Source organism: Sphingobium sp. LB126, assembly GCF_002795205.1.
In the GTDB taxonomy this organism is placed as follows: Bacteria; Pseudomonadota; Alphaproteobacteria; order Sphingomonadales; family Sphingomonadaceae; genus Sphingobium; species Sphingobium chungbukense.
Window position 1 is genome coordinate 1,081,158 of record NZ_NETV01000002.1, and the last position, 57,552, is coordinate 1,138,709.

The following is a 57,552-nucleotide window of genomic DNA, read 5'->3' on the forward strand; positions in this document are numbered from 1 at the left end:
AGGCGGCGACCGTCATGCCCTGCGCGTTCGCCCTATCCGCGGCGGCCTTTCCCACGCGGTCCAGCCAGGGCCAGCGATCCTCGTCCGTCAGGGCGCGACCGCCGCGCATCTTGGCCACGGCTTCGGGCGAATGAAAGCTGTCGCCTTCCAGAAAGGGGCAGTCCAGCGCCTGCGCCAGGAGCGCGCCAAGGGTCGATTTGCCGCAGCCACTCACTCCCATGACGATGATGGCAAGGGGCGACGCTGGAACAGGATCGACAGAAGGTAACAAGGCGGCTTTCTCGCGGACGAGCGACGCGCTCGGCATCGCGTTGATTTCGCATCGCTATAGGAGGACCGCCACGCCCATGAAACTACGACCTTCGTCGCAAGTGCCAGCGCCTGTTCCACACTTTAGCCATGCAGGTGATGAAGGATAAGCGGAAGGTGCGGCTATGATCGGACGCGGCATGATGGCCGTCTTGTTGGCGGCGACGGCTCTTGCCGGGGCAGGCGACGCCCGGGCAGCGGGTCAGTCCGTCTTTCCGGTGGCTCCCGATGAGCCCCATGCCGTGACCGTGAAGGCGAAGGGAGACGGGCGAAGCGACGATGGCGATGCCATCCAGCAGGCGATCGACAAGGCGCGAGACCGAACCGGGCATGGCATCGTCTTCCTGCCGTCTGGCCGCTATCGCATCACCCGCAGCCTGATCGTCCCGCCGGGCGTGCGTATCTATGGCGTGGGGCCGACGCGCCCGGTGATCCTGCTCGCCGCCAACACGCCGGGCTTCCAGCAGGGCGTGTCGACGATGATCGTCTTTGCCGGAGGCGACCAATATAATGTCGGCCAGGTGCCGGTTCCCGTCCCGACCGTCGTGCCGCGCGAGAAGATCGTCCGCGACGCCAATTCGGGCACTTTCTATTCGGCGATGAGCAATGTCGACATAGAGATCGGCGCGGGCAATCCGGCGGCGGCAGGCGTGCGTTTCCGCATGGCGCAGCATGCCTTCCTCAGCCATATGGACTTCCGCCTGGGGTCCGCCTTCGCCGGGGTCTACCAAGCCGGAAACGTCATGGAGAATGTCCATTTCCAGGGCGGCCGATACGGCATCGTTTCCGAAAAGACCTCCCCCGCCTGGCAGTTCACCCTGCTCGATTCCAGCTTCGACGGCCAGCGCGACGCGGCGATCCGCGAGCATGAGGTCGACCTCACGCTGGTCAACGTCGCCATCCGCAACACGCCGGTGGGGATAGAGATCGACCGGGGTTACAGCGACAGCCTCTGGGGCAAGGATGTGCGCTTCGAAAATGTGTCGAAGGCGGGCGTCGTCATCTCCAAAGAGAAGAACGTCTTCACCCAGATCGGCTTCGACAATGCGCTGGCGGTGAACAGCCCGGTCTTCGCCCGGTTCCGCGACAGCGGGCAAGGGGTCAACGGCAAGGGCAAGGCCTATAGGGTCGCATCCTTCTCCTACGGTCTTGCCGTGCCCGCGCTCGGCCGGATGGGCGAATACCGGACCGAGGCGGACATCCAGCCGCTGCCCGCCATGCCCGCGCCGCGAACGCCCGCCATTCGCGCCCTTCCCGACATGGCGCAATGGGTCAATGTCCGCACCCTGGGGGCAGTGGGCGACGGCAAGGCGGACGACACCGCGGCGCTCCAGAAGGCCATAGACAGCCACCGCATCCTCTATTTCCCGACCGGCTTCTACAAGGTCACCGACCGGCTGAAACTGCGACCGGACAGCGTGCTGATCGGCCTGCACCCGGCGATCACCCAGCTCTATATTCCCGACAACAACCCGGCCCATGCGGGCCTTGGCCCCGTGCTGCCCATCCTGGAAAGCCCCAAGAGCGGCGACAATATCCTTTCGGGCCTCGGCCTCTTCACCGGCCGGGTGAACCCGCGCGCGTCCGCCCTGCTCTGGCGGTCCGGCGAAAACAGTCTGGTGGACGACGTCAAGATCATGGGTGGCGGCGGCACGCCCACCGCCGATGGCACCATGCTCGGCAGCCTGCGGGTCCATACCGGCGACCCGGTCACCGACGACCGGCTGGACGCGCAATATCCCAGCATCTGGGTCACGGACGGGGGCGGCGGCACCTTCGTCGACGTGTGGAGTCCGAACAGCTTCGCGCAGGCCGGTTTCTACGTCACCGACACCAGTACGCCCGGCCATGTCTATGAAATGTCGGTCGAGCATCATGCCCGCAACGAATTCGTCCTCGACAATGTGCATAATTGGGAGTTTCTGGCGCCCCAGACCGAGCAGGAAGTGGGCGACGGCCCCGACGCCATCTCGCTCGACATCCGCAATTCCAGCAATCTGCTGTTCGCCAACTATCATGGCTATCGCGTGACGCGCACTTACGCGCCGGAAAAGAGCGCGGTCAAGCTGACCAATTCGGGCGACATCCGCTTCCGCAACGTCCACATCAACGCCGAAAGCGGCTTTGCGACCTGCGATGAGGAAGGCTGCGGCACCTTCCTGCGGGCGAGCAAATATCCGTTCGACAATGCGATAGAGGATGTGACGCGCAAGCTTTTCGTGCGCGAGCGCGAATTCGCCAATCTGGACATCGGACCGGCAGGCAGTTCCATTCCCGCGCCCACCCCCGGCAGCACGAAGGTCGAGAAGCTGGAGGACGGTTTCTGGTCGATTTCCGGCGCAGCGGTCGATGCCAGGGGGGCGCTGTATTTCATCGACCGGCGGTTCCAGCGCATCCATCGCTGGAGCGAGGGCAAGGGGTTGGAGGTGGTGCGCGACCATGCGCTCGATCCGGTCAATCTGGCGATCGACGCGGCCGGCCATGTGCTGGTGCTCTCTTCGCTCGGCGCCAAGGCGGGTGTCTATTCCTTCGATCCCGACGGGCCCAAGGACCGGTTCACGCTGATCGAACCAACGCCGGTTCGTGCATCTTCGGGCGCCAAGACGCTGCTGCCGGTCAATTGGTGGAACAATGGCGAATTCCGCGACCAGCTCGATCATAAAAGCCATGAGTTCACGACGCTGGCGGACATGTTCGCGCGTGACGCGGGCACGGCCAAGAGCCGCGAATATGTTTCCCCCGACGGCAGCCTGTCGCTGCCTGCGTTCCGCGTATGGCAGCAAGGGCCGACGGATCATACCGGCTGGCGCTGGTCCGACAGCCTCAACGCGAACGGACTGGTCGGCGGCAAACAGGGGGAGCGGCTGTTCGTCACCAACGGATCGGAGAATATCACCTATAGCGGCAGGATCGGCGCGGGCGGCGCGCTGACCGACCTCAAACCCTTCACCAATCGCGGCGGCGAAAGCGTGGCAGTCGACGGGGAGGGCCGCGTCTATGTCGCCAACGGGCAAGTCTTCGTCTACGATATGGACGGCAAGGAAACAGGGCGGATCGACGTGCCAGAGCGTCCCTTGCAGATCCTGTTCGGCGGCGCGGACCGGCGCACGCTCTTCATCCTGACACACCATGCACTTTACGCCGCGAGGCCCTGAAAAGCGTGTCTCCGCCGCACCTACGACCTATGTCGTAAGTGCGGCGGCCGGAGCGTCACGATATTCTTGAGGGGATCGCCCGCCATGGGCGCGGACCGCGCCGGGAGGGCGGCCGAAGGACAAAAAAGGGGATGGATCGATGAAAGCCGCAATTCAGCTTGCCAGCGTCAGCCTTGCCGTGATGGCATTCGCCAGCGTGGCGGGGGCCCAGACGCCCGCGCCGTCCGCAGTGGGCGCGCCACAGACGGAAACGAGCGGCCAGGCACCCGCGGGCAATGCCGACATCGTCGTCACCGGATCGCGCATCACCACCAGCGGCTTCAACGCGCCCACGCCGACCACGGTGATCGGCGAGGAGCAGATCGCCAAGAACGCGCAGCCCAATATCTTCACCACCATCGCGCAACTGCCCTCGCTCCAGGGATCGACCGGCGCCGCGACCGGCACGTTCAGCACGTCGAGCGGGTTGCAGGGTCTCAGTTCCTTCTCCCTGCGCGGTCTCCAGCCGATCCGCACGCTGACGCTGCTCGACGGCCAGCGCGTCGTCGGTGCGAACGTGACCGGCGTTCCCGACATCAGCATGTTCCCGCAATTGCTGGTGAAGCGCGTCGACGTGGTGACGGGCGGTGCGTCTGCCTCCTACGGCTCGGACGCGGTCGGCGGCGTCGTCAACTTCATCACCGATACGCGGTTCGAAGGGTTCAAGGGCAATATATTGGGCAGCATCACCAAATATGGCGATGATGAAACCGGCCTGGTGCAGGCGGCCTGGGGCAAATCCTTCCTCGACAACCGCCTGCATGTCGTGCTGAGCGGCGAATATGACCATGAGGAAGGCGTCGGTCCGGGCGATTTCGGCACCGACCTGGCGGGCAGCCGCGACTGGTATCGCGCCACGACCCTGATGAACACGGGCCAGACCAATAACGGCCTGCCGCAATTCAACTATCGCGACTATGCCCAGCCCTATCAATATGCGCGCTATGGCCTGATCAACAACGGGCCGTTGCAGGGCATCGCCTTCGACCAGAACGGCACGCCCTATAATTTCAACTATGGCTCGGGCGGCCAGCCCCTCGGCAACGGCCAGGTTTCCAACTGCTTCCGCGGCAACAGCTTCTGTGTCGGCGGCGACCTGTCGGGGGCGCCGGGTTCGGGCGCTTCGCTGAAATCGGCACTGGAACGGATCAACGGCTATACCCGGATCGGCTACGACTTTGCCGACGACAATGAAGCCTATGTCTCGGTCAACGTCGCGCAGGTGAAGACCAGCAACCAGCCCAGCCCCGGCTATAACCGGCCCAGCCTGACCGTCCAGTGCGCCAATCCCTTCCTGCCGCAACTCATCCGCGACCGCTGCGCCACGGCGGGCATCACCCAGTTCAGCTTCGGCACCAGCAACGGCGCCTTCCCCGACCCCAGGGTGCATACCGACCGCAGGCAATATCGCTTCGTCGGCGGCCTCAAGGGCAAGTTCGCCATGGCCGGGACGGATTGGAATTACGATGCCTATTATGAGCATGGCATCACCATTTCCGATATCCGGGTGCAGGACATCGTCCTCCAGAACCGCTATGTCGCCGCGACCAATGCGATCACGCTCAACGGCGCGATCGTCTGCGCCGATCCGGCCGCGCGGGCGGCGGGGTGCCAGCCCATCAACGTCTTCGGCGGCTTCGCCCCATCGTCGGCGGCGCTCGCTTATGTCGCGCCCCACGAAAACGGACCGTTCCAGCACACGAAGCTGACGCAGGACGTCGCCAGCCTCAATTTCTCGGGCAATCCGTTCGACCTGTGGGCGGGGCCGGTGTCGGTCGCGTTCGGTGGCGAATATCGCCGCGAATATTATCGCGTGAACGCCGATCCCTATGGCGCGGGCGTCTCGGCGATCAGCCCGAACAGCGAGGACTATCCGGCCGATCCGCTGCTCAATTCCGCGCAGGGCAGCAATTGGGCGGCGGGCAATTACAAGAATGGCCACGGCAAATATGATGTGTGGGAAGGCTATCTGGAAGTCGACCTGCCGCTGATCAACAGCGACTCCATGGGCCGCGCGAACCTGAACGGCGCGGCGCGCGTCACCCATTACAGCACGTCGGGCACGGTCTGGACGTGGAAGGTCGGCGGCACCTGGGACACGCCGCTCGACGGCATCCGCCTGCGCGCGGTGACGTCGCGCGACGTGCGCGCGCCCAACCTGTCGGAACTGTTCGCGGCGCCGACGGTGACGACGCTCCCCAACTTCAACGATCCCTTCCGCAACCAGGCGGTGCAGGTGTTCCAGAATACGATCGGCAACACCAACCTCAAGCCTGAAGTCGCACGCAACACCGAACTGGGCATCGTCCTGTCGCGGCCGTCCTGGCTACCGGGGCTCAGCCTGTCGTTCGACTATTACAATATCAAGCTGAACGGCGTCGTCTCCACCCTCTCGGCCGACCAGATCGTCCGCTTCTGCTTCGAGGGCAATCAGGCCTTCTGCGGCGGCTTCCAGCTCGACGGGGCGCAGGGCACCAATTTCGTCAACGTCCAGCCCTTCAACCTCGCCTCCTGGAAGACGAGCGGCTTCGATATCGAGGCAAGCTATCAGTGGCAGCAGCCGCTGGGCCTGCCGGGCAGCTTCACGGTGCGCGCGCTGGGCACGCATATCCGCAAGTTCATCGTCAATGCGGGCATTGCCGGCGTCGATCCGGTCGATCAGGCGGGCGCGAACAACGGCAATACGCCGGACTGGAAATGGCTGGCGGTGCAGACCTATGACAGCGGCCGGTTCAGCTTGACCGTGCAGGAACGCTGGATCAGCGACGGCACCTTCGGCAACCAATATGTCGTCTGCCAGTCGTCCTGCCCGACCTCGACGACGAACCATCCGACGATCGACTATAACAAGATGAAGGGCGCCTTCTATGTCGACATCGGTGCGACCTTCAAGATCGGCGACAGCCTGACCATCTATGGCAAGGTCGACAATCTGTTCGACAAGGACCCGGTGCCCGCGCCGCAGACCAATACCGGCCTCGACATCAACCCGGCGCTTTATGATACGCTGGGCCGCATCTACCGCGCGGGGATACGCTTCAACTTCTGATCCTGCCTTTCTTTTCCCCTCCTCGTCCCGGCCTTCACCGGCCGGGACGTCTTGTTATCGGAGTATGTCGATGGTTCGTGGATTAAGCGGAGCCTGTGCGTCGGTACTGCTGCTCCTGGCGGCTTTCGATCCCGCTCACGCTTCGCCGTCGGTCTATGCGACCGCACCCGACGAACCGGGCGCCGTCACGGTCAGCGGCGTCGGCGACGGCCGGGCGGACGACAGCGCCGCGATCCAGGAGGCGATCGACAAGGCGGCCGAAAAGGGGGGCGGCGGCATCGTCTTCCTGCCCGCCGGCACATACCGCATCAGCCGCACCATCTTCCTCTGGCCGGGGGTCCGCATCTTCGGCATCGGCGAACAGCGCCCCGTCATCCTGCTGGGCGCCAACACCCCCGGTTTCCAGCGCGGCGTCGCCCATATGCTGATCTTCGCGGGCGGCCGCCGCGAGCGTGATCCCAAGGATAGCCGCCCGGTCGCCTTCCCGCCACCGGGCAGCGTCCCCTTCAACAAGGATGTGCCGGACGCCAATCCCGGCACTTTCTATTCCGCTCTCGGCAATATCGATTTCCGCATATTGGGCGGCAATCCCGCCGCCACCGCGATCCGCTTCCATTCCGCGCAGCACAGTTTCGTCAGCCATGCCGATTTCGACATCGGATCGGGGCTTGCCGGCCTCTATCATGTCGCCAATGAGGCGGAAGACCTGCATTTCCGGGGCGGCCGATACGGAATCCTTGCCGAAAAGACCTCCCCGGCCTGGCCCTTCGCGCTGGTGGACGCGACTTTCGAGGGACAGCGGGACGCCGCCATTCGCGAACATGAGGCGGGGTTGACGCTGGTCAATGTCGCGATCCGCGACACGCCGGTCGGGATCGAGATCGACCGCGGCTATGGCGACTGGCTCTGGGGTCAGGATGTGCGGTTCGAGAATGTCTCGAAGGCGGGCGTCATCATCTCCAACGAGAAGAATGTCTACACCCAGATCGGCTTCCAGAATGTGCTGGCTGAAAACACCCCCGTCTTCGCGCGCTTCCGCGAGAGCGGACGGACGGTGACGGGCAGGGGCGCGGCCTACAAGGTCACGTCCTTTACCCACGGCCTGACCCTGCCCGGGCTTGGTCGGATGGGCGAGTACAGGACCGACATGCAGGCCGAGGGTCTCTCCGCCCTCCCCGCCCCTTCCGCGCCCGCGATCCGCGCCCTGCCCCCCGTCTCCGATTGGGTGAGCGTGCGGTCGCTGGGGGCGAAGGGCGACAATAGCAGCGACGACACCGCCGCCATCCAGAAGGCGATCGACAGCCATCGCGTCGTCTATCTGCCCACCGGCTTCTACAAGGTCAGCGACACGCTGCGTCTGCGCGCCGACACGGTGCTGCTGGGCCTGCACCCCAGCCTGACGCAGATCGTGCTGCCCGACGGCGCGCCTGCCTGGCAAGGGGTGGGCGCGCCCAAGGCGCTGGTCGAAAGCGCGCAGGGCGGCGATGCGATCGTCGCCGGGCTCGGCCTCAACAGCAACGGCGCCAATCCCCGCGCAACCGCGCTGCTGTGGATGGCAGGCGCGAACTCGATGGTGAACGACGTCAAGTTCCAGGGCGGCCACGGCACCAACCTGTACGACGGCAGCCGCGCCAATCCCTATAACAACAATGCCACCGCCGACCCGGACGCGTCGCGGCGCTGGGATGGGCAATATGCCAGCCTCTGGGTGACGCGGGGCGGCGGGGGCACCTTCGCCAATATCTGGAGCCCCAGCACCTTCGCCCATCCCGGCATCCTGATTTCGGACACGGAAACGCCCGGCCGCCTGATCCAGGCATCGGTCGAACATCATGTCCGCACCGAAATCGGCCTCAACCGCGTCGCCAACTGGGAATTGCTGGCCCCCCAGACCGAGGGGGAGGCGGGCGAAAGCGGCGATGCGGTCGCCCTGGAAATCCGCGATTCCCGCAACATATTGGTCGCCAATTTCCACGGCTACCGCGTCACCCGCACGCGCAAGCCCGCTCCGGCGGCGGTCACGCTCACCAATTCGCAGGACATCCGTTTCCGCAATGTCCATGTGAACGGCGAGAGCGGACTGGGCACCTGCGATGAAAATGGCTGTGCGACCTTCCTGCGGCTTACCAAATTCCCGTTCGAAAACGCCATACGCGACGTCACCCATGGCATCGATGTGCGCGAACGGGAGTTCGCCGTGCTGGACGTGCCCGCCAGGCCGGAACCCGTCGTCCCCTCGACATTCCTCGGCGCGAAGGTGGAAAAGCTGGCCGAGGATTTCCATTCCATCGGCGGTGGGGCGGTGGATGCGAAGGGCGCGCTCTATTTCATCGACCGCCATTTCCAGCGCATCTGGCGCTGGTCGGACGACCGCAGGCTGGAGATCGTCCGCGACGCCGCGCTCGATCCCGTCAACCTGACGCTCGACCGGTCGGGCAATCTGCTGGTGCTGTCATCCTATGGCCGCAACGGCACGGTCTACAGCTTCAAGCCCGGCACGCCCGACACCGAATTGACGGTGATCCAGCCGACCACCTCTGTCCCTCGTACCGGGACGGCGACCGTGCTGCCGGTCAACTGGTGGAACAATGGCGAGTTCAAGGACCAGATCGATCCCAAAAGCTACCAGTTCACCACCTTGAGCGAAATGTTCGCCCGCGACATGGCACTGCCCAAGGCGCGCGAATATGTCTCCCCCGACGGCAGCATCGTGCTGCCCGCCTGGCGCATCTTCGCGCAGGGACCGTCCGACCATCGCGGGCTGCGCTTTTCCGACTCGCTCGACAGCTATGGCTTCATCCAGGGCAAGCCGGGCGAGCGGGTCTATCTGACCAACGGATCGGAAAACCGCACCTATAGCGGCAAGGTCGGCTCCGGCGGCACGATAACGGAGCTCAGGCCCTTTGCGGAACGGGGCGGCGAAGGGGTCACGACCGACGCGCAGGGCCGGGTGTACATCGCCAACGGGCAGGTCTTCGTCCATGCGCCGGACGGGAAGGAGATCGGCCGGATCGACGTGCCCGAGCGCCCGTTGCAATTGCTGTTCGGCGGACCGGACGGCAGGACGCTGTACATCCTCACCCACCACGCGCTGTATGCGGCGCGTATCGGAGACGGATGACAAGCCCTGTCCTCTGTGGCTTGCCCGTTGCACCGTGACGGTGCAAGGTCGCGGGCCGACAAGAGGAACGCGACCGTGACTGCCCAACTGGCTTATCCCCCCATCGACATACCGGCGATCGGCGACGGCACGGCAACCCGCGTCGCGGAGGGCGTCTTCTGGCTGCGCATGCCGATGGACGGCAGGATCGAGGCGATCAACCTGTGGGCGCTGGCCGATGGCGACGGCTGGACCATCGTCGATACCGGCCTTCGCACCACCGAAACGACAGCGGCCTGGCGGCAGGCCTTTGCCTCGACCCTCGGACACCGGCCGGTGCGGCGGATCATCGTCACCCATCTCCACCCCGATCATAGCGGCATGGCCGGCTGGCTGGCACAGAAACAACCCGCCCAGCTCTGGATGACACGGTTGGAATATATGACCCTGCGCGTCCTGGCCGCCTATACCGGGCAGGAAGCGCCGGAGGAGGCCATAAGATTTTACAGGACCGCCGGCTGGGACGAGGAAGCGCTCGACCATTATCGCGCGCGCTTCGGCGATTTCGGCAAGCTGCTCTATCCCCTGCCCGACAGTTTCCGCGCGCTGGAACATGGTCAGACGCTGATGATCGGAGGCCGTGCGTGGACGGTCGTCGTCGGGCGGGGGCATTCGCCCGAACATGCCATGCTCCATTGCCCGGAAGCGAAATTGCTGATCTCCGGTGATCAGGTGTTGCCGGAAATCTCCTCCAACATTTCGGTATTCCCCCTGGAACCCGAGGCCGACCCCCTTGCGGGCTGGCTGGAATCCCTGAACAGCATCCAGCGCGTTCTGCCCGACGACGTGCTGGTCCTGCCCGCGCATGGCAAACCCTTCCATGGCCTGCATGCGCGCATCGACGCCTTGCTGGAAGGGCATGAGACCGGCCTTGAAAGACTTCACGCGCTGCTCGAAACACCCAAACGGGCGATCGACGTCTTTCCGGCCCTGTTCAAACGGGAGATCAACAGGAAGCTGTTGAGCCTTGCCACGGGGGAAAGTCTTGCCCATCTGGCCTGCCTCCGCAGTCGCGGGCGGGCGGTGGATGAGGCGGACGAAGCCGGCATCCGATGGTGGCGCGCACTTTAGGGTCTTTCACGCCGCATTCAGCCGCAAGGGTACACAAGGTCGGCATCGAGCCGCGCCATGGAGACTGGGACGTTGCTTAAGTCGATAGGAACGGCATCCCTCCTGCTTTCCTTGTCGGCGGCCGGATGGGCCTCGGCCGCCAGGGCGGAAACCTATTATGTCAACTCCATCAAGGGCGACGACCGTTTCGGCGGGACATCGCGGGAACAACCCTGGCGGTCGCTCGCCCGCATCCGGGACACGCCGCTCAAACCGGGGGACCGCGTGCTGCTGGAGGCCGGGTCGCTCTGGAAGGAACCGCTGACGATCACCCGGTCCGGCCGGGCCAATGCGCCGATCACCATCGCCGCCACGGAGGGCGGACCGCGGCCGCGCATCGATGCGGGCGGCGTTTCCCCCTATGGCGTGGCGGTGATGAACGCGGAATATGTGACCGTCAGCGGGCTGGAAGTGACCAACACTGCCCCCGCCCCGGCGCAACGTTTCGGCGTGCTCGTGTCGGGCGAGGACAAGGGCGTGATGCGGGCCATCCGCATCAGCGACATGTACATCCATGATGTACGCGGCACCAACGACCGCAAGGATAATGGCGGCATCGTCTTCCGCGCGACCGGGCAGCGCGTCGCCACCCGTTTCCATGACCTGCGCATCGAGCGCAACATCGTCTGGCGCGTCGACCGGTCGGGCATTGCAGGCATCAGTGACCGGGTGACCTTCCTCAACTGGTTCCCCAGCGAAGGCGTCGTCATCCGCGACAATTATGTCGAGGATGTGGGCGGCGACGGCATCGTTCCGCGCGGCACGGACGGCGCGCTCATTGAACATAATATCGTGCGCCATGCGGGCAGCCGCGCGCCGGGCTACAATGCGGGCATCTGGCAATGGAGCACGGACAACAGCCTGATCCAGCTCAACGAAGCCGCCTATACCCGCACCCGCTACGACGGTCAGGGCTTCGATTCCGACTTCAACTCGCGCCGCACGACCATCCTCTACAATTACAGCCACGACAATGCGGGCGGTTTCCTGCTGATCTGTTCGCCCCGGCCCAACGACAAGGATAATCTGGGCAATCGCGGCACCCGCGCCCGCTTCAACGTCAGCCGCAACGACGGCAGCCGGATCTTCCAGCTTTCCGGCAATGTGTCGGACGCGACGATCGAGAAGAATGTCATCCATGTCGGCCCCGCGCTGGACGTGCAGATGATCGTCGCGACGCAATGGGACGGGTGGGCGCGCGACGTCAAATTCCACGACAATCTGTTCAAGGTCGCAGGCACGGCCCGCTATGGCAGCGAGGCCGGACGAAACGGACCCGACTATCTGATCAAGGCGGGATTCTCGCCCTCCTCCTTCATCCGGTTCAAGGGGAACAGCTATATCGGCCGCCATGTGGAACCGCCGGAGGACGGGATCGGCCAGGCCGTCATTCCCTATGTGGAACAACCGCTGGACTGGGAAGTCCCGACCTTCGATCCATCGAAGCCGGACGGATTTGCGGACTTCATCGTCCGGCACCGCGAATGGATGCTGGGCATGTTGCAGCGCGAACTGCAATCGACGGTCGAACTGAAGCAGACCCGGCGCATGTCGATTTTCGAAGCGCGCCGGTGATCTGCCATGTCGGATTGGGGAGATCAGGCTGGCCCGATTGTCGGCGGCTGGTCCTCCCATCGTCAGCCCGACCACCCATCGGGGCGGGCGACAGGCAATCGTGCGTTCCTTTCAACCTTGCCGTCCTATTCCTCCGCCGATGGGGAAATGCTGGCATGATGATCCTCGTCGATGCTTTGGATCCGCTTGATGAGCCGATCGGCCAGTGATGGCCGCACCGGCCTGCCTTCCATGATCTTGCGCCAACTATTATAGCTGATGCCGAAGCGGTCGTTCAACGCCTCGTCGGTCCTGCCGACTTGCAGGAGCAGCATCCGGTCAACAAGATTTTTGTCGATCACGACGAGATTTGACATTTTCCTCTCGATATTCTTGACGGTTCCAGGACAATATTCAGATCAGACCGGGCTTGGCCCCGACAACATTCCATGGACAGCATCCTGGAACGCGATTGGTTGTTCGACATTGGCGAGGTGAGCGGCCTTGAGCATGGCGAGGCGGGAGCCTGCGATGGCTGTTGCGAGAGCGTTGCTGTGGGTTGGCGGTGTTGCGGGGTCGTGCGTTGCGCCGATGACGAGGGTGGGGGTTTGGATGAGGGCGACGGTGCGCCGCATGTCCATGTCGCGGATGGCGGCGCAGCAGCCGGCATAGCCCTGGGGGTCGGTGGCCTGGAGCATGGCGGCGATGGGGGCGATGGCATGCCGGCCGCTTTGGGCGAAGGCCTGGGTGAACCAGCGCTCGACCGAAGCCCTGGCGAGCGGGGCCATGCCCTGCCGGCGTACCAGGGCGATGCGCGCGTCCCAGGCGTCGGGCGGTCCCATGAAGCTGGAGGTGTTGGCAAGGACCAGGCGGCGCAGCCGGTGCGGCTCGCGGATGCCGAGCCATTGCCCGACCATGCCGCCCAGCGACAGGCCGCAAAAATCGACCGTCGCGATGTCGAGCGCGTCGAGCAGTTCGATGACGTCGCGCCCCAGCCGGTCGATGGAATAGGCGCCCGCAGGGGCATCGGACGCGCCATGGCCGCGCTGGTCGTAGCGCAGCACCCGGAAGCGGTGGGCCCATTGCTCCATCTGCGGCGCCCACATGCCCATGTCGGTGCCCAGCGAGTTGGAGAGCAGGAGGATGGGAGCGCCTTCCGGTCCGTCGAAGCGCCAGGCGATGCGGCAGCCGTCGCCGGTGGTGATGAACGCCTTTTCCATCAGACCCGCTCCACCGCGGGCGCCGGCCCCCCATATGTCCCGATCTGCGGGTTCGGCTTGCCGGGATTGCCCGAGAACCCGAACCCGCCCGACATGATCATCATGCCGTCGAACGACAGTCCGTTCAGTGCGACCCGAGGGCTGTCGTGGATACAGGATGCCATGGAAAGCCTCTTCCCGCTTCAGGCCGCAGCGCGGATGCGGGACGAGAAGCCCTCGTCGCTGGCGACATCCGCCTTCTGGAGTTCGAAGTCGAAGGCGATGGTGGCGGTGTCGCCCTGCCGGTTGGGAACGGGCAGCAGGCCATCGCGCGTGGCGAAGGCGAAGTCGTCCGCGGCGAAGGGATCGTCGCCGAAGTTGATCTGCGTGGTCAGCGTGCGGTAGCCGGGCGCCTCGACGAAGAAATGGACATGGGCCGGACGGTTGCCGTGGCGGCCGAGCCCCTGCATCAGCCGGTCCGTGGCGCCCTGCGGCGGCACGCTGTAGCCGTTGGGCATCTTCGAATGGAAGGCGTAGCGCCCGTCGCTGCCGATGCGGATGCGGCGGCGGTTGTTGAACGGGGTCTGTTCGCGGGTCGGGTCGAAATGCGAATACCAGCCCTGGCTGTTGGCGTGCCAGACATGCAGGATCGCGCCTTCGACGGGCGCGCCGTCCGGTCCCTTGATCGTGCCGCTCATGAAGAGCGTGCCGGTGTCGTCGGCATCGTCGGTCAGGTTGACGTCGCCCTCCACCAGCGGCGCGCCCGCGACATAGAGCGGCCCTTCGATGGTGCGCGGGGTGCCGCCGGTCCTGCCGGCCTCGGCATCCCGGGCGTCCATCAGCAGGTCCATGAAATGTTCCAGCCCCACGCCCGGCACGATCAGGCCGAACTCCGCCGCGCCGTTCTGGAAATAGTGGATCGCGGCCCAGAACTCGCTCTCGCTCACCTCATGGCGCACGATCGTCTTCATCACCGCCTCGACCAGGTCGCGGGTGATCGCCTTGAGCCGCTTGTCGCCGCCCTGCGCGTCGACGCCGCTGGCGCGGTCGAGCAGGGCCTGTACCGGCGCGGATGCAACAAAATCTTCAGTCATCATGCCTCTCCAAAGGGTTGAATATCAGCGATCATCGTCATGCAGCGAGGAGGGATGGCGGCAGAGCGCCGTCACCTTCACCTCCATGAAGGGATAAAGCGGCAGGCCGGTCAGCAGGTCGTGGAGCTGCGCGTTGCTCTCCACATCGAAGATGCTGACATTGCTGTACTGGCCCACGACCCGCCAGATATGGCGCCAGGTCCCGGCCCGTTGCAGCTCCTGGAAGCGCGCCTTCTCGGCCGCCTTCAACGCTTCGAACCGGGCTGGATCATAATCCAGCGGGACACGCACATCCATTTCGACCTTGAAGAGCATGGGTCAGGCCATCCGTGCAGAGGGGAGGGAAATGGTGGTGCGCGCCGCGTCCCGGCGCAGGAAGGCGATCCGTTCCTCGTCCAGCGTCACGCCCAGGCCCGGGCCGTCCGGCACGCCCAGGCCGTAATCGGCATAGTCGAGCGGCTCGGCCAATATCTCCTCGGTCAGCAGCAGAGGGCCGAACAGTTCGGTGCCGAACGGCAGGGTGGGGAAGGTCGCGAAGACATGGGCCGATGCCGCCGTGCCCACCGCCGCTTCCAGCATCGTGCCGCCATAGACGGCGATCCCCGCCGCCTGCGCGATCGCCTGCACGTCCTTCGCCGCGTACAGCCCGCCCGACTGTTCGATCTTGACGGCGAAGACGTCGGCGGCGGCGGCGGTCGCATAGTCATAGGCGCTGGCGGGGCCCTGCAATGCCTCGTCCGCCATGATCGGGATCGGCGAGCGGGCGGCAAGACGCGCCATGCCCGCGCGGTTATGGCGCATGATCGGTTGTTCGACCAGGTCGCAGCCGGCATCGGCCAGCATCGCGACGCCCTGGCGCGCCACCGTCTCGTCCCACGCCATGTTGACGTCGACCCGCACGCTGGCCCGGTCGCCCAGCGCCCGCTTGATCGCCGCGACATGGGCCACATCCTCGCCCAGCGGCCGCTTGCCGATCTTGAGCTTGAACGCATTGTGACGACGGGAAGCGAGCATCGCCTCGGCCTCCTCGATATCGCGCCCGGTATCGCCGCTCGCCAGCGTCCAGAGCACCGGCAGCCGGTCCCGCACCCGACCGCCCAGCAGTTCGCTCACCGGAACGCCCAGCCGCTTGCCCTGCGCATCGAGCAGCGCGGTCTCCACCGCGCATTTGGCAAAGTGATTGCCCACCACATGCTTCCCGATCACGCCCATCAGCGACGCGATCCGGGTCGCATCCCCGGAACGCAACAGGGGATCGAAATAACGATCGATGGCAAGCTTGATACCCTCAGGGCTCTCCGGCCCATAGCTCAGCCCCCCAATCGTCGTCGCCTCGCCAACCCCCTCAATCCCGTCGCTGCAATGAAGCCGCACTAGGCAAACAACCTGCGCTTCCATCGTCGCCATCGCCAAAACATGCGGACGAACCGTAGGCACTTCCAATATATTCGTCTCAATACCCGTGATCGTGATCACGCCTGCACCCCATATTGTTCGCGGACCAGTTCCGCCACGCCCATGCGTTCCAATATGGAGGTCGGACACATGAAGGTGACGCGCACCACGCCGGGCAGGCGGCTGATTTCGATGGAGCCCGCGATGGTGGCCCGGTTCATGATTTCATCATAGGGCAGGCCCGTCACCTCCGCCGCCCGTGCGAGGCCGTTATGGGTCGCATCGTTCAGCGTCGGCCCCGATCCGATGAAGGTGATCGGCGCATTGTCCTCGATCGACTGCTGGCCGTAGCGTTCGGCCAGCCGCCTGATCGCCCGGCTTTCCTCACCGCTCATCGGCTGCGCCAGGAAGGGCAGGTCCTCGGGATGTTGCAGCAGGATCGGTCCGTCCAGCTTCAGCCCCTTGATGACCTTCACCTCCAGTTCGACGACGCCCGACACGTCCGTCGCGTGACCGGCGATCTCGCCATTGCCCTGCTGTGCGTGCATGTCGCCCATATAGACGCCGCCGCCCGGCACCTTCACCGGGCAGATGAGGATGGCGCCTTCCCGCACCGAATTGGTGTCCATATGGCCATCGGTCTTGTGCTCGTTAAGCTCCTCCTGCGTGAAGCTGTAGCCATGGGGGGCGTCGATCAGGAACGAGCCGAAATCGCCGGCATTGTGGGAATCCGGCAGGTCGCGCGAGGGAATGGTGCCGATATTGCCCAGAAACGGCCGCATGCGGCTGGCCAGGCCGGATATGTCGGCGCGCGCCAGGGCGAGGATGGAATGCTGGTTCGCCTGATCGGGCATCGCCGCGACCGTGCGGGCATCGCCGGCGATGCGTTGGGCGACATCCTTGCCGACGGTCAGCGAGACCTTGTTCTCGCGGTCGAGGACGATCACATAACCGTTGGAGAAGCGGAACGCATTGACCTCCGCGCCGCAACCGTCGCAGCGCACGGCTTCCTCGCCAATTCCCTCGATGTGGCTGGAGGGGCTGGTGGCGCCGCAGTTCGGGCACAGCTTGGCGACGAAGGGGTCGCCCAGATAACGACCCTCGACAAATTCCATGACGCCCGACGATGTCGCGAGCGACGTCACCTGGACGGTCTTGAGCCTGATCGCGATCGCATCGCCGATCTCCGCACCCTCGACAAGGACGGGCCGCGTCACTTCATGGCCGCCCTGAAATTTCGGCGTGATCATCGGACCCCAGCAGCCGGGCGGGGTGCCGGTGCGGATGGTGCCGCCGTCCCGGACGGTGCCGGCCGGTTCGATGCCCGGCCCGACGATGCCGCCGCTATAGTCATAAACCTCAATATGCGATCGTGCGTCAGACATTGGAACTACCCTCGATTTCTATTGGGACCGATCAGAGCGCGGCGTCGCCGTCGGTGCGGACGAAGCGCCGCGCGTCGAAGCTGTAGGGAACCGCGCTGCTGCCGCCGTAAAGCTCATGATGCGGGGAGGCCTCGGCAAAGGCGCAGGCGAGCAGGAAGAGATCATGCACCTCTTCGGGCATCCCGCTGGCCGGATGGTCCGACAGCAGGCGCAATATGTCGTCGAGCCGCGGCATCATCGCCTCGTAAAGCGCCTTGAATTCGGCGGGGCTGGCGGACCAGCGGATTTCGCTGCGTTCATTCTCGCTGGGCCTGGCCCAATGCGCCGCAAGCGGCGCGAGGTCGGCGAAGGGAGCGGGAAGGATGGGATGGGTCATGATCAGGGTCCTCAGGCCGCGAGAAAGGTGTCGAGCGTGCGCGCGGCATGGCGGATCAGGAATTCCTGATCCATCAACTGCATCTCATCGATCGATCCGGACATGATGCCGGTGAAAGTGTCCTCCATGGTGGCGGTGTCTTCCAGCCAGGCATTGCGATGCAGCGCGTTCACATGCTGCTGCGCCACCTGTTCCGCGGCGGTTTGGGCTGGCCGGAAATAGTTGATGCCTTCCCACAAGGTCCGCCCATGGTCGAGCGGCCAGAACTGGTGGGTGAAGAAGGACATGCCCGGATAACCGCAGCCCGAAGCCAGGTGGATGATGAAATTGGGGAACAGGTTGGGCAGTTCGAACTGGAAATCCGCGCGCCGCTCCGGATTGATCGCGGGCGGCAACTGGTCCGGACGCGGCCGGTGGCGTTCGGTCGTGCTCAGCATCGAGGCGAAGGCGAGCGTCGAGGGCGCCGTGTCCATGCCCGCGCCGTAGATGGTGGAGGATGCGTGCGGCCCCATCAGCTTGAAGTCGGTGTGATCGACCCCCTTGAAGCCCGGCAGCGACCCGGCATGGATCGTCGGCACGTGATAACCCTCGCTGAAAGCATAATGCGCGACCTTCCAGTTGCAGTTCAGCACGGTCGAATAGCGGAAGGCGGTAGTCGATTCCGCGTAAGGATAGCCGCCGAACAACTTGCCGAAGTCACCCAGATATTCGGTCAGCGACTGCGCCGGTTCGGCATCGAAGTTGATGAAGACAAACCCTTCCCAGATGTCGCAATGGATTTCGCGCAGGCCAAGGCAGGCGGTGTCGAGCTTGCCGAACTTCTCCTTCATCGGCACCGACCGCAGCGGCCCGTCGGTGGAGAAGACCCAGCCATGGAAGCGGCATGTCACCACATTGGCGCGCGAGCGGCCGAAGGTTTCGAACCCGGTCGTCGGGACGACCTTGTTGCCGCGATGGGTGCAGACATTGTGAAAGGCGCGGATCTGGCCGTCCTTGCCGCGCACGATCAGGACGGAGGCGTCCGCGACCGGCAATTCCTTGACCTTATAATCCCCGACATTGGGAAGTTCCCAGCTCGTCGCGACCTTCAGCCAGGTCTTCCGGAAGATCTTCTCGCGCTCCAGTTCATAGATGGCGGGATCGCTGATCGCCCGTACCGATACGGGATCGACGCCCAACTCTGCACGAATATCCTCCGAACTGCGCGAGATATGGGCCAAATCTTCCGCCGTTATCCCTATGGTCATCATTCACTCTCCGAATATTGAAATGGGTGCCGTCGCTCATTTGGGTGTTCACGCATCGGCGAGCGCATCGGGCTTCTCGCCCCAGCCGTCGGGATAGTGGGAAATGAGATCGGCCTGGAGTTCGAGCACGGCGAATTGCCAGGCCGGCCCGCTCTTCCTGGCCATCGCGACATAGCGGCCGCCGATCCAGTAGGCCCGGCCGCTGGCCGAGGTCGCGACTTCCCAAAGCATGAATTCGACGGCGGCATGGTCGCAGGACGACGCCAGTTCCACCTTGGGGGAAACCAGATAGTGCAGGGTCCATCTGAAACCCCGATCGGCATTGCCGGCCACTTCCCGCGCGATGGCGTCGCCGCCCGACAGCATGCCGTATCGGTCGATCCGGAACGTCGCATCGTCGGTGAACAGCGGGCGCAGCATCTCCGCCGACGGCCCGGCGTCGAAGGCGCGGGAAAGATCGACGATCAGCGCATCGATGTCGCGCAACGCCTCCAGCCGCGCAATCCGCTGTTCCAATGTATCGGGCATATGTCCTCCTTCCGGTGGGGGCGCCGGTTCCGTCGGTCGGAACCGGCGCCTTCATGGTTCAGAAGGTCCGGCGGGCGCTCAGGAACCACTCGCGCGGCCGCCCATAGGCGCCCTCGGTGATCCCGCCGAACGAGTCGACGAAGCCCGATCCCAGATATTTCTGCTTGGTCAGGTTCTTGACGCCGAGCGTGACCAGCCAGGTGTCCGGCTCGTCGCGATAGGCGATCGAGGCGTTCACCAGATGATAGCCGCTCTGCACCAACAGCGGGCTGTTGACCGCATCATTGTAGACCGTCGAGCGATAGGACCAGTCGACGCGCGGCGTGAACTTGCCGACACCCGCGACATCGATATCGTAGGAAGCGCCTGCGCTCAGCGTCCATTTCGGCGCATTTTGAAGATGCGTGTCCTTGGTCACGCCGCTGTTGAGCGCGCGGATGTCGACCTGCCGATATTTGGCATCCAGATAGCCAAGGCCCGCCTCCAGCTTCAGTTCTTCGGTCGGACGCGCCTGCAGTTCGAGTTCGACGCCCTTGATGCGGGCCTTCGCGGCGTTCTGGATGATGGGCGCGAAGCCCAGGATCGGGTCGTTCACGGTGATCTGCAGATCGTCATAATCGTTGACGAAGGCAGCGCCGTTCAGACGGAGATGACGGCCCAGCAGGTCGGACTTGAAACCGACTTCATAGGTCGTGCTCGTTTCCGGACGGAAGGAGGGGATATTGGCGAAGGGCGGAAAGACGCGCTGGGTGAAGCCACCGCCCTTGAACCCCTGGGAGTAGGACGCATAGGTCAGGAATTCGGGCGACCAGCGATAGGAAAGGCTGGCCATCGGCGTCCAGGCGCGGTCCTTGATCGTCATGCGCGCGCGGGGACCCATCAGCGGATCGCCATTCTGAAGACCCGAGCCGTCGGGGTTGAAGGGCTGACCCGTCAGGAAACCCGCCGCCACGACATATTGATTGCCGTTGTCGAAGGTCTTCCTGTCCTCGGTCCAGCGGATGCCACCGGTCAGGCTCAGATTATGCACGATCTCGAACGTCGCCTGGCCGAAGGCGGCAAGGCTGCGTCCGTCTAGGATCGCACCGCTCATGAATACGGCGTCGACGATATTGACCAGATCTTCGTGATTGCCGCTTTCCTTCGAATAATATCCGCCGACGACCCAGTTCAGGCGGCTGTCGAAAGCATCACCGAGCAACTGCAATTCCTGCGAGAACTGGTCCTGTTTCCAGTCGCTCTTGGTTTGGACGATGCTGGCCGGGCTATGGTCGGAATCGCGGGTCCAGAAGCCGGTCACCTTGCGATAGGCGGTGATCGACTTGGCGGTGACGCCGCCACCCAGGCGCCATTCCAGCGTGCCGGAAACGCCCCAGATGTTGAGGTCGGACGCCGATTCATAGCGGCGCTTGCCGAAATTGTTGAATGTGTCTGAAACCGCCTGGAACGTGCCGCCATGCCGGTAGGGCGCCTGCGCCCACTGGCTGTTGTAGCAGCGCGTGTCGGACAGGCGCGCCGGATTGGAGAGGTCCGTGCAGATACCGGCCGCCCCGGAATAGACGCTGTTCCAGACCTGCGCCGCCGGTGCGTTCTCATCGACCGCCAGCATGACGTTGGGCGCCGATTTCTCGCGCGAGCGCGTACCGTCGACCGCCAGGTTGATCGACAGGTTGCTGGTGGGTTCCAGCCTCAGCGCGAAGCGGCCGGCCAAAGTGTTGGTGTCGCCCAGGTCGGGCGCCAGCGGCACGGTGCCTTTCACATAGCCGTCGCGCATGTGATAGAAACCCGACAGGCTGGTATAGATGCCGTCGGCGACCGGCACGTCGATCGACCCCTTGATCTGGACGCGGTTGTAGCTGCCCGTCGTCAGGTCGAGGCTGGCGCCAAGCTCCTCGGCGGGCTTCTTGGTCACCACGCTGACGGCGCCGCCGATCGTGTTGCGGCCGAACAGCGTGCCCTGGGGGCCGCGCAGCACCTCGATCCGCTCCACATTGAGGACGTCGAGCACATTGCCCACGCCGCGCGAGATATAGACGCCGTCGAGATAGAGGCCGACGCCGGGATCGGCGGAAAGCTGATAGTCGTTCTGGCCGATGCCGCGGATGAAGATGGCGGCGGTGGCGTTGCTGGCGGAAACCGGCACGGAACTGTTGAACTTCACGTTCGGCGTGAAGTCGCCGATCTGTGTGACATTGTCGATGCCGCGCTGTGCAAGCCCTTCGGACGTGACGGCCGAGATCGAGATCGGCGTGTCCTGAAGCGATTCGGCGCGACGACGGGCCGTGACCGTGATCTCCTCGATACCGCCGGGCTGGCTGGCTGCCTCGTCCGGGGCCTGCTGCGCGAGCGCCGACGAACCGTGGCCGATGCCCGCCAGCGCCAGGCCTGCGATCAGGGCCCGAAGCGAAGCGGATTGCAGCGGCCCAAAGTGCAGGGACAAGGCGCGGCGGCCGGAGGGGGTGCGATTGCGGGCGTTAGGTTTCATTGTAGCTCCCTGGTTTGACTGGTTATTATTGTCGTTGTACCGCCCGTCCGCGCCTCGCGGATCGGATCGGCCTTGCTACTCCTGGAACGGCGTTGGCGACCGACATCGGACGCTCGCCTATAATCGAACGCAGATGAAGGCATCGCGCTAGCCCGTTGCTGCGGAGTTCGACAACTGAGCGCGATGGAGTGCAAGGCGCGGAACAAAGCGGTCCCCTGCCCCTTTTTCGGCCCCGCCGCCTTTGATGCCGCCGCAGGCTAACGGACACGGGAACGGGCTAGCGGGTCATGGCGCGCGCCGACATCATTTGTCCGGAATTTCAGCCATTCGACTGTCGCCGGGAGTCGGCAACCGGTCGAATCCATAAGGACAGCAGGATGAACGACGCACATCGCTGGTTACATGAGCATCCCGAACTCGGATCGGGGCCGATCCCCATCGAGCCCTATATCGCGCCGGAATGGTATGAACGTGAGCGCGAGAAAATCTTCAGGAAGGTCTGGCTTTGCGTCGGCCGGGTCGACGAGATACCCAGGAAGGGTGATTACAAGGTCAAGCGCCTTGCCACCGCCGACACATCGGTCATCCTGATGCGTGGCAAGGATGACGTCGTGCGCGCCCATCACAATATCTGCGCGCATCGTGGCAATACCGTCGTCACCGAAACCGGTCCGGAAACTTTCGGTCGCAGCAAGGCCGCGATCGTCACCTGCCGTTTCCATGGCTGGGTCTATGGTGCCGATGGTGCGTTGAAACATGTACCGAGCGAAGAACGCTTCTATCAATGTTTCGACAAGAAGCAGAACGGCCTGTCCCCGATCCATATCGATTTCTGGGAAGGTTTCATCTTCATCAATCTGGCGGAAACACCCGACAACAGCCTGGCCGATTTCCTGGGCGACTATGCCGGACATTTTGCGGGTTTCCCCTTCGCCGAACTCAGCTATCAGTTCACTTATCATACCGAGCTGGAATGCAACTGGAAGGTCGCGCACGACGCCTTTGCGGAGGCCTACCATGTCGACACCATCCATGCCGGGTCCTTCCCCAACACCTTCTCCACCGGCCTTCAGAATGTGAAGCTGATGGGACCGCACCGGACCTGCGCCGTATGCCTGACGCTGGGCGCGACGCCGACGCCCGTTGCAGGCATCGCCAATTCGATCGCCGGCGCCTCGCTCGTCACGCAGCGCGCCGAAACGATGCTGCCCCCGACCATCAACCCCGACAAGCGGGACGATTTCGCGTTCGAACTGAGCGTGCTCTTCCCCAACACGCTGATCCACATATCGGAAGGGATCTGGTTCACCCATCAGTTCTGGCCGATCGCCCATAACCGGACGCTGTGGGAAGGACGCTATTATGTCCGGCCGCCCAAGACCAATGCCGAACGCTGGGCAATGGAACATGCCATGACGCTTCAGCGCAACGCCTGGCTGGAGGACACCGCCACCATGGAAGACACGCAGCGGGCGATGCAGTCGCGCGCCAAGACGGTGCAGAACCTGCAGGATGACGAGATCCTCATCCGTCACAGTGCCGCCGTCGTCGATGAATATGTCAACGCCTGAGGGAGACGCGACCATGACGCAAGCCGAACTGCCCGCGGGCTTCGAAGACCTTTCCGCCTGCCTCGACTGGAACCTGCCGACGGCCGACCAGCGCCAGAGGAAGCGGCAGGGATCGTCCAGCGCGGAACTGCGCGCCTTCTATGACCGGATGCTGCCCCGGCTTTCCGGCATCCTGGCCGAAGTCGACCGCTTCCCGCTCGGCGCGCTGCCCCAAAGCCATCATGCACTCTACAATCTCGCGCTCTCGCTGGCCGAGGTGGCGCCGCATATCGAGCTTTATTCCGGCTCGCCAGGCGTCCCCTATGCGTTCGAGGAAGGACGGTTCGTCGCCGTGCATGGCGGGCAGGAGACCTGGCGCGGCCTCAGCCCCATGGCCACGGCCTGAGATGACGGGGATGACCCCTTCGACGGTCGAGGAGCGGTTGTTCCGCATAGAGGCGCGCAACGAGATTTCCGATCTCGTTGCGCGCTATGCGCATGGCGCCGACCGCAGGAACGATCCGGCAATGATGCAGCCGCTGTTCCACGAGGACGCAAGCTGGTCGGCCGAGGGCTTCGCGACCTTCCACGGCGCTTCGGCGATCGCGGCGGGCCTGGCCGCGATCGCGGCGGAAGAGGTGCTCTGGTCGATCCATTATATGATCGCCCCCTATGTCGAGTTTGCAGAGGACGGCCGGTCGGCGCGCTGCCGCTGGTATCTCTGGGAACTGTCCACCATGGCGCATGATGCGGGGGCTGAAGATCGCTGGCTGGGCGGCTGGTATGACAGCATTGCAAGATATGAGGATAATCTATGGAAATTCGCTTCGGTGAAACTGGACCTGCGGGTGCAGGGAGTGGCGACGCCACCCTGGAGCCTCAAGAAGGCATTCGATCAATGACCCGGTTGTGCGCGGTCGACGAACTGGACGAAGACGAGATATTGCGGGTCGAACTGGACGGCGGACACGGGATCGCCGTCTATCTGCTGGACGGCGAGATATTCGCAACCGACGATCTGTGCACCCATGGCGAAGCGTCTCTGGCGGAGGGGGAGATAGAGGACGGGAAGATCGTCTGCCCCTTCCACCTCGGCAGCTTCGACATCCGCACCGGAGCGGCCTGCGCCGCGCCCTGCTCGATCGCGCTCAAGACCTATGCCGTCGAGATCGTCGACGGGGCGGTGCATATCGCGATGTGACGGCCCTTTTTCAGCCCTTCAGTTGCCGCAAGGTGGCTGAAGGGCGTTCGCCGAAACGTTCGGCATAGTCGCGCGCGAATTTGCTGAGATGGCTGAAGCCGCAGGCGAGCGCGACGTCGGTCACGCTATGCCCTTCCTCCACACCCTCCAGCAACATCTTGCGGGCAAGGTCGAGGCGAACATTCTTGAGATAGCCCATCGGCGTCACACCACGAAACCGCCGGAAACCGGCATGGAGCGACCGGGCGCTGATGCCCGAAATCTCGATCATCTCGATCAGCGAAATCGGTTCGCGCGCATGATTGCGGATGTAATCCTCGACCCGGCGGACATAATAGGGCGCAGGACCCGACGGCGCCGAATCGAACAGATCGGAATGATTGTGCGGCACCGCCGCGAGCAACAGGCGCTTCAGCGTGTCTTCGACCGAACCGCTGGCCCGCGGATGGGTATAGCCCGTCAGCCCATGATCGATATCGTCGCAGATCGTGCGGACGAGATGGGCAAAGGCCTGGGCCGCGCCGACCAGCGGCACCGGCCGCGTCGAGAAGATCAGTTCGTCGGGCCGGAAACCCAGTTCCTGCGCCAGAACCCGTTCGAGGTCGGCCTTCGGAATCTTGATGGTGAAATGCTTGTAGCCCGCCTCGAACGTCTGGCTGAAATGGGCATCGGGGGCCAGCACGCACATCTGGCCCGGCGCCAGGCTGAAGCTGTTGCTGTCATGGGTGATGAAGGACGTGCCATGCAGCGAGAATTGCACGAGGTAGATCTGCCCCATCTGGGGCACGTCGATGGAGATGCGGCCGAAGGGGTTGCCGTAATCCTGGGCGTTGAAGGTGAGTGCCCGCAATTGCGCCTGGTTGTGACGGAAATCGATGGGAGGCCTGCCTCCCTGCACGTCCAGCCGGTGCGGGCAGAACATCCGGCTCATATGCTCTTCGACTTCGCCCGCGTCGGTGCTGCTGAACCTGTTCCACTGGACGAGCGGAAGGATTTCCCCGTTCCAGAAACGGCTGGGCGCTGGAATATCGGTCAGCATGCCCATATCCGCCCGTGTCCCGCGACGTGGGACGACATCCTCCCTTGTCGGCCCGAACCCGAAACATGCGCCTTCCGATGCGGCCTGTCGTGCCCTCCCCAAGACACTGTCATAATGCGACGGTTCATTGACGCGTCCTCCTCATTCTCTGACGCAATGACGCCCGCTTTTCTCCCGCCGGTCAAGCCGTAGTTCGCAGAAGATCGCGCCGCGGGTGCAAGGCCTGCGATAACGGGATAGTGATCGGGAAATTTTGCGCTCAGTTTCGACACCGATAAGCGGCGATGCCGACATGCGTGCAGGTCGGCCAGTCGCGCCGAACGGTCAGAACCGGGAGAAGAGAGTTGAACGAACCAATCGCCGTGGACGTCCTGGTGATCGGCGGGGGTCATGCGGGCGCGCATCTGGCCATTTCGCTTCGGCAGAAGGGCTTTGCCGGAACGATCACGGTCGTGAGCGACGAACCCAGCCTGCCCTATGATCGCCCCCCCTTGTCGAAGGGCTATCTGATCGGCAATCTGGAGATCGACCGGCTTTTGCTGCGGGACAATGATTATTGGACCGAACAGCAGGTCCGCTTCGAACTGGGACATCGGGTCGGCGCACTCGACACCGGCCGGAAGTGCGCAGAACTGGAGGATGGCCGCATCATCCGTTTCCGGTGGTGCGTCTTCGCGACCGGGGGCAAGGTTCGGCGTCTCATCTGTCCGGGATCGGAGCTTGCGGGCATCCACTATCTGCGCACCGTCGCCGATGTCGACGCGATCCGCGGCGGGTTGGAGAATGGCGGCGTGCTGGGCGTGATCGGCGCCGGATATGTGGGCCTGGAGGTAGCCGCCGCCGCGCGCGAGATGGGCCATGAGGTGGTCGTCATCGAGGCGCAGGACCGCGTTCTCCAGCGGGTGACGTCCCCCGTCGTGTCTGACTTTTTCGAGCGCCAGCATCGCGCGCACGGCGTGGACCTGTACCTGGGGCAACAGGTTGCGGGCTTTGCCGGCGAAGGGCGCATAGCGGCCGTCCGGCTGGCATCCGGTCTGGAAATCCCGGTCGATCTCGCGATCGTCGGGATCGGCATCGACGCCGACACCGCCCTGGCCGAAAAGGCGGGCATCGCCTGCGACAGCGGCATATTGGTGGACGAATATTGCCGCACCTCGGCCGAGGGCATATTGGCCATCGGCGATTGCGCCCGCCATCCCAATGATTTCGCAGGCGGCCTATGGCGACTCGAATCCGTCCAGCATGCGATGGATTCCGCGGCCATTGCGGCCGATACCATCCTGGAAGCGCCGACCGAATATCGGGCACTGCCGACATTCTGGTCCGATCAGTACGACCTGAAGCTGCAATCGGCGGGTCTCAACAAGGATGCGGACGAAATCGTCGTCCGGGGCGACAGCAAGGAAGGCCCCCTGACCGTCATCTACCTGAAGGAGGGGCGCATCATTTCCGTCGATGCGATCAACAACCCCAAGGATTTCATGGGTGCGCGTTCGCTGATCCTCAAGGAAGCCCGCCCGGACCGGGCGAAGCTGGCGGACATATCCATCCCCCTGAAGAAGGCGGCCTGAGATCGGTCGATTCCACCGGGCGAGGGCCCAGCCCCCTATCCGCAGGGGTCGGACAAGCCCTCAATAGGCCGAACGCAGGCAGAAATCCTTGAACGCGCGTGCATCATGCAGGGCGTTGTGGGGCGTCTTGCTGTTGGCGGCCGAACTGAAACCCGCTCCGTTGATCAGTTCGAGGCGAAGGTCGCTGATGGCGATCTTCTCCCCCGGCCCCGTCACCATGAGGTGGCAGAAATAGGCGAGATCGTCCGGCCAGTCCGCCACGATCACCGGATCGGGATCATGCGCCAGATAGGCTTCGAGATGGTGGGCGGCCTGTTCGCGATTCAGCTGGAGGTCGATGCCGGGCGGAACGAAGCGAAGATAGGGGATCACATTCTGCTGCACCCAGGGATGGATTTCGTCCGGAAGGGGCAGCGAAACATAGAAATCCTGATCGCCATATTCCGGCACCAGCGCCAGGCTGATCAGATCGCCGCCAAAGCCGTTGAATTCGGTATCGAGGAAATATCGCAATTTCAGGGACGCTTTTCACAAGGGTGCAGGGGCAACATCGTCCCGTCGCTATGACGTCGACTTTGCGGGCCGTAAACCCCTTCATCGCGCCTGCGCTTGGACTATGGCCCGGCTTGTCCTAAGAGGCGGGCGCCCCGCCTACGGAAGGACAGCATGCAACCACGCGAATTCATCGGATCGGCCCATGTCCCTGGGGGCGAGACATTGACGCTCTATCGCCGGGGCCGGGATTTCATGATCGTGCTCGACCGCAACGAACTGATGAGCAGCCGCATGAGCGGATCGGAGGAGGCGCTCGCCAACATGACCTGCGAACGGTTGCGGGGGCGCAAGTCCGTGCATCTGCTGGTCGGCGGCTATGGCATGGGGTTCACCCTGCGCGCGGCGCTCGCGGCGCTGGACGGGAGCGCCCGGATCACCGTGGCCGAACTGGTGCCGGAGATCATCGAATGGGCGCGCGGCCCCATGGCCGAACTGGCGGCGGGTTGCCTCGACGACCCGCGCGTGCATCTGGTCGGTCAGGATGTCGCCGATGTGATCGCCGACGGGCGTGGCCTGTATGACGCGATCCTGCTCGACGTCGACAATGGTCCGGACGGGCTGGTGCGCCAGGCCAATGACCGGCTTTATTCGGCGCGGGGCCTGTCGGCCGCGATCGCCGCGCTCAAGCCGGGCGGCGTGCTGGCGATCTGGTCCGCAGCGCCCGATGCCGCCTTCGCCCGCCGATTGTCCCAGACCGGGCTTGCTGTCGATGAAGTGAAAGTCCGCGCCCGCAGCAACGGCAAGGGGCCGCAGCACATCATCTGGTTCGCGCAAAGGCGATAGAGGCTAAGCGCGCACCTCGCGCCATGTGCCGGGCGGCAAGCCGTCGATGGTCCAGTCGCCGATCCGCCACCGCACCAGCCGCAGGGTGGGATGGCCGATGGCGGCCGTCATCCGGCGCACCTGCCGGTTCCGGCCCTCCCGGATGGTGAGGCTGATCCACCGGTCGGGCACGCTCTTGCGAAAGCGTACCGGGAGGTCACGGGGCCAGAGGGACGGCGGATCGATCAGTTCGACCTGCGCAGGCAGGGTCATCCCATCCTTCAGCCTGACGCCGCGCCGCAACTGGTCCAGCGCGGCGGCCTGCGGATCGCCCTCGACCTGTACCAGATAGGTCTTGGGCATCTTGAATCTGGGATCGGCGATGCGCGACTGGAGCCGCCCGTCATCGGTCAGGAGCAGCAGGCCTTCGCTGTCCAGGTCGAGGCGCCCTGCCGGATAGACGTGCGGCACGTCGATGAAATCCGACAGGGTCGGGCGCGCCGATTCGGACCGTGCATCGGTGAATTGCGACATCACCCCATAGGGTTTGTTGAACAGGAGCAGGCGCGGCACTCAATCTTCCTGATCGAAGGCGAGGCTGCCCTGGTCGATCAGCGCGGCCAGCAGGTCCAGCGTTTCCGGGGACCGGCCCGCCGCGGGATCGAGCCGGACTTGCGCCTGGGCGCAAATCGCCTCGGCCAAGGCCACGGTTTCGCCGGAACAGGCAAAGCTGCGACCGTCGGCGAACAGCAGCAATCCGTCTGCCCGCCGAATGAAGGAAAGGCGGCTGGCCGGATTCCGCGCCAGCGCCATGCCCTGTTCAAGGCAATCGGCCAACTCCGCCCGACCGATCGGTTCTTCGGGGCGCCAGTCCGTCTCGGGATATTTGGGCGCGCTGTTATATTCCCCGAACCAGCACGCAAAGGCATCACGATCCAGCAATTTCCCTGTGACCATGGCATGCAACCGGGTCAGGGCCGCCTCCGAAATCTCCCCCGGATTGCCCTGAACCCGCAGATCCGGGTCGCTGTAACGATCATCCTCCTGCATCTCATCGACCAGATGATCGCACCAGCCCTCGATCAGCTCGCTGCGGGACGGCGCGCGAAAGCCGATCGAATAGGTCATGCAATCGTCGCCGACCGCCACCCCGTCATGCGCGAAGCCGGGCGGCACATAGAGGATGTCGCCGGGTTCCAGCACCCATTCCTCTGTCGCCTCGAACCGGGCGAGCAGGCGCAGATCGTCATGCGGCAGCAATTCGCTCGATCCATCGCACAGCGGCCCCACCCGCCAGCGGCGCTTGCCCAGCCCTTGCAGCAGGAACACGTCATATTGGTCGAAATGCGGCCCCACGCCGCCCCCGTCGGAAGCGTAGCTGACCATCACATCGTCGATGCGCCAGTTGGGTACGAAGCGGAACGGATCGATCAGCGCGGCAACATCGGGAACATGATGATCGACCGCCTGGACGAGCAGCGTCCAGGGCTGCGCGCCCAGCCGGCTGAAACGGTCAGCCGCGAATGGGCCATGGGCGAGCGTCCAGCCTTCCTCCTCCCGCACGATCAGCCGGGATTCGACGCCCTCCTCGCAGGCCAGGCCTGCCAGTTCGTCGGGGTCCAGGGGATTGCGCCACGCATCCCACGGATTTCGGATCAGCAGCGGCTTCTTCTGCCAATAATCGCGGAGAAAGATGTCGGGATCGTAATGCATGTGCTCCGCAGCCTATCCGGCATATGGGGAATGATTTCAACCGTCGACGCAGTGGCGTCATCCCCACCCCGTCGCATTCATGAGGATGAGGGCGACACGGTTCAGCCCATCGCCTTGACGAGATTGGCCATGAAAGCATCCACGACCGGCGGCTTGGGCGCGCGGACGCGTGTCGCCACGATCAGGGGACGCGTCCAGGGTTCGATATCGACATCGATCTTGACGATCCGCCCGGCCTTCATGTCCCGCGCCACCAGCATTTCGGGCAGGATCGTCAGGTGCATTCCACCGTCGAGCATCGCCTGGGTGAAGATGACGGATGTCGTCTCGATTTCCGGCCGTGGCCGCACCAGACCCGCCGTTCGGAAGCTGGCGTCGATCACCTGCTCCACCGCCCCGATATTGGCCCCTGCCAGCCAGCGCTCATTCTTCAGATCATGGAGCGTCACGCGGCCCCTGCCCGCGAGCGGGTGGTTCGCGCCGGCGAGGACGGCATAGCGGATGTCGCCCAGAACCTCTTCGCGGATAAGGGGATCGTGGCGGTCGACCTGGCGCACCGCGACGATCACATCGAGCTTGCCGAGCAGAAGATCGCTGACCATCATTTCATAGATGCCCGCCAGCACGGTCAGGCGCATATCGGCCCGTTCGCCCGTCAGCATCCTGACCGCGCTGGCGACGACGTCCGCCGCCGCGCTGGGACCGACCCCGATCCGCAACCGGCCATGCCGACCGCCCATCATGTCGGTCAGGTCCGCGCGGAAGCGATCGCTCTCCGCCGCGATCGTACGCGCATGGGGCAGGAAAAGGTCGGCATAGGCGGTCGGACGGACCCGGCGTCCATCGCGTTCGAACAGGCGCACGCCCAACTGCGCCTCCAGGCGCAATATGCTCTTGCTGACCGCCTGCTGGCTCAACCCCAGCCATTCCGCAGCGGCAGCGAAAGTGCCCATGTCATAAGCGGCCAGAAAATGCCGCACCTGTCGCGATTCCATGTCCTCGATTACACAATCTTTGGTTGTTCAAAAAGACAATTTGTTGTTGGTCTACCCCCCCTCCCTGCGCAATGATCGGGGCACAGAGAGAGTGAGGGCACATGCAGATCATTACGGAAAAGCAACCGATCGTCGCTGACCAGGCGGGCGTATGGGAAGGCGAATATGTCCATCTGGACGCCGACCACAATATCATCGACCGTCACAAGTCGCGGCTCGTCTGCCGCCTGACCGACGGTCCGGACGGCGTTGCGAAGCTGAGCCAGACCAATATCTACACCTGGGCCGACGGCACGCAGGAAATCCGCTATTTCGACGGCACCTTCCAGGGCGACCGCATCTGGATCAAGAACGACCTGATCGACGGTTTCGTCGGCGCGCTCAACTATGACGAGACCAATCGCACCATCATGGTCGGCTGGACGCGGACCCACGAACCCGATTTCCGCTATTATGAGATGATCACCGTGGCCGAGGACGGCGATGCCAAGAACCGCACCTGGCACTGGTATCGCAAGGGTCGCCTGTTCCAGCGCACCGTGATCAACGAGAACCGGGTCTCGCGCGACTGGCAGGCCTATGACGATCCGAGCTACTACAGCTACCGTCCCCGGGCGGCGCTATGAACGAAAAAGCGCTTTCACGTAGGGCGCTGTTGGGTGCGGCGGGAGGCATTGGCCTCTCCGCCGCTCTCGGCGTTTCTGGGCAGGCCGCCGCGGCCCCGGCCGAGCCCAAGGCCGATGTCGCCATCAACCCCGACGGCCGCTATCCGGTCGTGCCCCTCACCAAGGATAGCTGGACGCTGGGCGTTGCGCAGGCCCGATCCATTCCCGTCGACCTTTCCCGTGTCGAAGCGAGCCGCCGCGACAATCTCAACCATATGCTGGGCCTGATCGATGCCGCCTTCGCCTTTGGCGGGGGACCCGATCTGCTGTTCTTCCATGAGTTTCCGATCACCGGCTTCGGCGCGGGATGGACGCGCCAGGACGTGCTGAAGGTCGCCATCGAGATTCCCGGCGTGGAGACGGAGGCGATCGCGAAAAAGGCGAAGCAATACGGCGCCTATGTCGTATTCGGTTCCTATGCGCGCGACCCCGACTGGCCGGGACATGCGCTGTCCATCACCACGGTCATCGGCCCCGATGGACGCATATTGTCGCGCGGCTGGAAGGCGCGCAACATCAAGGGCGCCTTCGGCGGCGAGATCGAGCTGTTCACCACGACGATCTACGACGTGCTGGACCGCTTCGTGGAGATGTACGGACGCGATGCGATCCTGCCCGTCATCCAGACCCCGATCGGCAACCTGGCGACCAGTTCGGTGCAGCGCGAACCCGAACTGTTCCGCGCCCTGGCGATCAAGGGCGCCGAAGTGATCCTGCGCACGGCGACCGGCGGCTTCGTTCCCGCCGATGTTGCGGCGACCTCCCTCTACAACAGCGTCTATACCGCCGTATCGAACAACGCGATCTCGCCCGGCTCGCCCTTTTTCGAGGACAGCAATGCCGGTGGGTCGGCCATCTATGGTCCCGACGGCGAAGTCATGGCGATCGCCAAATCGCCCAACGAAACATTGGTGACGGCGCGCATCCCGATCGGCGCCTTCCGGGCGCGGCACCGCCAGCCGACGATCCATCCGCAACTCTATATGGATGTGTTCAACGGTTATACGCCGCGCTTCCCGCCCAACCTGTTCGACAATTATCAGCCCGGCGATCTGAAGGATGCCGGGCGCTATCTGCGTGACAAAGGTGTCTGGAAATGAATGGTGTAACCCGCAGCGTAACCGGCACGATCCTCTATACCAGCACCAAGCCGGAGCGCATGGGACAGGGTCGTGGCCGTGAACATTTCCGCATGGATTTCCATGCCGATGGCTGCCGCACGATCGCGGCGCACGGGCAGATCGACGATGCCCCGTCCGTCGTCCGCGACGTCAACCTGCGCATCGGCAGCGACGGCCTGCCGAAGGAAAGCTTCGTGCGCATCGCCGTGGGCGGCGAATTCCGCGGTTCGGGCTGGTTCCGTTTCGCGGACACATTTGCCGAATGCGAAGCCATGACGACCGTCGAAGGACGGGTTTCCCAGCGCATGGAACTGGACACGCCGCTGGTGGCCTTCGGCAATCACGCGATGGTCAATGACGGCTTCCTACTCAACCTCTACAACCTGTCGCAGGGGCCGGGCGTGCAGGTGTTCCGCAACATCCTGCTGTCATCCCCCGACCATCGCGGCGCGACCGGGCCGATGCTGTTCCCGATCGATCTCGCCATCGAATTTGTCGGGCGCGAAACGGTGAAGGTCGCCGCCGGCAAGTTCGACGCGCTGCATTTCCGCTTCACCGACATTCCCGGCCTGCTGCTGGAACATCCGCCCTACGACCTGTGGTGCACAGACGATGGCGACTATGTGCTGCTGAAGGCCGCGGTCGGCGGCTATATGCAGACCGCCTATGAACTGACCGCCTATGACCGGACGGAGACGGTCGCATGATCGTCGCCTGGCTGCTCGCCGCCCATATCGCGGTGCTGGGCTATTGGCTCGGTTCCGAATTCGTGATCAACAGCACCTATCGCTATGTATCCTACAGCGACCGCATGCCGTTCGAGGAGCGGTCGCGGCTGATGGAGCATGTGATGCATGTCGACCAGCATGTCCGCTATGCCCTTGTGCTACAGGCAAGCCTCGGCCCGGCCATCGCCGCCCTCTACGGCTATATCCCGGGCGGCGAGGCCACGGCGATCGGCTTCGGCATCTTCGGCGCGTTCTGGTTCGGGTTCGTCGAACTGGTCCATCGCCTGCGTCACAGCCGCATCGGCAAGAGGCTGGGCGCCATCGATCGCACGTCGCGCTATGTGCTGATGGCCGTGTTGCTGGGCGTCGCCACCGGCCTGATCGGCGGGGCATGGGACATGCCGCAATGGCTGCGCTGGAAGCTGGCGCTGTTCGCCTGCGTCATGATGTGCGGGGTCGGCATTCGCCTGGCGCTCATCGCGCATTTCCGTACCTGGGCGATCATGGCCCGCGAAGGGCCGACCGACGAGACCAACGCCATCATCAAGCGCACCTATGTCCGCGCCACCTCGGTCCTGCTGCTGCTGTGGGTGTTCATCACAGCGATCACCGTCGTCAGCATCTGGAAGCCGATGTGAACGACGACGCGCTGATCGATGCCCTGAAAGCCCGCCTGCCCGCCGAAGCCGTACGCACCGACGACGACGCGCTGACGCTGGCCATGCACGACGTCCATGTGACGGGCGAGCGGCCCGTTGCCGTGGTCGTGCCGAAGGATGCGGCCGAACTGGCATCGGCGGTCGCGGCGGCGACGGCGCTGGGCCATGCCGTCATCCCGCGCGGCGGCGGCCTCAGCTATACCGGCGGCTATGCCGCGCCCGGCCCCGGCGCGGTGACGATCGACATGCAGGGCATGAACCGCATCCTCGACATCGCGCAGGAGGATATGACGATCACCGTCCAGGCGGGCGTGACCTGGAAGCAGATCAACAACGCCTTGAAGCCGCTCGGCTTGCGCATGCCGTTCATCGGCACTTTTTCGGGCGCGGGCGCCACGGTCGGCGGCGGGCTTGGCCATGGCGCGCTGTTCTTTGGATCGGCCCGCTACGGATCGGCGGCGGACAATGTGCTGGGGATGGAGGTCGTACTTGCCGACGGCACCCTGCTGCGGACGGGCCAGGGTGCGCTTGCCCAGCCCAGCAAACCCATATTGCGTAGCTTCGGCCCGGACCTGACCGGCCTCTTCACCCATGATGGCGGCATGTTCGGCATCAAGACCGAAGCGACGTTCCGTCTGATCCGCACCCCTGCCGAACAAGGCTATGCGAGCTTTGCGTTCAGCGACATCAGGCAGGCCGCCGACGCCCTGTGTGAAATGGCGCGCGCCGATCTGGCGGAGGAGATCTATATTCTGGATCCGAGCGCGGCGGACGCGGTCCATGCCGATGCATCGACCATGGCGAAGACCGCCGTTTCGGTCGCGCGCGGGGCCGGCGGCGCCTTCAAGGCGGTGAAGGCCCTGGCTGCGCTCGCCAAGGGCGGCACGGACTTCATTCCCGAGGGCCATTTCTCCCTCCACCTGACCGCCGCCGGACGCTGCGCCGCCGCCGTCGAGGCGGATCTGGCCGCCGCCCATCATATCGCCAGCCGACGGGGCGGCAGCGCAGTCACGCCGACCATTCCCCGTGTCGCCCGCGCCGAAATCTTCGCCAATCTGAACGGCGTGCTCGGTCCCAGAGGCGGGCGCTGGGCCGCTCTCAATGCCAAGGTCGCCCATTCCGACGCGCATCGGCTGATCGACGCCTTCGACGCGATGATCGCACCGCATGCGGAAGAGATGGCGGCGCATGGCGTGCGCTATACGCGCCTCGTCTCCGCCCTCGCCAATCACTGCTTCAGTTTCGAACCCGTCTTCCACTGGCAGGACAGGTGGCAGCCCTTGCATCGCAGCGCGCCCGATCCGGTGCATCTGGCCGCTTTCGAGGAACCTGTTCCCAATCCGCAGGGGCGGGCGCTGGTCGACCGGCTCCGCCGGGAAACCGTGGACCTGTTCCGCAGCCTGGGCGCGGCGTCCAACCAGATCGGACGCACATACCCCTTCCGCGCGGCGCTGTCGCCGGCACCCGACCATCTCCTTTCCACCATCAAACAGGCGCTTGACCCCCGGGGACTGATGAACCCCGGCGTTCTGGGCTTTGCCTGATCCATTCCAGGAACCACCATCATGAAGATCATTGCACCCACCGCGCTTGCCCTCACCACGCTGATACTGGCGGGTTGCGGCGGGCAGCAGGCCGCAGCGCCGGCCAATCCCATCGCCCAATGCACGACCTGCCACAGTTTCAAGCCGGGCGCGGGCGGCCTGTCGGCCCCCAATCTCCACGGCATCCTCGGCAAGGCGGCGGCGAGCCAGCCCAATTTCAAATATTCCAACGCCATGAAGGACAGCGGGATCGTCTGGACAGCGGAAAAGCTCGACGCCTACATTGCCGCCCCCACCGCCCTGGTGCCCGGCACGCGCATGAATTTTCCAGGCATAGCGGATGCCGCGAAGCGGAAGGCCATCATCGACTATATGCAAGACGAAGGCAGCAAGTAACCACAACAACGGGGCCGGACCGGAAAGGGGCGATGTGAAATGATCAGAAATATCCTGGCAGGTTTCAGTGGAATCGTCATCCTCGCGGCAACGCCGCTTGCCGCGAGGACGCTCGATCCGGACAAGCCCGAAGACGCCGTCGAGATCATGAAACGCGCCCAATGCGGTGCGAAGGACGGCACGCCGGCGGTCTATCACTGGACCGGCAAGATCTACTCCCGCGTCGCGGGCGAACCCGACCGGCTGCTGTTCACCGGCGAAGGCATGAATATCCGCCAGTGCGCGACCGTCATCGATCCCAGGCGCGGCAAGGGCTATCGTCAGGTCAGCCGCGAAGTGATGCTGTTCACCGACCCGAAAACGGGTGAGGTGATCCGCAACTGGACCAATCCATGGACGGGCGAGGCCGTGGAGGTGATGCAGATTGCCAATGATCCGGTGAACGTGCCCACCGCCTTCCCCTATTCCGCCGACGGCAAGCCTTTCCAGTCCCATTACAAGCGCATGGGCCAGTGGCTGGCCATGCCTCTGGAAATTCCGCTATTCTATCATAATGTCCTTTCCGGCGATTATCAGGACTATGTCGGCGGCCAATATCACGCGATGGAGATTTTCGACTTCATCGCCCGCGCCGACGAAATCCTCGACACGAAGAATCCCACCGCTTATCCGTCTGTCTCCTGGGTCCGCATCTCCGACTGGATGCCGTGGATGAAGATGCGGGGACGCCAGGGACAACTGGTCTTCAATGCCGTGGGCACGAAGCTGGACAGTTTCGATGCCCTGCCCACTCTGTTGAAGGATGAGATCGCGGCACATTATCCAACCTTTAGGCAGGCCCCGCCGGCGGACGACGCCCGCCCCAATGAAACGACATGGACCGCCTTCAGGAAATGGGCCGACGAACGCCGCAAGGTGTCGCCGCCACCCGCGCGACCGGCGCAGTGAAGCGATCGCCTCCCGGAATGTAGAACGGCACCCATCCGCTAACGCCAAAAGGCACCTTCAGGCGACGCCAGGATCCGGCGACATCGCGCATTCCATATTGGCGCCAGATCGGCACGTCGATCCGTGGGGCTTTTCGGCCACACCCCCACAGAATAGATATGAACCGGGGAATTTATACGGATAAATTTTTAAAATTTGTCTGGACAACTTATCGCATGGTCGCAATGCTGCCCCCGATCGCGGCCAGGAGCCGTTACTTGAGGGGGAGCATTTCGGAAATGAAAAAAACAAAGAGTTCAGCACACAGGGTCGCGCTCATCATCTCGACCGCGATGATCGGCCTGGCCACCACGCCAGCCTCCGCACAAAATGCCGGCGATCCCGCCGCCAGCACCGAATCCGCGGACGCGATCGTCGTGACCGCGCGCAAGCGGGCGGAAACGCTGCTCGAGGTGCCGATTGCGGTCAACGCCTTCAACAGCGCGTTGATCCAGGACAAGATGGCGCAGAGCGTTTCAGACCTCGCCGCCTTCACGCCGGGTTTCCAGATGCAGCAATCCTTCGGCCGCGGCGGTGATCGCCCGGTCATCCGCGGCGCGTCCAATATCCTGTTCAGCGACGGCAAGGTCGGCATCTTCCTGGATGGCGCGCCCTATTTCGGTGATTTCTCATCGCTCGACCTTGCGAATATTGAACGAGTCGAAGTCATCAAGGGACCTCAGTCGGCCGTATTTGGTCGTGGGACGCTGAGCGGCGCGGTCAACGTAGTTCTCAAGCGTCCGACCAAGGATTTCGAGGGCCGGGTTTCTGGCACGCTTGCCAATTTCGACCGTCGTGAACTGAGCGCATCCCTGTCGGGCCCGATCATGGACGGTATCGGCTTCCAGGCCGGACTGAAGCTGTTCGACATTGACGGCCAGTGGAAGAACGACGCCGTGCGAGGCGAACGGCTGGGCGACCAGAGCAGCCGCCAATATACCGCCGGCCTGTTCTTCGACCCGACCGAGGATATCAAGGCCTCCGTCCGCTGGCTGCACCAGACCGACGATGACGGCCATTTCGCCATCGGACTCCAGCCGGCCAGCGCGAACAACTGCTTCCTGTCCACCCGCCCCTATTATTGCGGCGTGGTGAAGCCCATGACCCGGTTCGGCGCGAACACCGATCGCCTGCTGCGCCCCGGCCTGTACCGCAATGCGGACCGTTTCATCGGCGACATCTCGTGGGATATCGCCGGGTCGGGCTATGAGGCGTCCTTCCAGGCCGGTTACAGCGACCTCCAGGAAGTCACGGGCCTCGACCAGACCTATGACGCGCGCGGCGTATATTTCCTGCCGCAGTCCCTGTGCGGGCGTTCCTTCTACGCCCTGCCCAATCAGGATTGCCGCAAGTCGAGCTTCGAAACCACCACGGGAACGCGCCGCAAGACGCAGACTTATGAAGGTCGCCTGACCTCTCCGTCGGCCGACCGCTTCCGCTGGCGCCTGGGCATGTTCCACAGCGTGGACAAGCAGAGCGGCATGTCCGAATATCTGGAACTGAACGAAGTCGGCCCCGAACTGCTCGACGACACGCGGCGCGTGCGCAACCTCGCCTTCTTCGGCGGCCTCGATTTCGACGTCACCCGCACGGTGACGGTCGGTGCGGAACTGCGTCACCAGATCGACAAGGTGCGCAGCGAAACGCCGACATACCGCATCGGCGACGTATTCAGCGCCGACTATCTGGCGACGGTCGTCCTGCCCAATCCGAACACGATCGTGGGCGTCGCCGGCACGCGCAAGGCGACCTTCAAGGCGACCTTGCCGCGCGTCACGGTCAACTGGAAGCCGGAACGGAACCTGTCCTTCTATGCCCAGTTCTCGCAGGGCAATTCGCCGGGCGGTTTCAACAAGACCAGCGCGCCCGAGCCGATCTTCAAGGAAGAGAAGCTCACCAACTATGAAATCGGCATGAAGACGTCGAAATTCGGTTTCGACTATCTCAACCTGTCGGCCTTCTGGCAGGACTATAAGAACCAGGTCCTGACCAACACCTATGTCGCCAACAATGTGGTCGATTCCTACAGCGTCAATATCGGCCGCACGCGCATCCGCGGTATCGAACTGGAAGGCCAGTTGCCGCTGGTCGGCGATATCTTGAAGGTCCAGTTCAATTACACCTTCCTGGATGCCGAAATCCGCAAGGGCGTGGAAGCCGAAAAGGCGCTCGAACTGCTTGGCCGCTCGTGCAAGACCGGCTCGGCCGTCAATCTCGACCTGCCCGGCTGCCGCGACGCCGCCTCGATCGCGGGCAACCGCCCGCCGCTCGTGTCCAAGCATAGCGGCACGGTCGGCCTGCGCTTCCAGCACCCCGTCGACGACAACTGGACGGTCTTCTCCGGCGCGGACGTCATCTATCGCAGCAGCTATTTCGATCAGGTGCTCAACCTGGCCGAGAGCGGCGCTTCGACGCAGATGAATGTGCAGTTCGGCCTGCACGACAGCCACGGGCTGCGCGTCACCGTCTATGGCAAGAATGTGCTGGGCGATGAAACGCCGCTGGGCATCCTGCGCTATCTGGACTTTGCCGCCGCCCGCACACCGACCGGCGACTATGCCCGCGGTTTCGGCATCACGCCCGCGCGCAAGCCCGAATATGGTTTGACGGTCAGCAAGTCCTTCTGACGAAAGGCCATCAATCAGGGCCGGGGACAGGCCCATGCCTGTCCCCCTTTCTTCCTCCAGCCCCGGAGCTTTCCCATGCCCGCCTATATGATCGTCACGGCCACCATCTCCGATCGCGAAGCCTTTCTGTCGGGCTATGGCGCGAAGGCCGCCGCTCTGGTCGAAAGATTCGGCGGCCAATATCTGATGCGCGCGCCCGGCGCCCAGTTGCTCGAAGGGGGTTTCGGCGATGGCGGGTCCGTCGTCATTTCGCAATGGCCGAGCCGGGAGGCAGCGCTCGCCTTCTGGAACTCGCCCGAATATGGCGAGGCGCGAACGCTTCGCCAAGGCGTCGCCGATTGCCAGGTGCTGCTGATCGAAGCCCCAGCCATCGCCAGTTGATCCCAGTCCAAGGAAGGAAGCACCATGTCCAAATTATACGCCATCATCACCCGCGACAAGCCCGGCGCCACCGCCACGCGCATGGAGAAGCTGAAGGAGCATCTCGCCCACGTCGAGGCCGGACTGGACCGGCTGGCCGTCGCCGGGCCGCTGCGCGACGAGGAAGGCAATTTCACCGGATCGCTGCTGGTCGTGAAGGCCGAAAGCGAAGCGGAGGCGCGCACCCTGCTGGAAGCCGATCCCTATTACAAGGCGCAGATCTGGTCCGACATCGAGATTCGCGCGTTCAATGCGGCAGCAGGCGACTGGGTGGGCGGCAAGACCTGGTAAGGAAGACGGAACATGGCACGCGTCGCACGGATAGAGACCAATGGCGGGCCGGAGGTCATCGCCTTTCATGATGTCGACCTTCCCGCTCCCGCCGCCGGAGAAGTCCGCGTCCGGCATAGGGTGCTGGGGCTGAATTTCATCGATACCTATCACCGACGGGGCATCTACCCCGTCGCCCTCCCCGCCGAGCTTGGCGTGGAGGGTGTCGGCGTGGTCGAGGCGATCGGCGGCGGCGTCACCGATTTCGCGCCGGGCCAGCGCGTCGGCTATTTCGGCCCCGAACGAGGCGCCTATGCGACCCACCGCAACATCGCCGCCGCATCCCTGATCGCCATTCCCGACGACATCGACGACGAGACGGCGGCCGCAGCGCTGCTGAAGGGCTGCACCGCCGAACTTCTGGTCGAACGCTGTGCCAGGGTGGAGGCGGGCTGGCCCGTGCTGGTCCACGCCACCGCCGGGGGCGTGGGCCTGATCCTGGTCCAGTGGCTGAAGGCGATCGGCGCGACCGTCATCGGCACGGTCAGCACGGAGGAAAAGGCTGAAAAGGCGCTAGCGGCAGGCGCCGATCATATCATCTTCTACCAGAGCGAGGATACGGCGAGCCGCGTCCGCGCGCTGACCGATGGCGAGGGCGTGCGCGTGGTGTTCGACGGCGTGGGCATGTCGACCTGGGAATCGTCGCTCGACAGTTGCGGCATCCGGGGGCTCATCGTGAATTACGGCAATGCCGACGCCCCGGTGGGCGGGGTCAATCTGGGCGTGCTGGCGATGAAGGGTTCGCTCTACAATTCCCGGCCCATGCTCTACCATTATTACGCCAAACCTGCCGAGCGGGCGGCGGGTGTCGCGCGGCTCTGGGACATGCTGCGTTCGGGCAAGGTGAAGATCAGCGTCGGCCAGCGCTATCGCCTGGAAGATGTGGCGCAGGCCCATATCGACCTGGAGGCACGCAAAACCACTGGGTCCACTCTATTGTTGCCCTGACCGTTCGGGAACGGGCGCCCCGATGGAGGCGCCCGTTCATCCGTTCAGAAACTCCATGATGAAGACCAGGCGGGTCGATCGGCATTCGGCCCTATCGTTTCGCAGCAGGATGGTGAAACAACCGTCCGCCAGGAAAGGCGCCACCGGACGGCCAACCTCCAGCAGCGGGCCGGCCTCGACCGCATGCCAATATGGAGCGATTGGTCAGCGCAAGACGCTCGGCCGCCTTCCATCGAAAGGCCGCTCGATGATCGACATGCTCATCCGGGACGCCCGCCCTCCGGAAGCTGAAGCGCGCCAAAGGGATCCGTGGCATCGGCATCGAGGAAGCTCATCACCAGATCGGCCGCCTGCTCGGGGAAACCGTCAAGGAAGCCATGCCCCCAATGCGGCAATTCGACCACCCGGCCATTGCGCATCAGCTTCGGCGCGCGTCGGCTCTGCTCCGTCAGATCATCATCGGTGTTGAGCACGAGGACGGGCTGCGCGACCTCATCCAGGCGCATGTCGGGCCGGAAGGAAAAGGCGGCGTTATGCCCCCACCATTCCCGGTTGCCCGCCAGCAGCCCTTCGGGAAACATGTCGTTCAGCTCTTCTATGGTCAGGCCGCGTCCCAGATTCCAGCGCACGAAACCGTGCCACCGCCGGAGCAGATGGCTGCCATCGACGGCCGGTTCGTGCCGTGCATAGAGGCGCTGCATCTCGATCAGCTCGTCCGCCGTGAAGATCGGTGCGGAGACGCAGACCAGCCGCCGCACAAGGTCAGGCCGATCCGCCGCCAGGTCGGCCGCGATCATCGAGCCGGTGTGATAGCCCATGAGATCGACCGGCCCGGCCAGGCCAAGCGTAGCGATCGCCGCCTGCATCGCGCGGCTATAGTCGGCTATGCCCGGCGGCGCGGGCGGCGGATCGGACATGCCGAAGCCCGGCGTGTCTATGGCGATGCCCATCCGTCCGCGTCTTTCCAGCACCTCCAGGAAACGCTGATAGATGCGCCCGCTCATCGGGCTCATGTGAAAGCATATCAGCGGCGGCTGTTCCCCCTTTACGCCCGCCACGCGCACATGCATCTGTCCATAGGGCCCATCGACATAGGCGCGCCGGACCATCTCAGCCGCCGATCTCGATCAGTTCGATCAGCTCGCCCGCAAAACCGCGCACCGTCACCACCCGCCGATCGCCGTAGATGGCTCCCCCCCGCCTTGTCGGCGGCGCGATGAAGGTCACGTCGAGCGCATCGAGATCGTCGACGGCAAGCGTGATCATCGCATTGCCCGGCGGCAGCATGTCGGGGTCGCCCTGCCGCACCGTCGCTTCGGCGGGATAATCGTCGACTTCGACGATCGGCAACCGCCCCTTCTGTACCATGGTGATGGTCGTGCGATAATCGCTGCCCAGCCCGAAGGCATTGTTGATCATCGAATAGGCCAGCGTGTAGCTGGTCGAGATATCCAGCTTCAGCGCCCGTTCGAACCATTGGAGGCTGGCTTCCCGGTCGGGCGTCGCCAGGATCGCGATGAAGATATGATCCGTCAGCGACCGCGCCTTGGGTAGGTCGGAGGCCGGCGTGTCTTCCGCCACCTCGTTGAGGTAGATCATCTCGCGCCCGCGCCCGGTAACCTGCATGGGCACGAAATAGGGCATGCCCTCCAGCGCCTTGGGAGCACCGACAATGTCGAAGCCGCTGCCCTGAAGGCGCTCCGGCCATCCGAAGACATCCTGCACCGTCAGTTCATAGGCCGCCCAGCCATAGCTTCTGGTCGGCTTGAAGTCGGCGGGCAGCGGCGCTTCGACCAGACGGAGAAAGCAATGCGCCCCGCTTTCGGGTTGCAGGACGGCAAATGGCGCCCCGGCGCTTTTGGGGCATCCCCAGCTCGCGGCAAGATCGGCGTCCAGCCTCCCCTGCTCGACGATCCTGAGGCCCAGGCAGTCATGATAATCCCTCAACGCAGCGTTCAGGTCCGGCGTCGAAATGACACCGCCGGCGATACGGCCGTGCGTCAGATAGGCGCTCATTTGAAGACGGCCCTGCGCTTTTCCAGAAAAGCCGAAACACCTTCCTGGAAGTCCTCGCCCAGAAATGCCGCCCCGAACAGGGCCTGCGTTTCCGCATCATCATCGGCTTGACCGTCCAATATACGGCGCACGATCCTCTTCGTGTTGCGGACGCTGTGAGAGGATGCCGCGGCGATCGTCTCGGCCAGGCTGACGGCCGCCGTCACCGGATCATCGTCCAATATCTCGATCAGGCCGATGCGCTGCGCTTCATCGGCGGGAAGCAATTGCGCGGTGAAGAGGATGCGCTTGGCCTGTGCCGGGCCGACCAGATCGACCAGCAGCTTGGTATCGTGCAGCGAATAGACAAGGCCGAGCTTGGCGGGCGTGATGCCGAAGCGCGCCCGCGACGACGCAACGCGCAGGTCGCAGGCGATGGACAGGCCGCAACCGCCACCGACGCAATCGCCGTCGATCGCCGCGATCACCGGCTTTTCGGCGCGCACCAGTTCATATTGGGCGCGGCCGATCGCAGCCTGGTTCTTCGCGCGCCATTCGGGATCGAGCGCGCCCACACCGAATTCCGCGATATCCGCCCCCGCGCAGAAGGTGCCGGCGGCCGCCGAGCGGAGGAGCATGACCTTGATCGTCTCGTCCGCCATCGCCTCCCCCAGCAACAGGGGAAATTCCTCCCACATCGCCTGGGTGAAGGCATTGCGCTTTTCCGCCCGGTCGATCAGCAGATGCGCGACCGCGCCCTGTTTTTCCAGGCGAAGGCTCATGCCGGATCGACCTTCGCCAGATGCTGGGCGATGGCGTGGCGGGTGGTGATCCACACATGCTTCTTCGCGGTCACATGGCGGAAGAATTCCTCCAGCGCCCAGATGCGGCCCGGACGGCCGATGATGCGCAGGTGCAGGCCCAGCGACATCATCTTGGGATTGCCCGCCTCCCCCTCGCGATAGAGCTGGTCGAAGCAGTTCTTCGCATATTCCAGCCACTGGGTCGGCGTCATCGCCGGGTCGGTCCACATCTTCATATCGTTGGAATCGAGCTGATAGGGGACGATGGCGATGGGCTTGCCGGGCACGGTGTCCCGGTCCCAGAAGGGCACGTCGCCCGAATAATCGTCCATATGATAGGCGAAGCCCTCCTCGATCAGCAGACGCCGCGTATTGTCGGTATGGAAGTATCGGCTGAGCCAACCATAGGGGCGCACGCCGACGGTCTTCTCGATGGAGGCGACCGCCTTGCGGATGAAGTCGCGCTCCTGCTCCTCATTCATCTTGAACTGGTGGACCCAGCGCCAGCCATGGCTGACCGGCTCATGCCCCAGTTCGGCGATGGCCTGTGCGATTTCCGGATGGTTTTCCAGGCTCAGCGCCGCGACCGTCCAGCTCGCCTTGATGTCATAATCGCGCAGCAGCTTCACGATGCGCGGGGCGCCCGCCTTGATGCCGTAGCGATAGTTGGATTCATTGCCATAGTTGCGGATGGCGGACTTGATATGGATGCCCAGTTCATCGACCGGCTCCATGCCGCGGTCGCCACGGGCCACGGTCATCTCCGACCCTTCCTCGACATTCACGACCACCGACAGCGCCAGCTTCGCGTCATGGGGCCAGTCGATACGTTCTTCGATCATCAATGCATCTCCTCACCGCCCGAGACGTTCAGCGCCTCGCCGGTCACATAAACCGCGTCGTCGGAAGCCAGCCATGCACAGGCCCCGGCGGTATCGCTGCCCTTGCCGGGGCGACCCATCGGGTTCTTGCGGTGCATATTCTCGACATAGGCCTCGACACTGTCGAAGCCGAGCAGCTTCGAGAAATATTCATTCTGCCGTGCACCGAGACCCGTTGTGACATGATTGGGGCACACCGCATTCACGGTGATGCCATATTGGCCCAGCTCGATGGCGTTGGAGCGGGTCAGCCCGACCATGCCATGTTTCGAACTGGTATAAGGCGCCATGTGCGGGAAGCCCGACTTGGCCGCCTGGCTGGCGATGTTGATGATGCGGCCGCCCTTGCCGCCCGCGATCATGGCCTTTGCCGCCGCCTTGGTGCCGTAGAAGGCGCCCGACAGGTTCACGCCGATCACCGCTTCCCACTCGCTGGACGTCGTTTCCAGCAGCGGCTTCATGATATAGCCGATGCCCGCATTATTGACCCAGATGTCGAGCGAACCGAACAGTTCGACGGCCTTGGCCGCCAGCGCCGCGCAGCTTTCCTCCGACCGCACGTCGCAGGGGATGACCGCGACCTTCGCGCCGCGCCGGCGCAGTTCCTCGGCCACCGCCTCCATCTCATCGGTGGTGCCGATGTCGCTGGCGCCCATATGCTCGGCGGGCTTGCCGAGGTCGGAGACGATGCAGTTCGCGCCCTCGTCCGCGAAGCGTTGCAGGATCGCCTGCCCCAGCCCCTTGTCACGGCCGGAGCCGGTGACGACGATGGTTTTCCCTTCGAAGCGGCGCATCACAGCGTCTCGGTCAGGATGAATTGCGGATTGTCCGCGAACTGCTGGAACTGGGCAGCGACCTTCTGCACCGCTTCGCTGGAGGCATCGACGCCGAAGGCCGCCATGTCGCTGATGTCGATCACCTCGAAATAGGCGTAGGGCGACGGCGCATCGCTGCCCAGCACGCCGGTCGCCCGGTGCACCTGGAAATCGGTGACGGAGGACAGCGCGTTGACGCCCGGAATATCGACCGTCCGCGCCCAATTTTCATAAGCGGCGGGATCGGCGTCCGGCTTCAGGTTGAACAGCACGATGATGCGCATGGGGCTCTCCTTAATGTCACTCAAATCAGGGGGGACGGCACGAAACCGGCAAGACCGGCGTCGAGCTTGCGGGCCAGCGCAAATAGCGCAGCCTCACCATGGGGCGGGCCGACCAGTTGCACCGCCACCGGCATCCCGTCGGCGTTCAACCCCGCAGGAATGCTGATCGCCGGCAAGCCCGCAATATTGGCGAAGGCGGTGAAGGCCGATTGGGTCACGGGCGGGCGGCTATTGTGGCGGAAGGCCGCTTGCGGAGCTGTCGGCATCAATAATATGCCATCGTCCCCGATGGCATCGCGCACGGTCATCCGCGTACGCGCCAATATCTGCTGGGCGCGCGTGACGTCCGCGTCGGAACGGCTGTCGGCATAGTCGAGCATGAAGCGCAGTTCGTCCGACAGCCGGTCCGCCGCCTCCGTACGGACCGCGCCCATATGTGCAACCAATTCACGCGCCGCCACGACGAAACCCGCAAAGCGCACGTCGGCGGCGCTATCCACCAGCTTGAGCGACCGTCGCGGCAGATCGTCGACCAGCGCCCCTGCATGCTCATAAGCGGCAAGCACCGCCGCCTCGCAACCCAGATCATCGAAATTGTCGAGCAGCACCAGCCGCTTCGGGGTGATACCGGCATCCGCCGGGCCGCCCAGCACCGCCATCAAGGATTCCAGATCGTCGATCGATCGCGCGATCGGGCCGATGCTGTCCAGCCATTCGCTCAGGGGAACAAGGCCCTTGTCGGAAATGGCGCCCGGCGTCGGCTTGATGCCGTAGACGCCGTTATAGGCGGCCGGAATGCGTACCGAACCCAGCGTGTCGGTGCCCAGCGACGCGACACAAAGCCCCGCCGACACTGCAGCGCCACTACCGCCCGACGACCCACCGGGCGTGTGGCCTTCACGATGCGGATTGATCGTCTGGCCGAACCAGGGATTGTCGGTCGTCGCGCCCAGCGCCGCTTCATGCATGTTGAGCGTGCCAAGGATGATCGCACCGGCCGCGCGCAGCCGTGCCACCACCTCCGCGTCCTCGGCGGCGATGATGCCACGCCGCACCGCCATGCCGGCATTCCACTCCAGCCCCTTCACCGCGATGTTGGACTTCACCGCGACAGGCACGCCCTCCAGAGAGCCCGCCCTGCCCTCTACAATCCGCTTGCCGCTTTCCACAGCCGCAGCAACGGCACCGTCGCGGTCGACCTCTACATAGGAGCGGATCGCACCGTCATGGGCATCGATGCGCGCCAGATAATGCGCGACGACCGCGGCGGGCGTGGTTTCGCCCGCCGCATAGGCCGCACGCAATCCGGCGATGCCGAGCCGATGCAGTTCACTCACGGCTTGCGCTCATCGATCAGGCGGATCGGCTTCTGGCGCACGTCGATCTGGGTCAGGGTCGCCGTCTCGCCGGCACCGACCAGCTTCACCGAAACCTCGACGCCCAGCCCCTGCCGCAGCAGGCCGGCCAGTTGCGTCTCGTCCGTGCCGCCCCGGCTTTCGAGCGTGACCTGCATATCGTCCCGCCCGGAGGCATCGCGCGAGACATGGCAGACAAATTCCCCGGTCAGGTCGGCGCGATTCTCGATCAGCGAGCCGATGGCATGGGGGAAGACATTGATGCCGCGCAGCTTCACCATATTGTCGCTGCGGCCCTTGAACCCGGCGATCCGCTTGAAGGCTATGCCCGTCTGGTTGGCGCCGGTCAGCTCATGGGTGATGTCATGGGTGTTGAAGCGGATGCAGGGCGCGATGTCATCCTTGAACAGGCAGGTCACGACCATGTCGCCGGTATCGCCCGCGCCCACGGCCGCGCCCGTATCGACATCGAGCAGTTCCAGATATTGCGCGTCCTCCCAGACATAGAGGCCGTCGCGTTCCGGACCTTCGCCCGCGATCGATCCGGTATCGCCCACGCCATACCAGTCATAGGCCTTGGCCCCGCCCCATGCCTTTTCGACGCTGGACCGGTCTTCGGTGCCCAGATGGCCGCAGATCATCTTGATGTTGATCTTGTCGAGCAGCCCTTCCGCCTCGGCCACCTCGGCCAGCTTGCGGATATAATCGATGAAGCCGACCAGCACAGAAACGTTGAAATCCGCCATCAACCCGACCTGGTTGATCGATCGCGTCTCGATGCCGGTGCCCGCCGACAGGAAGATCGAGTTGGTGAAATGCATCACCGCCTCGCGGATATAATGGCCGCCATTGATCATGCCGTGGCCATAGACGGACTGCACCACGTCGCCGGGGCTGACCCCCTGCCAGCGGTACATGCGGCCCACGAGCAGATTGGTGATCTCGCGCCCCTTGGGACCGAAGAGCAGTGCCTGCGGCCGCCCGGTGGTGCCCGACGTGGTGTGGAAGATCGTCGGCGGACGATCGGCTCCGCCCAGGCCAGCGAAATCGCCATAGGGCGGGTGTGCGGCGATCGAGGCCATGAGGTCGGTCTTGTCATAGACCGGCAGCTTCACGATGTCCTCCAGGCTGCGGATATCGGCCGCCTCGATGCCCTTCGCGCCCCAAAGGCGCTGATAGAAGGGGATTTCCCAGCCGCGCTTCATCAGCTTGAGAAAGCGTTCGTTCTGCAACGCGTGCAGTTCGTCGCGGCTCATACCCGTGTAGCGCGCCACGAAGGCATCGCCCACCGGATAGTCCTGAAGCATCTGCTTGGCGTCGAAGGCTTCGAAATAGGTCGGGAAAGTCATGGTTGCTCCGGACGTGTGAAATAGGAAAGCGGATCGGAAAACAGGCGCGGATCGGGCTCGCTGGCGGCAAGCTCGCGGGCAAGGTCACGTTTGGCCTGCGTCTGCGCGGGGCTCATGGCGGCGTCGGGATGGCCGAGCGTCGCGGGGATGGTGCGCTCCAGGAGCGTGCCGTCGGCACGCGTGACGACCAGCCGCTGCGGCGATAGGGCGTTGGGATCGGCATTGCCGTCCAGCGTGATGACCAGCCTGTCGGCCAGCGCGGCGATCGCCGGATCGGCGAAGGTCGCGGGCGTGAACCGGCGCGGATCGATCCGCCCATCGGTCAGCATCAGCGCCACCAGCAACGGCAGGCATAGGCGCGCATAGGCCGGCGTCATGTCCGCGCTGAAGGGACGCCCCACCAGTCGCTGGATGAGCGGCGGCACGAAAGCGTCGATCCTTACGACCGAACCGGCGTCCACCGCCCCCTCCCGCAGCAGCGTGTCGAGCGTCGCGAGCACCGCATGGCTCGCCCGCCCCGACGGGAACGGCTTGATGCTGACTTCCGCGATGCGCCAGACCTGCCCCAGCGCATCGGCATAGGAGTTGATGTCGCCTCCATCGAATAATGTGAAATAGCCGAACGGCCCTTCCAGCGCGTCATGCGGACCGGTCAGCCCGGCCTTGACCAGATCGACCGCCGCGATGGCCGACCTTGCCGCTCCGGCGATCTGGAGCGGCAGCGCGATCGATCCCTCGACATGCGCCTGCATCGTGCCCGCGCATTGCGAATAGGCCAGCCCTAGAACATCGTCCAGTCGGTCCACGCCGTCGATCCGGGCCACCGCCAGCGCCGACCCGATGCAGCCCGCCGTCGCGGGGCGGAAGAAACGGAGCGGCGTGTCCGCCGACAGGCCAAGACCGCTGGCGATATCCACACCGACCGCGAGCGCGGTCAACGCGTCCTCCGGGTCGCATCCGCCGCGCCGGTCGATGGCAGCCATGACGGAAGCCGTCACGGTCGACAGCGCATGGACCACCGCAGGTTCGTGCACCGCGTCCCATTCGAGACAATGGATCTGGAAGGCGTTGACGAAGGCTGCGCCCGCCGCGGGCAGGCGCATGTTCCGCGCAATCAGGCGGGCATCGCTTCCCTGCCCCCAGCCGCACGCGGCGGCCAGCACAGGATCGGCGCCGGGTGCCGTCGAACCCGCCGCTCCGGTCGCCAGCGTGTCGCCCAGCAGGTGAAGCGCAGCCGCCCGCACCGCCGGGGGAAGCCGGTGCCCGGCACGGGCGAAATCCACTATGCGTCGCGTCGCGCTCACAACCAGCCCTCCAATATGCGCAGGATGTCCGACACCCGATCGCCCTCAAGCGTGGCCGCGATCATGTCGCTCGCCTCATCGGTGCCGATACCACCCCATGCCATCAGCGCGCGGGCCTTTTCAACCACGCCCACCTCGGACAAGGGCCGTTCCGGATCGCCCCGCGCATCGGCCAGCGTGACCCTGCCCTTGTCGCTCGACAGGGTGGCCCCGAAATGCGCGGGATAGGCGCGAGTCAATTCCTCGCTCTCCATTACCGTCACCAGTCTGCGCGCCGGGGCCAGCGCGGCGATCGCATCGGGTTCGAAGTCGGCCAGTTGCGGCACGCCTCTGTCCATGATGATCGCAACGGCATGTTGCAGCGAGAATTTCGCATCGAGCACGCTTTGCGGATCGGGCCGGTCGCAAAAGACGAGCGCATCGCGATAAGTGGCGACCGTCACCCGTCCCTCCAGCGCCCCCGCCGCCTTCAATTCCAGCGCCGCGTCGATGGCGGGATGCGCATGGCGGCAGGCGCCCCATGGCTTGAAGCTGACCTCATCGATGCGCCAGCCCTCCGCCAGCATCAAAGGTTTTGGCGCATCGCACGTCGCCGCGAACAGACCCTGTGGCCCTTCCAGGATGAAGCGCGGCCCGGTCACGCCCGCCACCGCATGCCGCGCCGCTGCCATGCCCGTCATCATCGCATGCGCCAGATGCCATTGCTTGGCCATGACCGGCTCATGCCGCATCTGCCAAAGGCCACCGGTCACCGACCCCGCCAGCCCCAGCGCCGATACGAGCTGGGCCTCGTTTGCGTCCAGACGCGATGCGGCCGCGGCGGCGGCTCCGAAGCTGCCTGCCGTCGCCGTATTGTGCCAGAAGGCATAATGCCGTCCGTCCAGCATCGCGCCGATCCCAATCATGGCCTCATAGCCGCGCACGCCCGCATCGAGCGCATCGTCGAGCGCATCCCCACCCATGGCCAGGACCGTCGGCCAGACCGCAGGCCCCGGATGCAGGATCGCCGTGCGGTGGACATCGTCCATCTCCAGCACATTGCCCAGCCACGCAGCCTTGTCGGCGGACGCGGCCAGGCCGTCCTTCGCCAGCGATCGGGCGATATCGGATTGCCTGCCGCCCGCAACGCAGGCCAACCAGTCCAGAAGATGAAGCCTGGCCTTTGTCCGGACAATTTTTTCTATCGGACGCTGGAGATGCTGTGCAATGCGTTCGACTAGGCTATGGTCTATTGCAGTCATCGGAGATACTCCGACACGTAATGGATACACAGGGGAGTCTTGATTTGTCGGCCGAAGTTCAAACGACTACGCGAAGCCGCAGCAAAAAGCCGCGCTATCAGGAATTGGCCGAAGATCTGCGCGCGGGAATATTGCGCGGGGACTATCCCGATCCTGCCCAATTTCCTACCGAAAGCGTGCTGTGCGCGCGCTACGGCGTCAGCCGCTTCACCGTCCGCGAGGCTCTTCGTTCCCTCCAGACCGAGGGGCTCATTCAACGCAAGCGCGGTTCGGGCACAGTGATCAAGCCTGCCTCGGCACGCGGCGGCGCGCTGCACCAGCCGCTGTCCAACGTCGGCGAAATCCTGCAATATGCGCGTGACAGCGAAATTCTTTTCACCCCGATGGGCGCGACGCTGCTGCCCAAGAAGTTCGCCGTCCATATCGGCGAGCCGGTGAACGGACGCTGGCATCATTTTCGCGGCCTGCGCACCCGGCATGGCCAGGCCGGACCCATCGCCCTCACCGACGCCTATATCCATCCCGACCTGGAAAGCGCCGCGCGGGAAATCCAGCCCAATGAGGACACGATCTTCCGACAGCTTGAACGCCTCTCGGGCGTCAAGGTCGCCAGCGTGACGCAGGACATCCAGGCCGTACCGGCCAGCGGCCCGGTGGCTATCGAACTGGGTGTACCCCGCCGCAGCCCCTGCCTCCGCATCCTGCGCTGCTATTTCGACGCCACCGGCCGCCTGATCGAGATCTCCGCCAGCCACCATCCCGGCGACCGGTTCGCCTACACCATGCATATCGACGTCGAGTAACAGGGGTTCAGCCATCGGCGCCAAGCTCCGGCGCCGATGCGGGAACCCATGGCTGCTCGCCCGCGAAGCGGATCGGCGGCGCGATGTGATGCGCGCCATCGGCCTCGACGATCAGGCCTCTCGCGAGCATATGAGGTGCCGAAAAGGCCTCGCGGAAGTCGAGTACCGGCGAGAAGGCGACATCCTTGTCGGCGAACCACGCGACCCATTCGTCGCGCGTCCGCGTGCGGAAGCTGTCGCGCAGGAAGCCGATCAAGGGCGCCTGCGCTTCGCCCGGATCGACCGATCCCAGCGGGATGAGATCGGGCCGTTCCAGCGCATTCAGCAGATTGGCGACGAATTTCAGTTCGCGCCCGCCCAGCACCACATGCTTGCCGTCGGCCGTCTCATAGACATTGTAGAAGGCCGCGCCCCCCAGCGAACGCTGACTGCTCGACCGCGGCGGCTCCCCGCCTGCGACCGCGGTTCCGGCGATATGAGCGCACCATGGCAGCAGGGAATCGAACATGGCGACATCGATATAGTCCCCCCGCCCGGTCCGTTCACGGCCGATCAGGCCCATCAGCACGGCCGACAAGCCTGTCAGTCCCGCCGCCATGTCGGCCGAGGGCGCGCCGGGCACGACGGGCATGCCATCCGGTCCGTCATTGACCGCAAGAAAGCCCGCCATGGCCTGGACCGCCATGTCGTGCGCGGCATGATGCGCCCATTCGCCCGTCTGGCCAAAGGCCGAAATGGAGCAATAGACGATCCGGGGATTGCGGGCCGCGACGGCCTCATATCCGAAGCCCAAACGGGCAACGACGCCCGGCCGGAAGCCTTCGATGAACACATCGGCATCGTCGATCAATGCCCACAACGCATCGCACCCCGCCGCGCTCTTGAGGTCGAGCGCGACGCTCTTCTTGCCCCGGTTGAGGTTGCGGAACCAGATCGACTGCCCCGCCTCGAACGGCGCCAGGCCGCGCACCGGCTCGCCACTCAAAGGCTCGACCTTCACGACCTCCGCCCCCTGGTCCGCCATCATGACCGACAGCATCGGCCCCGGCAGGAACTGCGACAGGTCGATGACCTTTATTCCCGAAAGCTTGCCCATCGGATCAGACGACACCCTTGCTCTTGAAGGACTCTATGTCCGTGGCGCTGAACCCGGCCTCCGCCAGCACCGCCTCCGTATCCGCACCCAGAAGCGGCGCCGAACGGTTGGGCAGGCGCTCTCCATCCATGCGGATCGGGTTGGCCAGCACGCGCAGTTGCTCGCGATCGGGATGGGACACGGTGTCGATCATTCCCGTGCTTTGCAGATAGGGATTGTCGAGCGCCTGGTCGAGACCATAGACCGGCGATACCGGCATGTGTCCGGCGAGCCGCTCCATCCAATAGGCGACCGGCTGTTCCCGGAAAACGCCGTCGAGGATGACGGTCAGCGCATCGCGATTGGCCAGCCGGTCGGCGGGCGTCGCGAAACGTTCGTCGGTGGCCAATCCGGGATGACCGATGCGCTCCACCAGAACGTCCCAGAATTTCGGCAGTTGGGCCATGACGAACACCCATCCGTCGGCCGCGCGGAACATCTGGCTCGGCGTGACCGAGGGATGCGCCGAACGTTCCGTCCGTCCGGTGACGTCGCCCTCGTTCAGATACCAGACCGCCGGATAGCTGGTCTGATGGATCGCGGCGGAAAGCAGGTCGACATCCACGTCCCGGCCCACGCCCGAACGCTGCGCATCGACCAACGCACCCAGCAGGCCGATCGTCATGATCGTGCCGGTCATGAAATCGACCAGCGACAGGCCGGCACGCGTCGGCGGCGCGTCGGGTTCACCCGTCAGCGACAGCCAGCCCGCCTCCGCCTGCATCAAATAGTCGTATCCCGGCCAGCGCGCACGATCATTGTCCCGCCCATAGGCCGACAGATGCGCACAGACGAGCGCGGGATTGACGTCCTTCAACTGCGCATAGGTCAGGCCGATCTTCTCCGGCAGATCGCCGCGCAGATTGTTGACCACGGCATGGCTCGTCGCGGCCAGCCGGTGCAGGATCGCCTTGCCATCAACCGAATTGAGGTCAAGCGTCAGCGAACGCTTGTTGAGATTGAAGCTCTGAAAATAGAGGCTCTCGCCCTTACGCAGATAATGCGGGCCCACCGCACGGGCCGTGTCGCCCGCCTTGGGCGGTTCGATCTTGATGACCTCCGCCCCCATCTGCGCGAGAAACATGGTGCCGTACGGGCCGGCACCATATTGTTCAGCCGATAATATCCGGAAGCCTTCCAGGGGAAGTTTTCGCGTCACGCCGGATTCCTCTTCAGCCACTGCTTGGCGATGATCATCCGCTGCATCTCGTTGGTGCCCTCGCCGATGCACATCAGCAGGGAGTCGCGATAATAGCGTTCGATCTCATATTCCTTGGAATAGCTGTAGCCACCGAAGATGCGCATCGCCTCCTCCGAATTGCGGACTGCGGCTTCCGACGCGAAATATTTGGCCATGCCCGCTTCCATGTCGCAACGTTCGCCGCGATCATAGGCCTGCGCGGCCTGATTGACGAGCAGCCGGGCAGCCTCCGCCCGCGTCACCATCTCGCCCAGCTTGAGCTGGATCGCCTGATGCTGCGCAATGGGCTTGCCCATGGTCTTGCGGAGCTGGGCATATTCGGTCGCCAGCCGCAGCGATCCTTCGGCCAGGCCCACGCCGCGCGACGCCACGTTGATGCGGCCCAGTTCCAGCCCGCCGGTGGCCTGGAAGAAACCCTCGCCCTCGACTTCGCCGATCAGATTTTCAGCCGGGATGCGATAATTGTCGAACACCAGTTCGGCAGTATCGATCGCCTTGTAACCCAGCTTGTCGAACTTCTTGCCGACGGTGAAACCATCGCCCTTGGGCGCGATGAACAGACTCATGCCCTTGTAACGCGGCTCGGCCTGGGGATTGGTCTTCACCAGCAGCGCGATGCAACTGCCCTGGATGCCGTTGGTGATCCACGTCTTGGTGCCGTTGATGACATAATCGTCGCCCTCGCGCACCGCATGCGTCCGGATCGCCTGGAGATCGGTGCCCGCATCAGGTTCGGTCAGCCCCAGCCCGCCACGGATTTCCCCGCTCGCGAACTTGGGCAACCATTTCCGCTTCTGCGCCTCCGTACCGAAACGCTCGACCGCCGCCGCCATCATCAGGTGCGAATTGACGATGCCGGTGATCGCCATCCAATAGGAGGAAATACGCGTGACGATCTTGGAATAGGTCGTGGCCGGCAGGCCCAGTCCGCCATATTCCTGGCCGATGGTGGCGCCAAAGAGCCCCATTTCCTTCATCTGCTCCACCAGTTCGGCAGGCCAGATGTCGTTATGGTCGTGATGCATGACCACTGGATGGACATCGCGTTCGATCCAGCGGTCGATGGTTTCCAGCAGGGCGGCTTCGTCGTCGGCATCGATATGCCGTTGGACATGTTCAGACATGGTCACTCACCCTTCAATCGTCGACGGGACCGAAACCACGCTTCCAGATCAGCATGGTACGGTTGAAGGTGCAGACAATCTTGCCGTCCTGGTTCTTGCCGATCGTCTTGACCGTGACGATGCCTTGTTCCGGACGAGAACTGGATTCCCGCTTCTCGACGACTTCGCTCTCCGCATAGATCGTGTCACCCGGGAACATCGGATGGGTCAGCCGGATATTGTCCCAGCCGAGATTCGCCACGGCCTTCTGGCTGACGTCCGAAACGCTCATGCCGACCATCAGCGCCACGGTCAGCGGCGAACAGACCAGCGGCTTTCCAAATTCGGTCTTCTTGGCGAATTCATAATCGAAATGCGCCGGATGCGTATTCATGGTCAGCAGCGTGAATTGCACATTGTCGGCATCGGTGATGGTGCGTCCGGGCCGGTGTTCATAGATGTGGCCGACCACGAAGTCTTCATAGTAGCGACCGAAAGTCTCACGGAAGCGTCCGGGGCTGACTTCTACAACGCCTTCACGCATCTTGTTTGCTCCGCATGGCCAATATCCTTTGATATCGCCGCATGATCGGCACTTCGAGCATGCGGCCGTTGAAACGTACTGCGGCCCCACCGGCCGCATCGAAAACCCTTTGCGCCTCTTCCGCTTCAGCAATCTGTTCGGCCGTCGGACGGAAGGTCGCGTTGATCACGTCCACCTGCGCGGGATGGATGGCCGCCTTGCCGCTGAAACCTAGCGCATGCGCAGCCGCAGCCTCATGAGACAGGCCCGCCATGTCGTCCATCGCAATGAAGGGCACGTCGATCGCCGGAATGGCGGCCCCGGCGCACGCCATCACGAAGGCGCCACGCGCCGAACGCAGCGGCTCCCATGCCAGCGCGACACCCAGTTCCGCGGCGAAATCCCCGCCGCCGAACATCATCGCGACGACACCTGGCGTCGCCGCGATTTCCGGCGCCGCCCGCAGGCCCTTCACCGTTTCGATCAGCGGCACGATGCCCGGGGTGCGATCCCCCAGTACAGAGGCGATGATCCCGATCTCCACCGGACTTTCCACCATCGGCACCAGGATCAGCGACGGCAGAACCGGCGCATCGGCCAGCGCGAGCAGGTCCTCCAGACCCGCGCGCGCGGTCATGCCGTTGATGCGCAGGATGAGTCGCGAATCGCCCCCGGCAATCGCCGCGATGGCCGCCGCGCGCGCATCCCCCTTGGCCGGTGCGGGGACCGAATCCTCAAGATCGATGCACACGGCATCGGCATTGCTGGCCAGCGCCTTGCCATAGCGCTCCGGCTTCGATCCCGGCACGAACAGCAGCGATGAAAGAGTGATGGGCGTGTTCACCGCGGAACCCTTTTTGTTGA

The 57,552-nt window shown here is 64.2% G+C and carries 54 protein-coding genes and 1 pseudogene (1 of these 55 cut by a window edge); 23 read left to right on the forward strand and 32 right to left on the reverse strand.

From position 1 onward, the window contains the following. Nucleotides 1-220 carry the 5' portion of a gluconokinase gene (locus CAF53_RS20960; protein ID WP_100239595.1) on the reverse strand. It extends 263 nt beyond the left edge of the window, so the window shows 220 of its 483 coding nt (coding positions 1-220); the start codon lies at nt 218-220; its stop codon lies beyond the left edge, outside the window. A gap of 214 nt (nt 221-434) precedes the next feature. Between CAF53_RS20960 and CAF53_RS20965 the strand changes: the two genes are divergently transcribed. The 5 genes from CAF53_RS20965 to CAF53_RS20985 all read left to right on the forward strand — a co-directional run bounded on the left by CAF53_RS20965 (nt 435) and on the right by CAF53_RS20985 (nt 12,397). Continuing rightward, nucleotides 435-3,464: a glycosyl hydrolase family 28-related protein gene (locus CAF53_RS20965; protein ID WP_100239463.1), complete on the forward strand. Its 3,030-nt coding sequence runs from the start codon at nt 435-437 to the stop codon at nt 3,462-3,464. A 139-nt stretch (nt 3,465-3,603) separates the two neighbouring features. Further along, nucleotides 3,604-6,552, forward strand: coding sequence for a TonB-dependent receptor (locus tag CAF53_RS20970; protein ID WP_100239464.1), 2,949 nt, complete (start codon nt 3,604-3,606; stop codon nt 6,550-6,552). A gap of 70 nt (nt 6,553-6,622) precedes the next feature. Next, entirely contained in the window at nt 6,623-9,673 is a 3,051-nt protein-coding gene (locus tag CAF53_RS20975; protein ID WP_100239465.1) for a glycosyl hydrolase family 28-related protein, read from the forward strand. 75 nt (nt 9,674-9,748) lie between these two features. Beyond that, nucleotides 9,749-10,783: an MBL fold metallo-hydrolase gene (locus CAF53_RS20980; protein WP_046765235.1), complete on the forward strand. Its 1,035-nt coding sequence runs from the start codon at nt 9,749-9,751 to the stop codon at nt 10,781-10,783. 72 nt (nt 10,784-10,855) lie between these two features. Next, nucleotides 10,856-12,397 (forward strand): right-handed parallel beta-helix repeat-containing protein, encoded by a 1,542-nt coding sequence (locus CAF53_RS20985; RefSeq protein WP_242443546.1) that lies wholly within the window; start codon nt 10,856-10,858, stop codon nt 12,395-12,397. Between the two features lie 125 nt (nt 12,398-12,522). Here CAF53_RS20985 and CAF53_RS20990 read toward each other — a convergent pair whose 3' ends face one another. From CAF53_RS20990 to CAF53_RS21040, 11 genes and pseudogenes are all read right to left on the reverse strand, one after another. Beyond that, entirely contained in the window at nt 12,523-12,753 is a 231-nt protein-coding gene (locus CAF53_RS20990) for a hypothetical protein (protein WP_100239467.1), read from the reverse strand. 42 nt (nt 12,754-12,795) lie between these two features. Then, nucleotides 12,796-13,596 carry a 3-oxoadipate enol-lactonase gene (gene pcaD / locus CAF53_RS20995; RefSeq protein ID WP_197707508.1) on the reverse strand — a complete coding sequence of 267 codons (801 nt, stop codon included), beginning with the start codon at nt 13,594-13,596 and terminating at the stop codon, nt 12,796-12,798. A 62-nt stretch (nt 13,597-13,658) separates the two neighbouring features. Then, nucleotides 13,659-13,760: pseudogene (locus CAF53_RS21000) on the reverse strand (succinyl-CoA--3-ketoacid-CoA transferase); the annotation flags it as partial. Nucleotides 13,761-13,778: 18 nt separating this feature from the next. After that, nucleotides 13,779-14,669, reverse strand: a complete 891-nt coding sequence (locus CAF53_RS21005; protein ID WP_046765340.1) for a dioxygenase — start codon at nt 14,667-14,669, stop codon at nt 13,779-13,781. Between the two features lie 24 nt (nt 14,670-14,693). Beyond that, nucleotides 14,694-14,984 carry a muconolactone Delta-isomerase gene (gene catC / locus CAF53_RS21010; RefSeq protein ID WP_046764065.1) on the reverse strand — a complete coding sequence of 97 codons (291 nt, stop codon included), beginning with the start codon at nt 14,982-14,984 and terminating at the stop codon, nt 14,694-14,696. A gap of 3 nt (nt 14,985-14,987) precedes the next feature. Then, nucleotides 14,988-16,145 carry a muconate/chloromuconate family cycloisomerase gene (locus tag CAF53_RS21015; RefSeq protein WP_084733271.1) on the reverse strand — a complete coding sequence of 386 codons (1,158 nt, stop codon included), beginning with the start codon at nt 16,143-16,145 and terminating at the stop codon, nt 14,988-14,990. Further along, entirely contained in the window at nt 16,142-17,449 is a 1,308-nt protein-coding gene (locus tag CAF53_RS21020) for an acetamidase/formamidase family protein (protein ID WP_046765231.1), read from the reverse strand. Before CAF53_RS21020 ends, CAF53_RS21015 begins: the two co-directional genes overlap by 4 nt. 31 nt (nt 17,450-17,480) lie before the next feature. Beyond that, nucleotides 17,481-17,825: a hypothetical protein gene (locus tag CAF53_RS21025; protein WP_046765230.1), complete on the reverse strand. Its 345-nt coding sequence runs from the start codon at nt 17,823-17,825 to the stop codon at nt 17,481-17,483. Between the two features lie 11 nt (nt 17,826-17,836). Continuing rightward, on the reverse strand, nt 17,837-19,075 hold the full coding sequence (locus tag CAF53_RS21030; RefSeq protein ID WP_242443547.1) for an SRPBCC family protein: 1,239 nt from the start codon (nt 19,073-19,075) through the stop codon (nt 17,837-17,839). 45 nt (nt 19,076-19,120) lie between these two features. Then, on the reverse strand, nt 19,121-19,600 hold the full coding sequence (locus CAF53_RS21035; RefSeq protein ID WP_046765229.1) for a nuclear transport factor 2 family protein: 480 nt from the start codon (nt 19,598-19,600) through the stop codon (nt 19,121-19,123). A gap of 58 nt (nt 19,601-19,658) precedes the next feature. Further along, nucleotides 19,659-22,085, reverse strand: coding sequence for a TonB-dependent receptor (locus CAF53_RS21040; protein WP_100239469.1), 2,427 nt, complete (start codon nt 22,083-22,085; stop codon nt 19,659-19,661). 377 nt (nt 22,086-22,462) lie between these two features. On the opposite strand from CAF53_RS21040, the gene CAF53_RS21045 reads away from it, so the two are divergent. The 4 genes from CAF53_RS21045 to CAF53_RS21060 are packed head-to-tail and all read left to right on the forward strand — an operon-like array spanning nt 22,463 to nt 24,836. Then, nucleotides 22,463-23,656, forward strand: a complete 1,194-nt coding sequence (locus tag CAF53_RS21045) for an aromatic ring-hydroxylating dioxygenase subunit alpha (protein ID WP_100239597.1) — start codon at nt 22,463-22,465, stop codon at nt 23,654-23,656. Nucleotides 23,657-23,669: 13 nt separating this feature from the next. Continuing rightward, a complete protein-coding gene (locus tag CAF53_RS21050; protein WP_046765228.1) occupies nt 23,670-24,041 on the forward strand; it encodes a hypothetical protein in 372 nt (123 codons plus the stop codon). Nucleotides 24,042-24,051: 10 nt separating this feature from the next. Beyond that, nucleotides 24,052-24,537 (forward strand): nuclear transport factor 2 family protein, encoded by a 486-nt coding sequence (locus CAF53_RS21055; protein WP_052757503.1) that lies wholly within the window; start codon nt 24,052-24,054, stop codon nt 24,535-24,537. Continuing rightward, nucleotides 24,534-24,836: a non-heme iron oxygenase ferredoxin subunit gene (locus CAF53_RS21060; protein WP_046765227.1), complete on the forward strand. Its 303-nt coding sequence runs from the start codon at nt 24,534-24,536 to the stop codon at nt 24,834-24,836. The genes CAF53_RS21055 and CAF53_RS21060 overlap by 4 nt, the downstream gene beginning before the upstream one ends. Nucleotides 24,837-24,846: 10 nt before the next feature. On the opposite strand, the gene CAF53_RS21065 is transcribed toward CAF53_RS21060, so the two are convergent. Continuing rightward, nucleotides 24,847-25,875, reverse strand: coding sequence for an AraC family transcriptional regulator (locus CAF53_RS21065; protein ID WP_046765335.1), 1,029 nt, complete (start codon nt 25,873-25,875; stop codon nt 24,847-24,849). A gap of 344 nt (nt 25,876-26,219) precedes the next feature. Here CAF53_RS21065 and CAF53_RS21070 point away from each other — a divergent pair, with 344 nt between their 5' ends. Then, a complete protein-coding gene (locus CAF53_RS21070; RefSeq protein ID WP_197707509.1) occupies nt 26,220-27,446 on the forward strand; it encodes an FAD-dependent oxidoreductase in 1,227 nt (408 codons plus the stop codon). A gap of 60 nt (nt 27,447-27,506) precedes the next feature. On the opposite strand, the gene CAF53_RS21075 is transcribed toward CAF53_RS21070, so the two are convergent. Beyond that, the gene (locus tag CAF53_RS21075; RefSeq protein WP_046765226.1) at nt 27,507-27,959 is read right to left on the reverse strand and encodes a 3'-5' exoribonuclease; all 453 of its coding nucleotides are present in this window, start codon (nt 27,957-27,959) and stop codon (nt 27,507-27,509) included. A gap of 153 nt (nt 27,960-28,112) precedes the next feature. Here CAF53_RS21075 and CAF53_RS21080 point away from each other — a divergent pair, with 153 nt between their 5' ends. After that, the gene (locus tag CAF53_RS21080) at nt 28,113-28,784 is read left to right on the forward strand and encodes a spermidine synthase (protein WP_046765225.1); all 672 of its coding nucleotides are present in this window, start codon (nt 28,113-28,115) and stop codon (nt 28,782-28,784) included. A 3-nt stretch (nt 28,785-28,787) separates the two neighbouring features. Here the strand turns inward: CAF53_RS21080 and CAF53_RS21085 are convergent, their stop codons facing one another. The 3 genes from CAF53_RS21085 to CAF53_RS21095 all read right to left on the reverse strand — a co-directional run bounded on the left by CAF53_RS21085 (nt 28,788) and on the right by CAF53_RS21095 (nt 31,456). Next, entirely contained in the window at nt 28,788-29,336 is a 549-nt protein-coding gene (locus tag CAF53_RS21085) for a pseudouridine synthase (protein ID WP_100239471.1), read from the reverse strand. Then, nucleotides 29,337-30,476, reverse strand: coding sequence for a cupin domain-containing protein (locus CAF53_RS21090; protein WP_100239472.1), 1,140 nt, complete (start codon nt 30,474-30,476; stop codon nt 29,337-29,339). It abuts the gene before it with no gap. 101 nt (nt 30,477-30,577) lie between these two features. Next, entirely contained in the window at nt 30,578-31,456 is an 879-nt protein-coding gene (locus CAF53_RS21095; RefSeq protein WP_197707510.1) for a LysR family transcriptional regulator, read from the reverse strand. Nucleotides 31,457-31,572: 116 nt separating this feature from the next. On the opposite strand from CAF53_RS21095, the gene CAF53_RS21100 reads away from it, so the two are divergent. The 11 genes from CAF53_RS21100 (at nt 31,573) to CAF53_RS21145 (ending at nt 41,896) form a co-directional block, all read left to right on the forward strand. After that, nucleotides 31,573-32,097, forward strand: coding sequence for a hypothetical protein (locus CAF53_RS21100; protein WP_046765221.1), 525 nt, complete (start codon nt 31,573-31,575; stop codon nt 32,095-32,097). Next, nucleotides 32,094-33,236, forward strand: coding sequence for a nitrilase-related carbon-nitrogen hydrolase (locus CAF53_RS21105; protein WP_100239473.1), 1,143 nt, complete (start codon nt 32,094-32,096; stop codon nt 33,234-33,236). The genes CAF53_RS21100 and CAF53_RS21105 overlap by 4 nt, the downstream gene beginning before the upstream one ends. Then, nucleotides 33,233-33,964 carry a hypothetical protein gene (locus CAF53_RS21110; protein WP_046765219.1) on the forward strand — a complete coding sequence of 244 codons (732 nt, stop codon included), beginning with the start codon at nt 33,233-33,235 and terminating at the stop codon, nt 33,962-33,964. The genes CAF53_RS21105 and CAF53_RS21110 overlap by 4 nt, the downstream gene beginning before the upstream one ends. Beyond that, on the forward strand, nt 33,961-34,623 hold the full coding sequence (locus CAF53_RS27195) for a hypothetical protein (protein ID WP_157801330.1): 663 nt from the start codon (nt 33,961-33,963) through the stop codon (nt 34,621-34,623). Before CAF53_RS21110 ends, CAF53_RS27195 begins: the two co-directional genes overlap by 4 nt. Next, on the forward strand, nt 34,620-36,188 hold the full coding sequence (locus CAF53_RS21115; protein ID WP_157801331.1) for an FAD-binding oxidoreductase: 1,569 nt from the start codon (nt 34,620-34,622) through the stop codon (nt 36,186-36,188). The genes CAF53_RS27195 and CAF53_RS21115 overlap by 4 nt, the downstream gene beginning before the upstream one ends. A 21-nt stretch (nt 36,189-36,209) precedes the next feature. Next, nucleotides 36,210-36,584: a c-type cytochrome gene (locus CAF53_RS21120; RefSeq protein ID WP_046765217.1), complete on the forward strand. Its 375-nt coding sequence runs from the start codon at nt 36,210-36,212 to the stop codon at nt 36,582-36,584. A 39-nt stretch (nt 36,585-36,623) separates the two neighbouring features. Next, nucleotides 36,624-37,532, forward strand: a complete 909-nt coding sequence (locus CAF53_RS21125) for a DUF1838 family protein (RefSeq protein WP_100239475.1) — start codon at nt 36,624-36,626, stop codon at nt 37,530-37,532. 278 nt (nt 37,533-37,810) lie between these two features. Further along, nucleotides 37,811-40,198, forward strand: a complete 2,388-nt coding sequence (locus tag CAF53_RS21130; protein WP_197707511.1) for a TonB-dependent receptor — start codon at nt 37,811-37,813, stop codon at nt 40,196-40,198. 75 nt (nt 40,199-40,273) lie between these two features. Next, nucleotides 40,274-40,579, forward strand: a complete 306-nt coding sequence (locus CAF53_RS21135; RefSeq protein WP_046765214.1) for a DUF1330 domain-containing protein — start codon at nt 40,274-40,276, stop codon at nt 40,577-40,579. 24 nt (nt 40,580-40,603) lie between these two features. Then, on the forward strand, nt 40,604-40,909 hold the full coding sequence (locus tag CAF53_RS21140; RefSeq protein WP_046765213.1) for a YciI family protein: 306 nt from the start codon (nt 40,604-40,606) through the stop codon (nt 40,907-40,909). A 12-nt stretch (nt 40,910-40,921) separates the two neighbouring features. Continuing rightward, nucleotides 40,922-41,896, forward strand: a complete 975-nt coding sequence (locus CAF53_RS21145; protein WP_100239477.1) for a quinone oxidoreductase — start codon at nt 40,922-40,924, stop codon at nt 41,894-41,896. Nucleotides 41,897-42,156: 260 nt separating this feature from the next. Here CAF53_RS21145 and CAF53_RS21150 read toward each other — a convergent pair whose 3' ends face one another. Genes CAF53_RS21150 through CAF53_RS21195 form a run of 10 tightly spaced genes read right to left on the reverse strand, consistent with a single transcriptional unit; the run spans nt 42,157 to nt 51,923 of the window. After that, the gene (locus CAF53_RS21150) at nt 42,157-43,005 is read right to left on the reverse strand and encodes an alpha/beta fold hydrolase (protein ID WP_100239478.1); all 849 of its coding nucleotides are present in this window, start codon (nt 43,003-43,005) and stop codon (nt 42,157-42,159) included. Nucleotide 43,006: 1 nt separating this feature from the next. Next, on the reverse strand, nt 43,007-43,912 hold the full coding sequence (locus CAF53_RS21155) for a hypothetical protein (RefSeq protein WP_100239479.1): 906 nt from the start codon (nt 43,910-43,912) through the stop codon (nt 43,007-43,009). Continuing rightward, nucleotides 43,909-44,673, reverse strand: coding sequence for an enoyl-CoA hydratase-related protein (locus CAF53_RS21160; RefSeq protein ID WP_100239480.1), 765 nt, complete (start codon nt 44,671-44,673; stop codon nt 43,909-43,911). The genes CAF53_RS21155 and CAF53_RS21160 overlap by 4 nt, the downstream gene beginning before the upstream one ends. Continuing rightward, nucleotides 44,670-45,536, reverse strand: coding sequence for a polysaccharide deacetylase family protein (locus CAF53_RS21165; protein ID WP_100239481.1), 867 nt, complete (start codon nt 45,534-45,536; stop codon nt 44,670-44,672). Before CAF53_RS21165 ends, CAF53_RS21160 begins: the two co-directional genes overlap by 4 nt. Next, nucleotides 45,536-46,369, reverse strand: a complete 834-nt coding sequence (locus tag CAF53_RS21170; RefSeq protein ID WP_100239482.1) for an SDR family NAD(P)-dependent oxidoreductase — start codon at nt 46,367-46,369, stop codon at nt 45,536-45,538. Before CAF53_RS21170 ends, CAF53_RS21165 begins: the two co-directional genes overlap by 1 nt. Further along, nucleotides 46,369-46,674 (reverse strand): REDY-like protein HapK, encoded by a 306-nt coding sequence (locus tag CAF53_RS21175; protein ID WP_046765206.1) that lies wholly within the window; start codon nt 46,672-46,674, stop codon nt 46,369-46,371. The genes CAF53_RS21170 and CAF53_RS21175 overlap by 1 nt, the downstream gene beginning before the upstream one ends. 20 nt (nt 46,675-46,694) lie before the next feature. Continuing rightward, a complete protein-coding gene (locus tag CAF53_RS21180) occupies nt 46,695-48,011 on the reverse strand; it encodes an amidase (RefSeq protein WP_100239483.1) in 1,317 nt (438 codons plus the stop codon). Continuing rightward, nucleotides 48,008-49,378, reverse strand: coding sequence for a phenylacetate--CoA ligase family protein (locus CAF53_RS21185; RefSeq protein ID WP_100239484.1), 1,371 nt, complete (start codon nt 49,376-49,378; stop codon nt 48,008-48,010). Before CAF53_RS21185 ends, CAF53_RS21180 begins: the two co-directional genes overlap by 4 nt. Then, entirely contained in the window at nt 49,375-50,682 is a 1,308-nt protein-coding gene (locus CAF53_RS21190; RefSeq protein ID WP_100239485.1) for an MmgE/PrpD family protein, read from the reverse strand. The genes CAF53_RS21185 and CAF53_RS21190 overlap by 4 nt, the downstream gene beginning before the upstream one ends. Beyond that, a complete protein-coding gene (locus CAF53_RS21195; protein WP_100239486.1) occupies nt 50,679-51,923 on the reverse strand; it encodes an MmgE/PrpD family protein in 1,245 nt (414 codons plus the stop codon). The genes CAF53_RS21190 and CAF53_RS21195 overlap by 4 nt, the downstream gene beginning before the upstream one ends. A gap of 44 nt (nt 51,924-51,967) precedes the next feature. On the opposite strand from CAF53_RS21195, the gene CAF53_RS21200 reads away from it, so the two are divergent. Continuing rightward, nucleotides 51,968-52,726: a GntR family transcriptional regulator gene (locus CAF53_RS21200; protein ID WP_232307643.1), complete on the forward strand. Its 759-nt coding sequence runs from the start codon at nt 51,968-51,970 to the stop codon at nt 52,724-52,726. 7 nt (nt 52,727-52,733) lie between these two features. Here the strand turns inward: CAF53_RS21200 and CAF53_RS21205 are convergent, their stop codons facing one another. From CAF53_RS21205 to CAF53_RS21225, 5 genes are read right to left on the reverse strand one after another with little or no spacing between them, the layout of a single operon-like run. Next, nucleotides 52,734-53,837 (reverse strand): CoA transferase, encoded by a 1,104-nt coding sequence (locus tag CAF53_RS21205; protein WP_242443548.1) that lies wholly within the window; start codon nt 53,835-53,837, stop codon nt 52,734-52,736. Then, nucleotides 53,827-55,020, reverse strand: a complete 1,194-nt coding sequence (locus tag CAF53_RS21210; RefSeq protein WP_046765330.1) for a CoA transferase — start codon at nt 55,018-55,020, stop codon at nt 53,827-53,829. The genes CAF53_RS21205 and CAF53_RS21210 overlap by 11 nt, the downstream gene beginning before the upstream one ends. Continuing rightward, entirely contained in the window at nt 55,017-56,186 is a 1,170-nt protein-coding gene (locus CAF53_RS21215) for an acyl-CoA dehydrogenase family protein (protein WP_100239488.1), read from the reverse strand. Before CAF53_RS21215 ends, CAF53_RS21210 begins: the two co-directional genes overlap by 4 nt. A 13-nt stretch (nt 56,187-56,199) precedes the next feature. Continuing rightward, on the reverse strand, nt 56,200-56,709 hold the full coding sequence (locus CAF53_RS21220; protein WP_046765200.1) for a MaoC family dehydratase: 510 nt from the start codon (nt 56,707-56,709) through the stop codon (nt 56,200-56,202). Beyond that, nucleotides 56,702-57,532 carry a CoA ester lyase gene (locus CAF53_RS21225; protein WP_100239489.1) on the reverse strand — a complete coding sequence of 277 codons (831 nt, stop codon included), beginning with the start codon at nt 57,530-57,532 and terminating at the stop codon, nt 56,702-56,704. The genes CAF53_RS21220 and CAF53_RS21225 overlap by 8 nt, the downstream gene beginning before the upstream one ends. Nucleotides 57,533-57,552 lie beyond the last annotated feature (20 nt).

What these genes read in the sequence shown, in the direction of transcription:
- CAF53_RS21100 (WP_046765221.1), top strand. Translation starts at nt 31,573, where the DNA reads ATGCAGATCATTACGGAAAAGCAACCGATCGTCGCTGACCAGGCGGGC.
- CAF53_RS21175 (WP_046765206.1), bottom strand. Translation starts at nt 46,674, where the DNA reads ATGCGCATCATCGTGCTGTTCAACCTGAAGCCGGACGCCGATCCCGCC.
- CAF53_RS21120 (WP_046765217.1), top strand. Translation starts at nt 36,210, where the DNA reads ATGAAGATCATTGCACCCACCGCGCTTGCCCTCACCACGCTGATACTG.
- CAF53_RS21160 (WP_100239480.1), bottom strand. Translation starts at nt 44,673, where the DNA reads ATGAGCCTTCGCCTGGAAAAACAGGGCGCGGTCGCGCATCTGCTGATC.
- CAF53_RS21155 (WP_100239479.1), bottom strand. Translation starts at nt 43,912, where the DNA reads ATGAGCGCCTATCTGACGCACGGCCGTATCGCCGGCGGTGTCATTTCG.
- CAF53_RS20965 (WP_100239463.1), top strand. Translation starts at nt 435, where the DNA reads ATGATCGGACGCGGCATGATGGCCGTCTTGTTGGCGGCGACGGCTCTT.
- CAF53_RS21220 (WP_046765200.1), bottom strand. Translation starts at nt 56,709, where the DNA reads ATGCGTGAAGGCGTTGTAGAAGTCAGCCCCGGACGCTTCCGTGAGACT.
- CAF53_RS21040 (WP_100239469.1), bottom strand. Translation starts at nt 22,085, where the DNA reads ATGAAACCTAACGCCCGCAATCGCACCCCCTCCGGCCGCCGCGCCTTG.
- CAF53_RS20970 (WP_100239464.1), top strand. Translation starts at nt 3,604, where the DNA reads ATGAAAGCCGCAATTCAGCTTGCCAGCGTCAGCCTTGCCGTGATGGCA.
- CAF53_RS21125 (WP_100239475.1), top strand. Translation starts at nt 36,624, where the DNA reads ATGATCAGAAATATCCTGGCAGGTTTCAGTGGAATCGTCATCCTCGCG.
- CAF53_RS21135 (WP_046765214.1), top strand. Translation starts at nt 40,274, where the DNA reads ATGCCCGCCTATATGATCGTCACGGCCACCATCTCCGATCGCGAAGCC.
- CAF53_RS21145 (WP_100239477.1), top strand. Translation starts at nt 40,922, where the DNA reads ATGGCACGCGTCGCACGGATAGAGACCAATGGCGGGCCGGAGGTCATC.
- pcaD (WP_197707508.1), bottom strand. Translation starts at nt 13,596, where the DNA reads ATGGAAAAGGCGTTCATCACCACCGGCGACGGCTGCCGCATCGCCTGG.
- CAF53_RS21055 (WP_052757503.1), top strand. Translation starts at nt 24,052, where the DNA reads ATGACCCCTTCGACGGTCGAGGAGCGGTTGTTCCGCATAGAGGCGCGC.
- CAF53_RS21090 (WP_100239472.1), bottom strand. Translation starts at nt 30,476, where the DNA reads ATGCATTACGATCCCGACATCTTTCTCCGCGATTATTGGCAGAAGAAG.
- CAF53_RS21170 (WP_100239482.1), bottom strand. Translation starts at nt 46,369, where the DNA reads ATGCGCCGCTTCGAAGGGAAAACCATCGTCGTCACCGGCTCCGGCCGT.
- CAF53_RS21060 (WP_046765227.1), top strand. Translation starts at nt 24,534, where the DNA reads ATGACCCGGTTGTGCGCGGTCGACGAACTGGACGAAGACGAGATATTG.
- CAF53_RS21130 (WP_197707511.1), top strand. Translation starts at nt 37,811, where the DNA reads ATGAAAAAAACAAAGAGTTCAGCACACAGGGTCGCGCTCATCATCTCG.
- CAF53_RS21165 (WP_100239481.1), bottom strand. Translation starts at nt 45,536, where the DNA reads ATGATCGAAGAACGTATCGACTGGCCCCATGACGCGAAGCTGGCGCTG.
- CAF53_RS21140 (WP_046765213.1), top strand. Translation starts at nt 40,604, where the DNA reads ATGTCCAAATTATACGCCATCATCACCCGCGACAAGCCCGGCGCCACC.
- CAF53_RS21035 (WP_046765229.1), bottom strand. Translation starts at nt 19,600, where the DNA reads ATGCCCGATACATTGGAACAGCGGATTGCGCGGCTGGAGGCGTTGCGC.
- CAF53_RS21025 (WP_046765230.1), bottom strand. Translation starts at nt 17,825, where the DNA reads ATGACCCATCCCATCCTTCCCGCTCCCTTCGCCGACCTCGCGCCGCTT.
- CAF53_RS21110 (WP_046765219.1), top strand. Translation starts at nt 33,233, where the DNA reads ATGAATGGTGTAACCCGCAGCGTAACCGGCACGATCCTCTATACCAGC.
- CAF53_RS21020 (WP_046765231.1), bottom strand. Translation starts at nt 17,449, where the DNA reads ATGTCTGACGCACGATCGCATATTGAGGTTTATGACTATAGCGGCGGC.
- CAF53_RS21080 (WP_046765225.1), top strand. Translation starts at nt 28,113, where the DNA reads ATGCAACCACGCGAATTCATCGGATCGGCCCATGTCCCTGGGGGCGAG.
- catC (WP_046764065.1), bottom strand. Translation starts at nt 14,984, where the DNA reads ATGCTCTTCAAGGTCGAAATGGATGTGCGTGTCCCGCTGGATTATGAT.
- CAF53_RS21005 (WP_046765340.1), bottom strand. Translation starts at nt 14,669, where the DNA reads ATGACTGAAGATTTTGTTGCATCCGCGCCGGTACAGGCCCTGCTCGAC.
- CAF53_RS20975 (WP_100239465.1), top strand. Translation starts at nt 6,623, where the DNA reads ATGGTTCGTGGATTAAGCGGAGCCTGTGCGTCGGTACTGCTGCTCCTG.
- CAF53_RS21195 (WP_100239486.1), bottom strand. Translation starts at nt 51,923, where the DNA reads ATGACTGCAATAGACCATAGCCTAGTCGAACGCATTGCACAGCATCTC.
- CAF53_RS21045 (WP_100239597.1), top strand. Translation starts at nt 22,463, where the DNA reads ATGAACGACGCACATCGCTGGTTACATGAGCATCCCGAACTCGGATCG.
- CAF53_RS21150 (WP_100239478.1), bottom strand. Translation starts at nt 43,005, where the DNA reads ATGGTCCGGCGCGCCTATGTCGATGGGCCCTATGGACAGATGCATGTG.
- CAF53_RS21030 (WP_242443547.1), bottom strand. Translation starts at nt 19,075, where the DNA reads ATGATGACCATAGGGATAACGGCGGAAGATTTGGCCCATATCTCGCGC.
- CAF53_RS21185 (WP_100239484.1), bottom strand. Translation starts at nt 49,378, where the DNA reads ATGACTTTCCCGACCTATTTCGAAGCCTTCGACGCCAAGCAGATGCTT.
- CAF53_RS21215 (WP_100239488.1), bottom strand. Translation starts at nt 56,186, where the DNA reads ATGTCTGAACATGTCCAACGGCATATCGATGCCGACGACGAAGCCGCC.
- CAF53_RS21065 (WP_046765335.1), bottom strand. Translation starts at nt 25,875, where the DNA reads ATGCTGACCGATATTCCAGCGCCCAGCCGTTTCTGGAACGGGGAAATC.
- CAF53_RS21105 (WP_100239473.1), top strand. Translation starts at nt 32,094, where the DNA reads ATGAACGAAAAAGCGCTTTCACGTAGGGCGCTGTTGGGTGCGGCGGGA.
- CAF53_RS21050 (WP_046765228.1), top strand. Translation starts at nt 23,670, where the DNA reads ATGACGCAAGCCGAACTGCCCGCGGGCTTCGAAGACCTTTCCGCCTGC.
- CAF53_RS27195 (WP_157801330.1), top strand. Translation starts at nt 33,961, where the DNA reads ATGATCGTCGCCTGGCTGCTCGCCGCCCATATCGCGGTGCTGGGCTAT.
- CAF53_RS20990 (WP_100239467.1), bottom strand. Translation starts at nt 12,753, where the DNA reads ATGTCAAATCTCGTCGTGATCGACAAAAATCTTGTTGACCGGATGCTG.